This is a genomic window from Synechococcus sp. 1G10 (assembly GCF_002252625.1).
Taxonomy (GTDB): Bacteria; Cyanobacteriota; Cyanobacteriia; order PCC-6307; family Cyanobiaceae; genus Regnicoccus_A.
Genome location: NZ_NQKW01000018.1, coordinates 1 through 54101, shown reverse-complemented (window position 1 = coordinate 54101; position 54101 = coordinate 1). Strand labels below are relative to the sequence as shown.

The following is a 54101-nucleotide window of genomic DNA, read 5'->3' as shown; positions in this document are numbered from 1 at the left end:
CATCGACGCCTTCGCGCGCCAGCTGATCGACACCGGCTGGCTGCACAACCACGCCCGGATGTGGCTGGCCGCCTACGTGGTGCACTGGCGCCGGGTGCGCTGGCAGGCCGGGGCCCGCTGGTTTCTGCGCCACCTGCTCGATGGTGATGCCGCCAGCAACAACCTGAGCTGGCAGTGGGTGGCCAGCAGCTTCAGCGGCAAGCCCTACCTGTTCAACCGCGCCAATCTGGAGCGCTTCGGCGCCGGGGGCCATTGCCCGGGCTGCCCGGCCGCAGCGGCCTGTCCATTCGAGAGCAGCTACGAGGAGTTGCAGGCCCGCCTCTTCTCCACGCAGGAAAGCGGCAGACAGGCAAAAGGCAGAGCGGTCTGAACATGGAACGTCCGGTTCTGTGGATCCACGCCGAGGCGATGGGTCAGGCCAATCCCGCCCTGCTGGCCCATCCGGGCAGGCCGGCGGTGTTCGTCTTTGAGCCGGGGCTGCTGGGCGCTGCCGCCGAGCCGATCAGCCTCAAACGGATCGTCTTCCTCTACGAATGCCTGCTGGAGCTGCCGGTCACGATCCGCCAGGGCCATGGGGCCGAGGAGGTGCTGGCCTTCGCCGAGCGCCACCACGCCGATGGGGTGGTGACCAGCGCCTGGGTGGACCCGCAGCTGGGGGACATCGCCGCCTGCGTGGCCGCCGCCCTGCCCCTGCAGGTGCTGGAGCCTGAACCCTTCGTGAACCTGCCGGAGCCGGTCGACCTGCGCCGCTTCAGCCGCTACTGGCGATCGGCCGGAGCGCGGCGGCTGCCGGATTCCGCCAAACCAGGCGATCCATCTTGATGGGCGTGAGCCAGCCCAGCCACCCCATCGACCCCGACCAGGCCGCGCCGCGCCGGCTGGAGCACGCCGGGCTGCCGGCCACGGTCTGGCAGGCGGGGCTGGGCTGGCTCACGCCCCAGCGGCGGGAGGAGTTGCTGGCGCTGCTCTCCAGCGAGGAGCAGCAGCGGCTGCAGCTCTGGCGGCTGACCGCGGACCAGGACCGTTTTCTGCTGGGACGGGGCCTGCTGCGGCTGCGGCTGGGCCAGACGCTGGGACTGGAGCCCGCCCGGCTGCGCTTCCGCCTTGGGCCCCATGGCAAACCGGCCCTGGAGGGGCTGGGCGGCCAGGACGCGTGGCAGTTCAACCTGGCCCATTCGGGCGACCTGGTGCTCCTGGCTCTCCACCCCGAGCGGCCGGTGGGGGTGGATGTGGAGAAGCGCCGGCCCGGCCTGGAGTGGCGGCCGATCGCCAGGCGCCACCTGCCCAACGGCAGCTTCGAAGACCTCGAGGCGCTGCCAGCAGAGGAGCAACTCAACGGCTTTCTGCAGCAGTGGTGCCGCCTGGAGGCGGGGCTGAAGGCCATGGGCTGTGGCTTCGCGTCAGCCGGATGGTCAGCGACCGCCGAGCTGGAACTCCACGATCTGCGCCTGCCCGCGGGCTACACCGGCAGCCTGGCCCTGCTCTGAGCTCTGCTCTGAGCCCTGCTACAGCTGATCCTCCTGTTCACGGACCGTATCGGGATCGGTGATCAGATCCGGCTCCTGCAGCATCGGCAGCTTCTCCACCTTCACCTGGGAGGGATTCAGGGGCGGCTCGGTCCACTCCCAGGTGCTGCGCGGGGCGCGGCTGAGACAGAGGGCTTCCAGTTCCTTCCTCAGGGCCCGTCGCACGTCGCGGCGGGCAACGGCGGCGAAGAACTCCTCGCGGCTGGCCAGACCGGAGCTGAAGGGGTGGCTGCCGTTGCCGTTGAACAGCCGCGCTGGATCCGGCAGCCAGCGCGGACTGCAGTAGCCCTTGCGGCTTGTGTCGGTTTCGAGCCAGATGTGCAGTCCATAGCCATCGGGCTGGCTGACCACCGCAAGGCCGTCGTGGGGATGCTGCCGCTGCAGGGGGAAGTTCTTCCAGCTGGCGCTCCGATGGGCAGGCACACAGCCGCCGGCGAGCAGTGCTCCCGCCACGACTGTCATCAGACCGGCCGCAGCACGGAGGCCAAAGCGGGGGGAGAGATCGGACCGGGGCACCGCTTCGGGTCGAACGGGCAGATCTTCACCCACAACGCGCCCTGAAACAGACGCAAGACTCACCACAGCCTCCCTCTGTGATCGCACGCTGATGGCACTCACCCCATCCACGATGGTTCCGCTGGGCACGCCGCTGCCGGCCTTCAAGCTGCCCGCTCTCGATGGCACGGTTCACAACAGCACCGATCTGCCCTCACGGCCGTTACTGGTGCTCTTTCTCTGCGCCCACTGCCCGTTCGTGAAACACATCGAGGCGGAACTCACCCGGATCGATCGCGACTACGGCCAGCGCATCAGCATCCTGGCGATCGCCAGCAACAGCCTGCGCACCCATCCCCAGGACGGTCCGAACCAGCTGGCGGAGCAGCGGCAACGACTCGGCTGGCGCTTTCCCTACCTGCTCGATGCCGACCAGAGCGTGGCCCTGGCCTTCCGTGCCGCCTGCACCCCCGACCTCTACCTCTTCGACGCCGCGCACCAGCTCGTCTATCGGGGCCAGCTCGATGGCAGCCGCCCCGGCAACAGCCAGGTGCCCGATGGCGCCGACCTGCGATCGGCCCTCGATTCGCTGCTGGCGGGGAGGCCGCTGAGCACCGGGCAGAAGCCTGCAATCGGTTGCAACATCAAGTGGCATCCGGGACTGGAGCCGGCCTGGGCCTGACCCTGGGAGGGGCTTAAGGTTGCTGCCATGCAGGTGCCCCCCTTCGATCTCACCGAGCAGCTTCATCAACTGGGTGAGGCCCTCGAAGACGCCGTTCTGCAGGTGTTGCGCAGCGGGCAATACATCGGGGGCGCCACGATCGCCAGTTTCGAGCAACAGTTCGCCGAGGCCGTGGGCACCGCCCACGCCATCGGCTGCAACAGCGGCACCGACGCCCTGGTGCTGGCCCTGAGAGGTCTGGGCATCGGTGAAGGCGATGAGGTGATCACCAGTTCCTTCAGCTTCTTCGCCACCGCCGAAGCGATCAGCGCCGTGGGCGCCAAGCCGGTCTTCGTCGACGTGGAGGAGTCCACCTACCTCATCGATCTGGGGCGGATCGAGGCGGCGATCACACCCGCCACCAAGGCGGTGATGCCGGTCCATCTGTTCGGGCGGCCTGTGGACATGGAGCGGCTGGGGGCGATCGCCGCCGCCCACGACCTGCTGGTGATAGAAGACTGCGCCCAGGCCACCGGCACCAGCTGGGCCGGGCGGCCGGTGGGCAGCTGGGGGGATGCGGGCTGCTTCAGCTTCTTCCCCACCAAGAATCTCGGCGGTGCCGGTGACGGCGGTGCGGTCACCTGCCGGGATCAGAAGCTGGCCGCCCGCATCCGCGAGCTGGCGGTGCACGGCATGCCGCGCCGCTACCTGCACACCTCCCTGGGGTACAACAGCCGTCTCGACGCGATGCAGGCGGCGGTGCTCTCCGTGAAGTTGCCCCACCTGCCGGAGTGGGTGGAGCGGCGACGGCAGCTGGCAAGCACCTACAGCACCGAGCTGGCTGGTCTGCAGGGGCTGGTCCTGCCTGAGGCGGGTCCCAGCGGCCACAGCTGGAACCAGTTCGTGGTGCGCATCCCCCGTTGCCCGTCGGCCCAGGCTGGCTGCGGCGGTGTCTGCGTCCCGTCCAGCGACAGCGCCACCTATGGCCTGCCCGAAAGCTGCTGCCGCGACTGGCTGAAGCAGGCCCTGGCCGAGGCCGGCGTGAACACGATCATCTATTACCCGATCCCGATCCACCGCCAGCCGGCCTATGCGGATCTGGGCTACAGGCCCGGCAGCCTGCCGATCACCGAGCGGCTCACGGCCGAGGTGCTCAGCCTGCCGATCTTTCCGGAACTGAGCGCTGCCAAGCAGCAACGGGTGGTGGAGGTGGTGCGCCAGCTGGCGGGGACCAAGGCGGCCCTGGCCATCTGAGCGGGGTCTTTCAGAGATTGATGCGGAGCCGGGAATCCACCAATTGCTGATCAGCTAAATCAACCAGTTTCAGACAAAAGGCCTGGCGGCGTACAATAAACTTATGCCAGCCGGCAAGCCTGAGATTCGCCTCCTGGAAATCGATTGCATAGAGAGCGCCCAGGTCTCCGCGGAGGCTCACTTGATCTGGCCTACCTTCGTAATCGTTGAGCACATCGCCGCATCCATAGAGCACTAACGCATCGCCAATCTGCTCCACCTCCATAGGCCAATGGGAGGAATGGCCGTGCACTAAGTGCACACCAGCCTGCTGTACGAGATGATGGGCGAATGCCCGCATCAGGTCGGGCACCTGCTCAGGCCAATTGCCGCCCCAGTGAATCGATATCACCACTAGGTCGTCGGGTTGTCGGTAGTGCTGGATCAGTCGACACACCGCGTTGGCAGTGGCGAGCTCCAGATTCGGAAGTAAGGCGATACCAGGCCGATAGGACAGGGCCGCCTCCCAAGCACGACACCCGGCGTTGCAGCAGGCCATGCCAAACAGAAGGACCCTCTGACCACCAGGCATCAGCAGCGGGGCTGGTGCAGCGGCAGCCCTGGCGTTTAGCCCGGCTCCAGCAACACTGATACCCTGACTCTCAAGGGCCTGGATGGTGTCAAGCAAGCCAGGCAGGCCAAAATCAAGCACATGATTGTTGGCCAGCGACACGCAGCTGATACCCGCTGCCTCCAGCACATCCAGACCGGCTGGGTGCATGCGGAAGTTGTATGTCTTGGCTACCCAGCAGTCGCGACTGGTCACCGCCGTCTCCAGGTTGAACAAGGTCAGATCTGGCTGGCTGTCCAGCAGCGGCTCCAAAGCCTCGCCCCAGAGGGCGTGAGCTGTGGCGTTGCGGGGAACCCGGTGGCCGCCCGCCTCAGCCCAAGCCACGGTGACACTCGGCTGGCGGGCATCCTGTTTGCCGAAATCGGGATTGTTATGGATCGGTCGAATGGAATCGATACCTCTCCCCAACATCAGATCGCCGCCGACAAGCAGTCGCACAAGCCCGGGGACTCGTGGAGGGAAACCAGCCATCAGCCTAGAGCCGTGAGCAGCTGCTGCCGCATCAGCTCACTTTCATAGCTACACACCACACAAAGATCACCAGGACGAATCTGCTCAGCAAGTACGCCCACGGCATCGGATTCGGTGCCAACCCGAAGCACCTTTGGCCCCCCTGGGCCCAGGCTGCGAACTCCCTCCGCCAACAGTGCTGACACCTCCCCAGCTGGGCGGCCCTTCCGTTTGTCCCAGCTGGCAACAATGACCAGGTCAAAACCCCAGGTGGCCTGACCAACCTGCCTCAGGAAGGCGTCAGGACGGTTGTCCGGTGCCGAGCAAAGCAACACCCGCCGACGTGGCGCTGATTCCGTGGCGGCCTGAACATAGCTGGAGAGCGATGCCATCGCCTCGGGCCCATCAGCCCAGGCGAGCACAAGTTGCCAGGGTTCTCGCTTCAGGATCTCAAACCTGCCCCGGCGGTGGTTGCGCTGCAGCCCGTAAGCGCGAAGACCTTCAACAATGGCATTGGCATCCAGTCCCATTCCATGGGCCAGGGCAGCGGAGAAAGCGGCGGCTACGGCGATGGTGCCGATGACGCCATCGTCGGCGGCAGGAATCTCGCGCAGGGCGATAGAAATCAGTAGCTCTCCAGCTTGGTACAGCTGAATCGTGCCGTCGCGTCCTCTGCTGTAGCAGATAGCAGAGTGTCCTGCCCGGCGATGCGCATGCCAGGCGGCGCAGCAAGGCTCCTCACTCACAAATGCCACTGAGTCTGGATGCCGGGTCCCAGCCATGGCCAGAACCAAAGGATCATCGGCATTCAGCACTAGCAGTGTTTCGGCTACCTGCGCGACCACCGCCTTGATTCTTGCCAGATCTTGGCGGGAGCGGATGCCGTCGTTACCAACATGGTTGTCAAGCACGTTCAGGACGGCAGCCACGTCGCCCGGAGCGATCCCCAGGCCAGCTTTCAGGATTGCGCCCCGGGCAACTTCTGCTACCAGCGCCTCCACCCGTCGGTCTTGCAACAGATGCAATGCAGGTCCACCGCCAGCAAGATCGCCCTGGGCGATGACGACCCCGTCCAGCTCCATACCCGTCGTTGAGGTAAGCCCTACTCGCAAACCTGTTCTTTGGAGCAGGTGGGCGAGCATGCGGGTGGTGGTGGTCTTGCCGATGCTGCCGGTGATCAGCGCCGTGGGGACGCGACCGCCCCGTGGGGCATCACCCATCCAACAACGGACAATCCGATGACAGAGATCGCTGCTGGGGTTCGCCACAAGGTGAGGCCGCAGGCCAGGGGAGAGGTTGGCCTCGAGTAGCCAGGTGCCGCCTTCGCGCCAGCTCACGGAGATGTCGCGGCTGATCATGTCCAGGCCAACCACATCGGCTCCGATCAGTTGAGCAATGTCCTCAGCGAGGCGGCGGTTATCAGGATGCACCTCCTGGCTGCAGTCGATTGCTGTACCGCCCTGCGAAATGTTGGCGGTGCGGGAGAGCTGCACAGCGGTGCCAGCCGGCGGCACCCCGTCCAACGAGAAACCCTGATCCGCCAACAACTGATCAAGCCGTGGATCAAAGGGAATGCGGTTGCGCAGCCGTTCGTAGGCGACACCTCGATCGGGTTCTGCATTCAGTCGCACGATCTGCTCGCGCAGTGGTCGTTGTCCATCACTGACCAGGCTGGCCGGCTGGCGTTGGGCCACCTCCAGCAAGTGGCCCTCCACCACCAGCAGGCGATGGTCAGCTCCCTGCAGACAGTGCTGAACCAGCTGACGTGCTCCACCCTGCCTGTGTTGCGCCTCCCAAGCCTGACGCAGTGCATCCGGGTGATCCAGACCCACCCACACCCCACGACCCTTGCCACCGTCGGCTGGTTTGAGCACCACAGGCCAACCGACTTGTTCCGCGGCAGCCAGGGCCTGCTCCAGGGAGTCAACACCCACCTGGGAGGGCAAGGGAATCCCACGGTGCTGCAGGAGAGCGTGCAGGCCTTCCTTGTGGTTAGCCCACTGGGCAAAGAGCGGGGTGTGATCGGTGAGGGTCTCCCGGCACAGCCGCAGATGGCAGCCCTGACCAAGCTGAAGGAACTGTTGTCCGCCGCAATTCAGCCGATAGAAGGGAACGCCGATGTCATTGGCGGCACGGGCCAACATGGCGTGTGTCTGGTTCCAGTAGCTTGAACGCAGTGCTGTCCAGAGTCGGTTGGTCGTTGCACTCGGTGCTGCCCCCTGCCGAACGGCATCAAGGATGTGAAGTATGAGTGCAACCGCTGCCTCGGCGGAAACTCGATCATCCACCGGTAGCCACAGTTTCAGAGATCTGTCGCTTTGGTGCAGAACCTGTGCAGTGCCCGGTTCTAGCCGGCCATGCTCAGTGAGCGCCGAGAGCAACAGCGGTACAAGCTCTGACAGCGGCACCTGCCGCTTTGCCAGCGAGATCCTGAGGGTCGTAGGGAGGCATGCCAGCCACGCGGCAAGCTGCTGACCATCTAACTGCTCATCGCAATCTAGCTCCTCCAGAATGAGAAGCGCTCCGCTGCAGGAAGCGATCAGGTTGCCGCTACGCAGGAACCGAAGCCCGGAGATTTTCATATCGCATAAACCTGGCAGATACAGGGTGCGCCGTGGATCGCTAGACCTTCATGGCATCCATATACGACAATTCCCAGTCTAGCTCAACTCCCCCATTCGCACTGCGGATTCCGACAAGCTCCTCCAGCGTAGACTCCAAATGTGGCCAGGCATCCTTGCCGAGGCCAAACAGACCGTGGCAGAAGGCCACAAGTTGCTCGCTGGAGTCAAAGCGCCACGGGCATGACCGAGTCTCAATGCGGATAACATCAAGCCAGTCCGGCCATTCCAGTCTTTCAAATTGGCGGTAGATGCCGCGATGGCCAGTAGTTGTATGCCGATCGACAAACACATCAAGGAAACTGGCAATTCCGCCATCGGGGCTAACATCAGCAATGTGGACAAGTCCACCAGGCCTGACATAAACCCCAAAGTTGTTCAGCAATCGATCGAGATCGGCGATGTGGTGAGACGAGGCCAATGAAATAATCCGGTCTGCGCTCTCTAGCCGCAGTGGCCATGCCCCATATGGCTCAACAACCTGGCTTTGACCGCTGAATCCGGGGGAAAACTCAAGCTCCGTGACGCGGATAGACTTGTGACCTTTCTCGCGAGCAAGAAAATCACTCAGGTATCCACCCCCCGATGGAACATCAACAATGTTTTCACCCTCACCAAGCGGAAAGCGGGAAAACAGCTGACTGAATTCCCGATCTCTAGCCCTTGGGAATCGAGCCATGGCAGAATGATACTGACGGCCACGCTCAAGGAATATATCGCCATACTCGAGAGTGCTGGAAGAGTCGGCGAGATGCATCTGCATTGACAGCTTTTATAATTATTATATAGCAAAGGCAAGTCAATGAATGAATGGCCTTTGCTCCTGGAGTGGGACCTGAGTTGGCCCAGTTTTCGCGTCACCGGAGGACCCTAAGCTCAGGGCTGATCTAAAGTCCTCACAGGCTCTCTGGCCATGGCTGTCACCATGGGTTGAGGTCGGTGGGATCGCCTCCTCCCAGTGCCTGAAACCGCTTCTGCCGCCACTGATCTTGACCTAACCAGCTTTCAACGCCGCATCCCGGACGTTCGCATGCACCGCGGGGTGCGTATTCGGCCCTGGTACCTGCTGCTCGCTGCGGTACTAGGTGTGTTTTCTCATCAGGTTATTCAGCGATCAGCAGGTGCTGGAGGCACTTCTGAGGGCTGAGGCCATCGAGAGCCATGTGGCGCTTGTGGCCGTTATAGATCCCCAGATAGCGGGTTAGCCAGCGGTTGCATTCCTCTGATGTCTGGTAGTCGATGACATAAGCCCACTCCGCCAGGAGTGTCTTGATGAAGCGTTCCGCCTTGGCGTTGGTCTGAGACATTTGAGATTGTCTGGCTTTTCTGGACAGGGCCCATCGTTAACCTCTGAGGCGGGGCATTGTCCCTGAATGGGGCTCCCACCGTTGGCGAAGTATTCTGCGAAGGAGTTGAGCAAACGCCGCACCCACAGCCCCGAGGTCAAACCGCTGCTCAGCGATGACCACTTCTCCGTGGACGGCACGCTGCTGCAAGCCTGGGCATCATACGCCTCCTTGAAGCGGATCGATGGTCAGGAGGATCCTCCGCCTCCGCCCACAGGTCCTGGTGAGGGATTCGGTGCACCCAAGGAGGGAAAGAAGCGGGCCAAGGGTGACTTTCGCGTCATCTAGCTCAGCAACGAGACCCACCGCTCAAGCATGGATCCCGACGCCCTGCTGGAGCGGAAATCCAAAGCCCATCCAGCGCAGCTGAGCTACGGCTCCAGCGAGCGCACCTATCGGTGCGACGGCCATTTGCTCATGGAGATCCGCCGCGACCTGATCGTCGATTGCAGCGTCACCAAGGCCACGGGCACCGGTGAGCGGGATGCCCGCCCAGGAGATGGCAGCAGATAGTGCCGGTGCTCACCAGAAGACCATTGGCGCCGACAAGAACTACGACACGAAAGGGTTCGTGGCCGAGATGCGGCGGCTGGGCGTGACGCCCCACGTGGCGCAGAACAACGCCCGCAGCGGTGGGTCAGCGATGCCCGCCGCGGCATCGAGAAGGTATTTGGCTAGATCAAGGCGTTCGGCGGGCTGCGCCAGTTAAAACTGCGCGGCCAGGAAAACGTGAGCGCCGTGTACTCCTTTCGGAGAAGCCTTCGGCTACGGGCTGCACGTGATCGCCTACAACCTGATCCGACTGGACGACTTGCTCAGGCCCACCATGGCAAGGGCATGAGCCGCCAGTTGCCCAAAGGTGTGCTCAAACGGCGGCAGTCGGGCCGCCAAAACAGCCCAAGTGCAGCGAAATCGGGTTGCCTGAGCGCTCGAAATGTCCCCAGCTGACGAAATCACAGAGAAATCAGCTCGGAGATGGGAAAATGCAGCTGCTTAGTCGTTTTCCGCAAGCTCATAGCATTGCAGAGCGACTGTTTCTCGAACTGTATGAAACAACACGTCTTCGATGATGCGTTCGATCAGCGAGCGGCAGTCTACAGTGTCAAGCGGATACGCCAATACAACCAGGCGATGCGGAGCTTTCCAGAAACTAGAGCAACCGAAAGACGCCTAATACTCGATCTACTTAATGCACAGCAGGGCCAGGATGTCTGTGATGTCGCTGCGGGAGGGGGCTACCTGGCAGACGGCATTCTCGACCAGCTTGGCAGTGAATGCAACATTTATTGCATTGAAAACTCCTCGCACTTCTCCGATAGCATTCCCGCGCATTATCACCGCATTTACTGCTCTCTGTCTCGACTGGCGCTCCCAACGAGCTCAATGGATCGCATGGCTTGCCTAGCAGGACTGCATCATCAGGAAGACAAGCAGCAGTTTTTCAGGGAGGCCTTTCGCGCTTTACGGCCCAATGGATTGATTGCCGTTGGTGATGTTCTGCATGGCTCAGCACCGGCGCAGTTTCTCAATGTTGAAGTGAATCGCTGGTCCGATCTCGGCCATGAGGGTATTTTTTTAGAGCCTGGTGAGCTATCACTGTTACTGAGCAATGCCGGCTTTGTTGATATTGTTGAGCAGGAGCACCACTACACGTGGGACTTGCCGAGCCATGCCGATCTTGTGTGGTTTTGCAAGACGTTGTTCCGAATGGAAAAGGCTGAACTAAGCGACGTGGAGGCAGCTTTGCCACGCTACTTCACAATTCAACTTGAACAGGGTATTGCCCGCATGCCCTGGTCACTCATTTATGCTCGAGGTCGAAAACCTCAATAATCAATCACTGCAGTGCGCATTGAGAATCTGACGTTGGATCTGGAAGCCGTAGCTGGACCAGCTCGCCTCCACGATCTCGTGGCTGGCATGCGGCGGCTGATCGGGGAGGGGGCCTCTCCGATCCGCTTTTCGATTATAGATTCGGATGGTGATACGGTGCGTGTTGAGGCGACCCTGGTGCGCTTCTCAGCCGATCATCGCTTTGCCTCCAGGCTTGTCAGCGCTGATCTCGAAAATCCACTTCACAAGCGCTATCAGGCCACACCCTTTGCGGTGGCTCAAATTGTTCCAACAGGTATCCGCTGCGACTTTGGTGGCTATGCCGGCGATGCGACGCCCGCAACCAATCTTCTCGCCCGAGCAGCCGATTTTGTTGTCACACATCCCAATGCCGTCAACGCCTCCGATATCAATGAGCTAGCCCCCAACGTTCTTTATGTGGAGGGGCACTCCATTGATCGATTTCTGCTCGGCCGCCTTGGGTTGCGGCTTTCGCCAGGCAATCGCATCGGCACCTTTGTCGACCCAACAGGCCGGGATCACTGCGACGAAGTAGTGCATGCGGTGAATGCGGCCAGGGCTGTTGCTGGCATCACCTGTGATCACCTGGTGATGCTTGACGCGCCTGTCGGGGCACGCATTGAGTGGGCTGCCAGTGGTTCAGCAAGCGGAATCCTTGAGGCGACGGAGGCCGTCCTTGATGGTGTGGCCCGTTTGCTGGATGCAGGATGCGACGCGGTGGGAGGCGTGTCTGTGATTCATGGCGTCACTCAAGAGATGTGCGAACGCCATATGCGCGGTGAAATTCCCAATCCCTCGGGAGTAGTTGAAGCGATTCTTACTCACTTGATTTCCAAGGTATTCAACGTTCCCTGCGCACACTCCCCATTGCCATACTATCAAGGTATGAAAATTCGTTCTACCAGCAATCCCCGTGCTTCTGCTGAATTTATATCCACTCCGCATTATTTCTCGGTTCTCAAGGGGTTGGCAAGGGCGCCTCGCTTAGTCCCGATTGAAGACCTTGATCGTCCCCCAGTTGAATGCATCACAGTCAACTCAGTAGGTGCCATTGTGGTTCCAGCCACTGCTCTTGGTGGGCTACCAGCGCTGGCAGCGGAGTTTCACGGCATACCCTTGATAGCAGTTCATTCCAACCACACCATTCTTGGGATGACACGGGAAAAACTCGGTCTGAAAAACGCGATCGAGGTTGCCAATTATCTTGAGGCTGCAGGTGTTGTCCTGGCTTTGAAGAATGGCCTTTCACTTGAGAGCTTGCGACGCCCCATTGTGCCAGCCGAATTCATGGATACTGCAGCCACTTAGTTGTGGGCTGCATTGCAGCGTCTGATGAACATCTCCCAAGCTGCTGCAGGCTGCAGAGTGTCAAGTGGTGTCTTGCAGATCACCTCCGCAGCTGATGACAACGGAAGGCCTCTGTGCAGAGCCAGCACTGTATTTGTCAGGTAGATGGCATGACTGGTGGCGTAGTTGAGCAGCATTTCACGCGGATGACTGTAGACATGCACTCTTTCACGAAGGGCACTTGTCAGCAACGGCCATATCTGGTGGCGTAGTTCTGATGGAATTCCGATTGTCCCTCCGGGATGCACCTGGAGGATCATTGCCATTAACCGCTCGAACTCAACAGTTGGCATCTGGTTCCAGTCGCCAATGACAATGGTTACTGATATGGAGTGTGGCTGTTGATCAGGGAATAGATTATCGATCAGAAGGTTGGTTCGCATGGTGGCATTCTGCGGCATGGAGTTCACCTCGATGTAGGAGCCGCCGCAGTCCTCTGGTGCCAGGCCGATATTGGTGCTGATGTAGTCGATCCCGCAGTTTTCAAGGCGCATGCTGCGAGCTATCGCAACACATTGCTGGTGAATCATCGGGTGGATCGCGGTGAGATCGAGTTCCTCTCGCAGTCCGCCTGTGCTCACATTGGCGTTACCACGCAGCTGTATGTGCTGGCCTGCGATAGGTACGCTGCTGACCTGAAGTCCAGCCCTGGCAATGTAGCTGAGCACTTCCGAGTCTTCGAGATTGATATCGGCTGCGATCGCCCCATGCTGGCGGAGCTTGCGTCGCAGAATGTTCGCCTGTTCGATAAGTTCAAGTACGTTATCTCGGCCATTGCCAGTGATTGCTGGTGGGCGGCGCCTGACGGCGAAAACAAGTTTTCCATTGCATACATTCAGCCTATAGTCTTCGCCCTTGATGTGTTTCTGGAGTAGCAAATGATTTCTGGCGTGGCCCCTGGCTGTCCTCAAGGCCGCCAGCAATTCTTCCTCATTAGAGATATTTGCCGTTACTCCACGACCCTGTTCGCCATCCCTTGGCTTGAGGACACAAGGATAGCCAAGTCGATCCAACGCTACCAGCAGCTGCACATCACTCACATCGCTAGGCATGCATATCTCTGTTGGCACCGGCAGGCCAAGCTGGCGCAGCAGGTCGTGGGTTTTGCACTTGTCGCGGGCAATCGCCACCCCAAAGGAGCTGTCGTGGTCGTTGCTGGTGGAGCTGATCCAGCGGCTGTAGCAGCCAGTGCCGAGTTGGTAGAGACGTTGCCCAGGGTCGAGCAGAAACGCCGGAATGCCCCTGCGGCGTGCTTCTGCCAGCTGTGCAGCGGTAAGCGGATGGTCACAACAAATCCGCACCTTGTGCATCAGGTCAGTCAGGGTCTGTTGGAGCGCTGGCAGGTTGACCTTCGCCCCGATCCCTGCCAGGTGGGCCGCCCAGGTGAGCGTGGCCGCCAAGTTCAGTGTGCTGCCCGCCAGCTCATGCTGGTCGCAGCGCAGCACGAGACAGGCCGGTTGCAGCTTCACCGGCATGAATGGCGCACAGATCTCCAGCGGGGCGGGCTGCAGCAACGCCTCCGCCAGGGCCGCGATCGCCCTCAAGGACAGGCTCGCAGGCTGATCGCCAAGCCGATCGGCTAGCTGCCAAGGGTCTGGCAGGTCTGCCAGGCCTGGAAAACCAGCCCGCAGGGTGTTCCAGAGGCGGCCACTGGCGAGGGCCTCGTTGACCATTCGCTGATCCGGTTCCTCCAGGAGCCAGGCCAGCCGCCAGGCCGGGCCGGGAAAGATCGGACTGTCGCCCCAAAGCTCAAACACCTGGGGCGAGCCGAGTTGTGGGGTTGCTAGTGAGGCCTGTGTCGCACGGACCATGGTCTGATGGGAGTGTCTAGACGCGCGGCAAGCCCGCGTATAGAGCCTTAAATTGTGCCTGCTGAGTTTTGTGGCTGATCAGAGGTGCCGGGTAGCCGCGCCGCTCGATCGGCGCCATCTCACCGCTGAGCAGGTCGCGGGTATTCACATTGCGGAGCTCTGGCAGCCATGTGCGGATGTAAACGCCGTCGGGATCAAAGCGGGCTGCCTGGGTGTAGGGGTTGAAGATGCGCAGCGGCTTGGGGTCCATGCCGCTGCTGGCACTCCACTGCCAGCCACCGTTGTTGGCCGCCAGATCCCCATCCACCAGCAGGCGCATGAACTGACGCTCACCCCAGCGCCAATCCACGATCAGATCCTTCACCAGGAAGGAGGCGACGACCATGCGGCAGCGGTTGTGCATCCAGCCGGATTCATTGAGCTGGCGCATGGCGGCATCCACGATGGGCACGCCGGTGAGGCCATCGCACCAGGCCGCGAAACGAGCCTCGTCGTTCTCCCAGGGGAAGCGGCGCCACTGGGGGCGGTAGGGGCCCTCGGCCAGTTCGGGGAAATGGAACAGGGCCTGCTGGTAGAACTCGCGCCAGGCCAGTTCCTGCTCCCAGACCGTGATCGCCTGGAGTTCCTCCTCGCTGCGCGCACGGGGGCGTTGCTCCTGGGCGGCGGCCCAGGCCTGGCGGGGGCTGAGGGTGCCGAACCTGAGTGCGGCGCTCAACCCCGAGGTGCCCGGTTCCGCCGGCAGGTTGCGGCCCGGTTCGTAACGGAGCAGAGGCCCATCCGCAAAGGCGGCCAGCTGGGAGATGGCGGCGGCCTCACCGGGGCGGCAGGGGCAGAGATCCGCCCCCTCGAAAGGCGCACCGGGCAGGCCATCGTCGGCGCTGGGCACAGTCTCGAGCCAGTCGAGCCGGTCCCAGAGCAGGCGGCGCTCGTCGGGCAGGTAGCCGGGATCGAGATCAATCAGGCCGGCCGGAGCGGGAACGGGAGCGCAGGCCTCGGGGCCTGCCTGCTCGATCCGACGCCGCCATGCCCGGAAGTAGGGGCCGTAGACCCGGTAGGGATCGCCGGCGCCGGTGGCGATCGCCTCGGGGGGCACCAGCAGCTGGTCCCAGTCGGAGAGCAGCTTGCGGCCGCTGGCGCGCAGGGCTTGGGCGACGCGGTTGTCGCGGGCACGGCCATCGGGCTCCCCATCCCGGTTCCAGGCCACCACCTCAGCTCCGGTGACCTCAGCCAGCTGCGGCAGGACCACAGCCGGATCTCCGCGTAGCAGCAGCAAGCGGGAACCGGCCTTCCGCCAGCTGAGCTGCAGCTCCCGCAGGCTCTCGCTCAGAAACCAGAGCCCGGCCGGTGAATGATCCCGGGCCTCCAGCACGGCCGGATCGAAGACGAACACACCGGTGACGGCGGCGGTGGCGCGGGCAGCGGCGGCCAGTCCCAGGTTGTCAGCCAGGCGCAGATCGCGGCGGTGCCAGAACAACCAGCGCGGCGGGCTCATCCGAGACCCAGCAGCTGGCGGGCCCGGAACCAGGCGGTGACGCTCTTGCCATCGAGGGCTTCATCACCGCTGGCCAGGGCCGCATCGAGGTCGTCGGGCGCCAGGAGCAGCACGTCCAGATCCTCGTCGTCGTCGCCCGCGGGACGGTCGCTGAGGGGGGTGAGATCCCTGGCCAGGAACAGGTGGATCACCTCATCGGAATAGCCGGGGCAGGGCAGCATCAGACCGAGGGAATCCCAGCGGCTGGCGCTGTAGCCCGCCTCCTCCCCCAGCTCCCGTTGCATCGACTCCAGGGGATCCTCGCCGTCCTCCAGGGTGCCGGCGGGGAACTCCAGGATGCGCCGCTCCACCGCGAACCGGTACTGGCGCAGCAGCACCACGCTGCCGTCAGCCAGCATCGGCACCGCCAGAGAAGCGCCGGGATGGCGAATGATCCCGTAGGTGCCCTCCACCCCCATCGGCAGCATCACCCGGTTGAGCTCAAAGCGAAGCTTGCGGGCGTCGAGAGCCGCCGTGGTTTCCAGGTGGATGGAGGGCTCAGGCGGCGGCAGGGGAGCCATGCATGGGGCTGGGGCAGGCCCACCAGTGTGACCGGCCGCGGCGGCCGCCGCGGTTCGGAACGCGCCGTTCAGACCGTCTCGGGCCAGCCCTCCCGGGCGGGCAGGGGCAGCGGTGGCGGTTCGGCGCCGGGGCGGCTCAGCAGCTCAGCCAGCAGGGCGGCGGCGGTCTGGTGGCCACCGGGCAGCACCAGCTGCGCTTCGATCGCCGCCAGGGGGCCGATCACGAAGGCGCGCTGGCGCAGGCGCGGATGGGGCAGTTCCAGCTGGGGTGTGCTGCAGCGGGCCTCTCCGCACCAGAGGAGATCGAGATCCAGGCTGCGGGGACCCCAGGGCTCGAGACGCTTACGGCCGAAGCGCGCCTCCAGACCCTGCAGACGCCCCAGCAGGGCCAGCGCATCGGGCCAGGGCTCTCGGCCCCCGGCTGCACGCGCCACCAGCAGGACCCCATTGACGAAGGGCGGCTGCCCGGGCGGCCCCCCAACCGGCGCCGTGCGGAACAGGGGCGACCACCCCAGTACCAGCTGGGGGGCAGCCCCCGCCGCCCAGCTGTGCAGCTCGCGGATCAGCAGGGGGCGCACAGCCGTGAGGGTGGCGATGGGGTCTCCGAGGTTGCCCCCCAGGGCGATGGACACACTGGCCTGGGCGGTGATGAGCGGATCACCGATAGGCATTCAGGGCCGCGAGCTCACGGCTCGCCGAGAAAATCGCGCTTGCCCAACACCACACCGCTGTGACGCAGGATCGCGTAGGCGGTGGTGGTGTGGAAATACACGTTGGGCAGAACGAACACGGAGAGGAAAGGCCATCCCGCCATGGTGATCGTCTCGCCGCGGCCGATCGGCACGGTGATCTCCCGGTCTTCACTGCCGTCGATCTGATCAGCACTGAAGCCATCGAGATAGGCGATCGAGCGCTGCAGGCGATCGATCAGATCGGGAAAGCTGGTTTCAATGTCCGCCAGCGGCGGCGCTTCCAGGCCGGCCAGGCGAGCAACGCCGCGGCGGGCCAGGTCGGAGGCGATCTGAACCTGCCGTGCCAGGGGGAACATGTCTGGATAGAGGCGGCTGGTCACCAGCACGGAGGGATCGAACCCCTGGGTCTCGGCATGGGCCAGGCCCTTCCCCAGCACTGCGATCAGGTTGGCAAGCGTCCGGCGCAGGGGCGGCACGGAGGCCGCGTACATGGTCAGTTCCATGGAGAATGCCGCTGCATTTCGGCGGGTCATCACGCTAGGTCCAGGGGTGCGGCAGGCCGCGATGACTAAGGTGAGTGAGCACTCACAAGTCCTTTTGCCCAGGGCTCCCTCAACTCCGGCGGCCGAGCGACGAGCCCATGCGGTGCAGGCCCTGCTGGACCTGGCCTGCACCGTCGCCCCCGACGACATCAGCACCGCCGCCATTTCCCAAGCCGCGAGGCCCTCTGGGCCGAGGCCGTGCACTGGGCCACCGCGGAACTGACCCAGCGGTTCGAGGCTGTGGGCACTGCCCATGACGATCCCCTCGCGGCGGTGGAAGGGCTGCTGCTAGCCCATGTGGGGTTCCTGCAGAACCATCCCGGGCTGCTGCGAATGTTCTTCGCCGAGCTGCAACGGCCCCAGTCCAGCCCGGCGCGGGAGGAAGGCAAGGCGTTCATGAACAGCTTCCGCCAGCGCCTGGCGAGCCCGCTCGTGGCGATCAACCAGGGACTGATGCTTCAGGGGCTAGTGAACAGTCCTGCAAATAACTGATAGAATATGGAGTGTCTCCCGAGGGAGTCTTTCCATGGCTGTCGGTCGTCCGATTCCACCGCTGGTTCTCACGGAGGACGAAGTTCAGCAGCTGCAGAGCATCGCCAGCTCTCGCTCGCTACCTCATTCGATCGTGCAGCGCGCCCAGATCGTGCTGGCCTGCGGTGCTGGCGAAACCAACACGGCCATCGCCAAGCGAATGGGGCTGACCGGGATGACGGTCGGCAAGTGGCGCAAGCGCTACCGGGAGCTGGGACTGGAGGGCTTGCACGATGAGCTGCGCCCCGGCCGGCCTCGCACCTACGAGGACGACACGGTGGCCGAGGTGATCAACCGGGCACTCCAAACCAAGCCAGCTGATGGAAGCACCCAGTGGAGCGCTCGCTCACTCGCCGCTGCCACTGGGATCTCCAAGACCACGGTGCACCGCTGGTTGCAGACCTTCTCGGTGCAGCCGCACCGGCAGAAGCACTTCAAGCTCTCCACCGACCCGTTCTTTGTGGAGAAGGTCCGCGACATCGTCGGCTTGTACCTGAATCCGCCGGACAAGGCGATGGTGCTCTGCGTCGACGAGAAGACGCAGATCCAGGCCCTGGATCGGACTCAGCCGCTGCTGCCCATGGGCCTGGGTTACGTGGAAGGCGTCACCCACGACTACATCCGCCACGGCACCACCACCCTATTCGCCGCCTTGGACGTGGCCACCGGTGAGGTGATCAGCCAGTGCAAGCCCCGCCACCGGCACCAGGAGTTCCTGGGCTTCCTGCGCCAGATCGAGAAGTCCGTCCCCGAGGACCTTGATGTCCACCTGATCGTGGACAACTACTGCACCCACAAGCACGCCAAGGTCAGGTCCTGGCTGGCGCAGCGGCCCCGCTTCCATGTCCACTACACACCCACCTACGCCTCCTGGCTCAATCAGGTGGAGCGCTGGTTTGGGATCATCACCCAGCGGGCCATCCGGCGTGGCAGCTTCTCGAGCGTCAAAGAACTGATTGCCAAGATCGAGCAGTTCGTGGCGGCCTACAACAAAACCAAGGCCCCGTTCAACTGGACGGCCACGGCGGATTCAATCCTGGAGAAGCTCCAGCGACTTTGCTCACAAATCTCCGGGACACCACACTAGTGCAGAACAGCCTGGAGGGTCTGATCGAACGGGCCGGGCTGGCCCACAGCCTGCTGCTGGCGGACCTCAGCCAGGGCCGTTCGGCTCTGGCTTGCCGAGCAGCAGCACCAGGGGCACCACCGCCAGAAACAGCGCCGCCACGGTTCTGAACACATCGCCGAAGGCCAGCAGCGACGCCTGACGGTTGACCTCTGCACTGAGAAGCTGAAGGGCGGCCTTGTTCCACTGGCCCTGGGAGGGGTAGGGGGCGTGCAGCATCACCTGCATGCCCGGCTCGGCCTGCTTGGCGCCGATCCGGCCCGCCTCGGGCGCCACGACCCTGTCGCAGGAGAGCCGCAGGCGGGCGGCGGCGACGGCCACGGTGGCCTGGCGCACCTCGGCCGCTGCGGTGCCGGCGGTGACGAGCGCCTGGTCCGCCAGGACCGAGGCGCGATCGTTGCGGTCGTCGAGACTGAACAGCAGCTGGCCGGGGCGCACGGTCTGGTTGTCCTTCACCGCCACGTGGTCGATGGATCCAGGCAGGCGGCTGGAGATGGGGGTGAGGGTGCCCTGCAGCTGGGCGTCGTCGGTTTCGACCACGCCCCAGTGATTGAGCACCCAGCCGCCTGCGCCGGCGGTGGTGGCGATCAGTGCCAGGGGAATCGCGAGCAACCTGGCGTGGCCAAACCCATGTCGCCGCAGGCTGGCGTGTTCCACGCTGGAGACGCCGTCCTGCTAGCGGCTGTCGGAGGCCGGCGTACCGCTATCGGCAGAGGCCGGCTTGAGCGCAACGATGGGCTGGGAACGCAGGTCGACGGAGGCCACTGCCCTGGCCACTGCCCTGACAAGTGAGCACATGGTTACAAGGCTACCGTCACGGTTCCAGGTGCGTCGGCCTCGCTGCCGTGTTCGCTCTGCCGCCGATCACCCGGGAGCATCAGGGCAGGAAGCCAAGATCATCGAACCGGGGCACCAGCCAGGAAGGGATGCCGTCCTGAGCCCAGACCCAGAAGTCGCCGCGACCCAGGTACACCGAATGACCGGAGCGGTAGGCCTGGGCCAGGGTGGCCAGATCGAGCTGCTCCAGGGCGTCTTCCCGGCTCACTCGCCTGCTGCGGGCTGCTGGGGAGACCCTGGGGGCCATGGCACCTGTGCTGTGGGGAGTCCGCCAGCGTATCGGCGCCTGGAGTGTTGTGCACAGACGGGTCCGATCTCCGGCGGGCTCAGCACTTCCTGGCGCAGAAGGCCAGCCAGTGGGGGCTGCCGCCGGCCCCGGTATGGCCCGGCAGCTCTTGCACCTGGAAGCGATCCGGGGCGAAGCCGGCCTCGAGGGCATAGGACGCGAAGGCGTGATCCGGGGAGGACGCCAGATAGGGCTCCGAGTTCACCCAGACCTCCGTGTCACGGAAGTAACGGGCGGCCGGAGTCGAGGGGCGAAGGAAGCGGGCGCTGTCGAGGTGCACCATCAGGCCCTGTGGCCTGAGCAGGCGATGGGCTTCGGCGAACAGGCGCCGTCTGGCGGCAGCCGGGATTTCGTGCAGCAGGATGTGGCTGACGATCAGATCGAAGCTGCGATCCCCGAAGCCGGTTCGTTCGGCATCCTGCTGGACGAAGTGAACCGCGTGATCGAGCAGCCGCGCCCGCGCACTGGCGTAGCGCAGCAGGGAGGCCCCCAGGTCGATCCCCCACACCTCGGCCTCGGGGAAGGCCGCCGCATAGGGCAGGGTGCTGTGGCCCGCCCCGCAGCCCAGATCGAGGATCCGCCGCGGCCGCAGGCCAGCGTGATCACAGGCCAGCACCTGCTCGATCACGGTCCTGCCGGGGGCATCGTTGAGGGGACCGAACCAGCCCTGGCCGTACAGGAACACGCCATGGTCGTAGAGGGCACCGGTGACGACACCGTCTTCCTCCTGTGCGTTGAGGTAGCCCCCCGGCATGCGGTGGATGTCGGCCTTGAGCTGGTGGGAGGGGATGACCAGATCGGCCGTCAGCTGCAGGCTGCCCGGTCCCCGGCGCTGGCTGTGGGCGACCGCCTCCAGGCGCTGGCGGTCGCCCGCGATCGCTGCCTTGACCGTGGCCCAGAGCTGGTCCTGGATGGCGGCGCGCCGCTGATGGGCCGCCTGGATACGCGGGCAGGTATCGAGCTGTCGGCGCAGCTCGGGCCAGCGCCGCCGCAGCTCCGAAGCCGGCAGCGCCACATCGCCGAGGACCTCGCCGATGCGGCGCTGGAGGAGCTGCTGGAAGGAGGCGCGAAACGTCTTCGAGGTCTCCATCAGAGCCTGCTCATGCTCCGGGGCCCTGGCCCTGGGAATCAGCGGATGGCGGTACTGCCGGACAGCCATCAGCTGAGGCGCTCAGGCCAGACCACGGTGATCGCCAGACTCACCAGGATGCCGAGGCTGACATCCACGAAGCGGAACCAGGCCAGGCCCCAGACAGGTGTGGCGTGGGGCACGAGGCTGACGATGGTGAGGGCGATGCCCCCGAAGCGGTAGGCGCTCTGGTGAAGGCGCAGCAGGCCGCAGACCAGCCCCAGCAGCAGGATGGCGGCCACGTAAGCCGGCAGCCCCGCGGGCAGCCACTGCACCTGAGCGGCACCGAACACCACACCCAGGGCCGTGCCCAGCAGCCGGCGGCGTGAGATCAGCCAGGAATCGACCAGGGTCGACTGGGTGACGATGATCGTGGTGATCGGTGCCCAGTAGGGATCCGACAGGCCGAGGCCGCTGGCCAAGGCCATCGAGACACCAGCCGCAAGAGCTGTACGCAGGGCATGCAGGCTCCAGAGCCGCCAGCCCAGCTCACGGGGATCGCGTTCGCGCAGCTGTGGGGATCTGAATTCAGCCAAGCTGTTGCACCAGCGCCGCCGCCGTCGCCTCGCCGCTCCGCACCGCCCCCTCGAAGAAACCGGGCCAGCGCTCGGCCACCTCGGTGCCGGCCCAGAACACCCGGCCGTGGGGCCGGCGCATGGCCTCACCGCAGCGGGTCCACAGCCCCGGGGGCATCCAGCCGGCATAGGCGCCACCCACGAACGGCACCGACGGCCAGTCCTTCTCCACATAGGCCAGGGGCTCGAGAGCCTGGGGTCCCAGGTAGGCGCCCAGATCAGCCAGCACCGCCTGCCTGCGCCCGGCGGCGTCCAGGGCGGACCAACGCCGGTAGCGGTGCCCCACCACGAAGGCGGCCAGGACGCCGCAGCCGTTCTCGGGATCGGAGCTATCGGCGCAGAGCTCCACGGTGGGCCGATCACCGATGGCGATCCCCGAAAGCCCCTGCTGGCGCCACCAGGGGGTTGGGTACGCCACCAGCACCTTGGCGCAGTCACCCATTGCCATCCCCTGGTTGAGCTGCTGGCGGTCGGCGGGCAGCGCCGGCATGAAGTGCAGATCGGCCACCTGCGCCGGCGGCATGGCCACGATCACGGCGCGGCACGAATAAGTGGCCAGATCAGTGTGAATCTGCACGGGGTGCCCGGCCGGGCCATCGCGCTCGGCCTCAGGGAACGCCTGCTCAATGGCCCGCACCGGCTCGCCAAGCCGCAGCACCCCATCCCCCAGCTCGGCGGCAAGCAGGGCCGGCAGCTGGCCCGCACCGCCGTGGAGCAGGAACTCCTCCGGGTGATCACCCTGGGGGGCGGTGCGCTGGCCCCAGAGCACATGCAGCAGCGACACCTGCTCCGGCTCAGCTGGGCCCAGGAAGCCCACCGCCCGGCAGAAGTAGGCGAAGTACCACGCGGCGAATGGTGTGTGGGTGTGGGCGTCGATCCAGTCCTGGAAGCTGCGGCGATCGAGCTCAGCGGCGGTGGGATGGTGGTGGGGGTGGCCTTCCGGCAGCTGGGCCACCAGTGCCTGGAACTGCTCCAGGGCCGCCATGGCGTCGTCCCAGTCGGCGCTGGGAACGGCGGGGGGCTGGCCCTCGGGGAAGCCCTGGAAAAAGCCGGCGAAGGTGCAGCGGCTCCCGCCGAACACCAGCACCGTCTCGCCGGAATGGGGGGACTCGAAGCGGCGGATGCGGTGGCGATCCAGGAGGTCCAGAAAACGGGTCTGGCTGGGGCCGACCCACTGGCCGCCCAGGTCGATCCAGGGCTGGCGGCCTCCCTCCCGCTGCAGACGCTCACCAGCCATCCGACCTCCCACCGTGGCGGCTGCCTCGATCAGGCGTACGGAGTGCCCCGCCAGCTGCAGGGAGCGGGCCGCCACCAGACCGGAGAGGCCACCGCCCACCACCACGGCATCGACGGGTTCAACAGAGACGACAGTCATGCCCCAAGCATCGCAAGGGGCGTCGATTGGATCGCCAACGCTTCAGCCTCACGGCTGTCCACCTCCGCCTCACACCCCTCTGTCAGCCGGGACAACCTGGTGGCACCACACACCTAGGCGGACCCAAAGGGGTGAGCCGATCATCAGCACGACGGCGGGGAGGGAAGGACTCATCAGGAGAGATATCCTCAGGCGAGGTATCTTCAGGCCCCGAAGAGCAAACCGCGGCGAAATATCTCTCGCCGGAACTACTGCCGGCTCCAAATGATCACGAATTGACAGCCTGCCCATGGCATACTTCATTCAGCATCCGCGGTCACCTGTGACGAACGACAAAAGCTCTGCAATGTCAGCGCTGGCTGGCGTTCTGATTGTTCTTGCCGTGGTGGGCGGCCTGGCGCTGATGGGTTGGCTCACGATCGTGATGCTCGACCTCAAGCACCTGAACACCTCCGGCTTCACCCTGCCCTGAAGCGAATCACAACGCCAAGATCTGCATCCTGAAGCAGTTGGCGATGACTGCGCCACATCCGGCTCAGGCGGTCCACACCCGGAACGATTCCAGTGTCGATGCCCCGAAACTGGTGGTGAGCGCCACATCGGCCGCGTCCCGGCCACGGGCGATCAGGATTCGCCCGATCCGCGGAGTGTTGTTGCGGGGATCGAACACGTACCAGCCATCGCCGAGATAAGCCTCGAACCAGGCTGAGAAGTCCATGGCCGAGTGGGGCGGAGGAACACCAATGTCACTCAGATAACCGGTGCAGTAGCGGGCCGGGATGTTCATACAGCGGCAGAAGGCGATCGCCAGATGGGCAAAGTCTCGGCAGACCCCTTCGCGGCTGTCATAGGTCGTCACGGCCGATTTGGTGGGGCTGGAGCGTCCGTAGTCGAAGCGCACATGGTGGTGCACGAAATCACAGATCGCCTGCACCCGCCCCCAGCCCATCGGAGCCCCCTCGAACAGGGACCAGGCCAGATCGGTGAGCAGATCGCTTTCGCAGTAGCGGCTCGAGAGCAGAAACAGCAGCGCATCTTCCGGCAGAGCATCCACGGGCACCTGCTCCAACGCTGGCAGCACCGGATCGGGCTGACCGGGATCGGCCACCAAGCCCGTGGCCTGCAGGCGCAGCACGCCGGCGGGTGCCACCAGCCGCTGGCATTGGTTGCCATAGGAATCCACATACGAGCGCAGCGGCACCGCTGGCTCCACCTGCAGGGTGTCTGGCTCCAGCAGATCCGACGCCCGGCTCGCATGAACGCCAAGGGTGACGATCACCGGCGTGGGCTGAGGGCAGCGGAGCTCAAGGTCGAACCCAACCTTGATCTGCATCGCCGGGGAGGCTTTGTGCTGTTGATCCATCCATCAGCCTAAGAACGATTCACCGCCCTGCAATGGCGGGAAGCTGTCTGCAAGGGACTCCTCCAGGACAGCAGCGAGGCGCTCGGCCCACTCCTGCTGCCCCGACGCCGTGGCCAGCAGGTCCTGACGAACCTCGAGCTCCACGTGGGGAATCCGGCGATGCTCGCCATGCACCACCACGGTGTGGTCGCTGGCGTCACTCACCGCGTAGGGCTCGTTGTCGCCCACCTGCAGGCCTGGCTCCCGCCTGAGCCCCCGCAGCACCCGCCGGGCCAGACGGTTATCACGGCCGTGCAGCACGCCCACATGCCAGGGGCGCTCCTGGCCCGTATGCACAGGCGTGAAACTGTGCAGCGCCACCAGCACACTGGGCTGCCCCCGGCGCAAGCGGCCATTGAGCTCGGCGGCGATGCGGCGGTGGTAAGGCTCGAAGAGTGCAGTCCGCCGTTCCTCACGCTCGGCGATGGAGAGATCGTCGTTAGCGGGGATCAGGGTGTGCTCGCTGAGGCTCACGATCGAGTCCGGTGCATCAGGCGGACGGTTCACGTCGATCACCAGCCTTGAGTAGTTGTGCAGGATCAAGAAGGCATCCAGCCGAACCGACAGGCGCTCGCCCAGCCCTGCCACTCCCAGATCCCAGGCCACATGGGTGTCAAGCACGGCAGCGCTGAGCTGAAGACCGGCGAGGCGGCGGGGGATGGCTCGGCCGGCGTGGTCGGCGGTGAGAAGCAGCGGGGAACGGGCCGTGGGCCCGACGATCCGGAACACGGGTGGATCGGCGGGGTTCAGCAAAGGGACGGCTAACGGCATGTCGGGCAGGGACGGGGGTGTGATGTCAGCAGGGTTGGAGTTCATCCAAGAACATGGCTGGCTGGGACACCCCCCAGCCAGAAAGGAGAACTGCATACGGGCGGAGGCGCTGCAGGGCCCGGGACAACGTGGGCAAGGAAGGACAGGCCGTCATGACTCATGACAGTTCACCAAAGAGGATCAGCTCGCCAAGAGGGATCAGATCGCCAGAATGAATCAACGGTCACATCAACAACCTACGCAGCTGTCGCACACGAGCGCAATCACACGATTGGCCGAGGTCCAGAGCAGGCGCTCTGATCAGATTTTCCAGATCATCACATCTGCGGTTTTCTGCATCTGACTCCTGGATGGTGAGTCATTGGCATGATGTTCATCACTTTCTTGGACGTCAGAACCTATTCTGGAGATCCCAAGCAGCCTCGTGCCGCGAGCCGCTGCCATCCATTCAAGCAAAATTGACACCTATAAACTGAGGTACGATGACCGTTACTTCCCATACGCGACTGGCCATGAAGCGACTCCGGGCACTTGCCGCCACTCTGTTGAGTTTTGCGGCTGTAGCGGTCGCATCGCCGGCATTGGCCGACACCGTTAATGCCCGCTGCGATGTGTTTCCCGCAGGAGACGACAAGGCCACCTCTTCAGGGCTGTGTAGCTTTTCGCAGCGCCAAGGCTTTGTGACCATCCAACTCAAGGGCGGCCAGACGATCGAGCTCAAGCCCAACGAGAGCACGCCCAACGCCTTTTTCGATGCCAAGGGTGAACCTGCCAAGCGCGAAATACTGGAGGCCAATCGTGGACAGGTTTACCGCCTGGACACCCAGTCGATCTTCGTCTTCTGGGATACGGCCCCCTACGCCAAAGGTGCAACCAACGGCAGCGGGGCATGCATCAGGTGATATTTGACGGAGGGTGCCGGGTCAACCTCAACAAGGCAGGAAAGTACTTCAGCAAAACCTCTGCCTGTGACGCTGCCCAGGTCGGGATTGCCGAGGATGCCATGCAGCGCCTTTCCCGCGAACAGGGGCTCTGAGGCTCTGCGCCGTTGATGGCAGGCTCAGCTGCGGCGACCGGTTTCAAAGCACCAGTAACGCGCTGGGCTCTCTACAACAACTGCCCATAGGGATGCGGAATTGACGGTCATAGAAGGCCAGTTGCGCCAGGCTTACCGCCGCCTTCGGGACGATGCCTTGCTCAAGCAAACAGAACGGTCTGTGCGTTGGCCGCTATCACAAGCCTGATCATCGCCTGTGCTCGCAGTTCCGGCTTGCAGAGCAGCGATCTTCCATTTCTGGCCCTGGTTATTACACCCTCCCTGCTGCTGGCCTTGATGACCAAAAGCATAAGTGAGTGGGGCGCTACTACGAGGATTCACATTATCCTCTCATTGCTTCTTTCGCTGCCATGATCAGCGTGCTATTGCTGCAGTGCATCGCCGTGTTTGTGCTCAGTCTGATCCTCCTGCTGAGGCGAATGGTGGCTACCTGAGGAGGATTCGGTGGCACTGCGAGCAGGAGGTGGGTTTCGAAGCTTGTGTGACAGCTCGGGGGCTATGTGAGCAGGAACACAAGGATTGCGCTGGTGGCTATCTAACTGACCACTGCTTGCACTTGGCAGATGCTAAGCTGGACTAAGCTTGGCAGATAGAAACCGTGACCTATTGCATCGGTTACTGGCTTGAGAAAGGATTGGTATTTGCCTCCGATTCCCGCACAAACGCCGGGGTTGACTACATATCAAGCTACAGCAAGATGTATGTGTTTCAACCGGCACCTGATCGAGTGTTCGTGCTTCTTGCCGCAGGCAACCTTGCTACCACGCAGGCGGCGGTACACGTGATCCAACGGGATCTTGACCGGGCCATCGAGACCGGCAAGAGCGATACCAACAATTCCGGAGCCGGAGATCTTAGGTCGTGCCACTATCTCTTCGAAGCTGCAGCCTATATCGGCGAAGTGAGCATGGCGGTGCAACAGAAACATCGCGCAGCCCTGGAGCAAGCCGGAACCAGCGCCGACGCCTCCTTCATCCTCGGAGGGCAGATCGGTAGTGAGCCCCACGGCTTGTACATGATCTATCCCCAAGGCAATGCTGTGATGGCGACGCGTCAGACGCCATACCTGCAGATCGGCGAAACGAAGTATGGAAAGCCGCCCCTCGATAACGTGGGCAATACCAATCTGTCCCTGGAAGATGCCGCCCGGCTCTGCCTGATCTCGGAAGTGCTGACCCAGCGCTCCAACCTCACTGTGGGTCCGCCCTTCGAGCTGGCCATCGTCCCCCGAAACGAGCACACGCTCTCCCAGCACGTCACTCTGGAGGCGGATGCACCTGAACTCGCCACCGTGATCGACACCTGGTGCAGCGCCCAGCGAGAGGCACTGCATCGGCTGCCCGCCTTCGCCTGGGAGCATGCCGAGGCAGGCCGCTGACAGTCAGCCGCTCACTGCCCAGAGCTTCCCCTGCCCTTCCCGTTGCCAAGCCCCATGCCTCCGTCGCCTGTTTCCGAGTGGATCTCCACCGGCCATCTGCCCACCGCCGAAGTGGTGCAGGCCCTGGTGAGCCAGGCCCACCAACTCTTTTCGCCCGTGGCGGACGGCAGGGTTGCGGACTACATCCCCGCCCTGTCCGCCGCCTGCCCCGATCAGTTCGGGATCTGCGTGGCCGGCTGCGGTGGTCCGTTGTTCGAAGCGGGTGACGCCAGGGAATATTTCAGCATTCAGAGCATCTCGAAGCCATTCCAGTTCGCCCTCATCTGCCAGGCGATCGGTGAGGACGAAGCCCGCGAGAAGCTGGGAGTGAACAGCACTGGTCTGCCCTTCAATTCCGTGCTGGCAGTGGAGCGCAGCGGTGAGGGTCTCTCCAATCCGATGGTCAATGCAGGCGCAATCGCCGCCACCAGCCTTTCGCCGGGAGCGACACCCGAACAGAAGTGGGCCTTCATCCAGGAGGGATTCTCACGCTTCGCCGGCCGGCAGCTGGAGGTAGATCAGCGTGTCTACAGCTCGGAGCTGACCACGAATCGACGCAATGCCGGCATCGCCACTCTGCTGAGCGATCACCAACGCCTCTGGTGGGATCCCGAAGAAGCGACCGATCTCTACACCCGGCAGTGCTCCCTGCGTGTCACGGCTGCTGATCTCGCCGTGATGGCGGCCACACTGGCCAACGGAGGACGCCAACCGGTCACAGGCGAACAGGTGATTGATGCCATCCACTGTCAGCATGTGCTGGCGGTGATGGTCACCGCGGGGCTCTACGAAACCTCCGGGGACTGGCTCTATGCCACCGGACTCCCCGGCAAGAGCGGAGTTGCGGGCGGCATGATCACGGTGGCACCCGGGAAAGGGGGGCTGGCCACCTTTTCACCGCCCCTTGATGAGGCCGGCAACAGCGTGCGCGGACAGCTCACGGCACGATTCCTCTCTGAAGCACTGGGGTTGAACCTCTTTGCTTCGAAACCAGAGATCCATCTGGCTGCATGAGATTCACATCACGAAGAATCTATCTGCTCCACATACTGGAGACCACGGGTCTCATTCATAAACTGCTGCCGGCTGCCAGCATCGGGATTACACCTGAAGACGCTCGAGGAGACCATTGGCAATCCTTCAGCTGTTGAAACGAGAACTTCTGTTGGCGGCCTTGATCAATAGCTCGAACCGTGGATTCATCCAATAATCAATCCAGATGGCCATCCGTGCCATAATCCCCACACTGGGCCAGGTTTGGCAAACTCGCAGCACCAGCCTTGGATATCACTCAATGAATGTCTTACTAGTTTATCCCGAATTTCCCAAAACATTCTGGAGCTACGAGAAAATACTTGAGCTGGTGAACCGGAAGGTGCTCCTGCCGCCGCTTGGCTTGATCACCGTAGCGGCCATCCTGCCCCAGGATTGGAACTTCAAGCTGGCAGATGTAAACATCAGGCCAGTCACCGATCAAGAGTGGATGTGGGCCGACCTGGTGATCATGTCGGCGATGATTGTCCAGAAAGATGACATCATTCGCCAGATCAATCTGGCCAGGCATCACGGCAAGCCCGTGGCCGTTGGTGGGCCCTATCCATCCTCCACCCCCGAGGAGCTTGTTGCCGCCGGGGCTGATTATCTGATCCTCGATGAAGGTGAGATCACCCTGCCCATGTTCGTGGCCGCTTGGGAGAGGGGAGACAAAGGAGGGCGATTCAGCTCCGAAGGCGTCAAGCCGGATGTGACCTCCACGCCCATCCCCCGCTACGACCTGCTGGAGCTCAAGGCTTACGACTCGATGAGCGTGCAGTTCTCGCGTGGCTGCCCGTTCCAGTGCGAATTCTGCGACATCATTGTGCTTTATGGCCGCAAACCTCGGACAAAGACACCGGAACAACTTGTAGGTGAACTTGACAGCCTCTACAGCCTCGGCTGGCGGGGAGGGGTATTCATGGTGGACGACAACTTCATCGGCAACAAGCGCAATGTGAAGTTGATGCTCACGGCGCTGGAGCGATGGCAGCGAGAGCATGGCTATCCCTTCCGCTTCGATACCGAAGCCTCCCTCGATCTGGCTGATGATCAGGAACTGATCGATCAGATGCTGGCCTGCAACTTTGCCGCCGTCTTCATGGGCATCGAAACCCCGGACGCCGACAGCCTGGCGACGACCATGAAGTTCCAGAACATGCGCTCGCCCCTGCTCGACTCGGTCGACAAGGTCACCCGCTCCGGCCTGAGGGTGATCGCAGGATTCATCATCGGCTTCGATGGAGAGAAGGTCGGGGCCGGTCAGCGGATCGTTGCCTTCTCAGAAGCGGCGGGGATTCCCACCACCACCTTCGCCATGCTTCAGGCCCTGCCCCATACCGCCCTCTGGCACCGGCTCGAGAAGGAAGGTCGGCTGATCGACAAGGTCGGCAACATCAATCAGACCACCCTGATGAACTTCGTGCCGACCAGGCCGGTGGAAGACATTGCCCAGGAGTATGTCGAAGCGTTCTGCGAGCTCTACGAACCACGTAAGTATCTCGATCGGGTGCATCGCTATTTCCTTAAACTCGGCCCAGCCAGGGTGAAGAGTGCCTTCAAGCTTCCCGATCCTGTGGTGATCCGGGCGCTGCTGATTGTCTGCTGGCGTCAGGGGATCAAGCGCTCCACCCGTTGGGCCTTCTGGCATCACCTTTTCGACATTCTTCGCTCCAACCCCAAGGTGACGGAGCAGTACCTGGCCGTGTGTGCCCACAACGAGCATTTCATGGAGTATCGGGAGATCGTGCGCCGGCAGATTGAGAATCAACTGGCCGCCTATCGCCAGGGGCAGGCCAATCAGGCTGTCGTTCCAGTGCCGGTTCAGGCCGGGCTAGGAGAGGGAGCAACTCCCATGGGCCGGTGATCGGAGAATCCGCTCAGGGCAGCAGGAAGCCGAAGTGGCGAGACAGGAAGCCCTTGAGCCCGGTCTGGGCCTGAAGGTCGAGTTCCGCGGCCCACTCCGCCTCCGCGATGTCGGCCTCACCCAGACCCAGACCCTCCACGAGGCGCCGGTACGCCAGCTTCTCCATGGGGTTGATGCTCGACTCGTCGCCGGGCCGCCGGCCGACGCGGATCATCATGTAGCCCAGCTTCAGGGCCAGCTGCCGGTCTTCGTCGGAATCGAGGCGGGAGACCAGCTCGTCGAGGGCCTCAGGCTGCAGGCTCTGGCCGGCCAGCTTCTCAGCCGTCTCGGCCTGCAGCGGCACTCCACCATCCGTCACCCCGTAACGCTCCACCAGGTCCTGCAACAGCTCCCGCTCCTCCGCGGAGAACTCGCCATCCGACCAGGCCACACAGCAGAGGATGCGCAGCAGATCGAGGTTGCCGGCGGGCGGGGTATCGGTGCTGGGCGCCATGAAGTGGGTCCGGTAGGCATCACAGGGGCCATTGTGACCGCTTGGTCCGGCAGCCCACCAAACGAGGGCATGAGCCCTGAGCCATTGCCACTCCCAGGAAACCTGACAGGTTCCCCGCGCGTGGCTACAGAGGAAGCAGAAGGGCCAACTCCCATGTCCGCCAAAACCACCAACACGCCTGCCAGCCATCAACCCCGCCATGACGGGATGGAGAGCGGGCATCACAGCGATCCCTACCTGCAGCGTCGCAAGCCGGCCCAGCCCAGCACCTGCCCGGATTGCCAGGCCACGTATCACGATGGCCGCTGGACCTGGGATGCACCGGAGCCCGGTGGCGCCAGCCACCGCTGCCCGGCCTGCGAGCGCATCCGCGATGGCGTTCCCGCAGGAGAGCTCACCCTCTCCGGAACTTTCCTGGCTGCGCATGCCAACGAGGTGATGCGTCTGGTCACCACCACCGGGGAGCACATCCGTCAGGAGCATCCGCTGGAGCGCCTGATCGACAGCAGCGGTGATCCCGCCAGCGGCGACGTGCTGCTGCGCTTCACCGGCATCCATGGCACCCATGGCATAGGTGAGGCCTTGGTGCATGCCTTCGGCGGAACAATGGAGGCTCCGTACCCGGACGCCGGATCGATCATGCGCGCCAGCTGGCGGCGGGACTGAGCGAAACGCGCCGACGCCGGATCGCCGGCGCCATAGTTCCCGCATGTCCTGTCAGGACAGTGAAGGCCGTGCCGAGCCTCAAGTCCCTGACCCGCCGTGAGCGGGTCGCCGAAGTGATGGATCAACCAGGGATCGACCCCGGTGAGCACGCCTTGGCCCTGGCGGGGCTGCGGCGCATCAATGCGCTCAGCCGCTGCTCGGCAAGTCTGTTCGCACCGATCCGCGAGCTCGCGCAAGCCAGATCCAGCACCCCCCTGCGGGTGCTGGATCTGGCTTGCGGCGGCGGTGACACCGCCATCGACCTGGCCCTGCTGGCCCGGCGCAGCGGCATTCTGCTGATCCTCGAAGGCTCCGACATCAGCCCCAGCTCCGTGACAATCGCCCGGGCCAATGCCGAGCGCCGCGGCGCCGATGCACGCTTCTGCAGGGCCGATGCCCTCGCCGATCCACTGCCATCTGGACCAGACGCTGCCTGCCCTGACGGCTACGACGTGGTGCTCACCTCACTCTTCCTCCACCACCTCGACGACCATGACGCCGAGATGCTGCTGGGCCTGATGGCCCGGCGGGCCCGTCAGCCGCTCCTGGATCATGCACACCGATGGACCGCGCTCGGTGCAGGGGGCCTTCCAGCTGGCTGAGGTGGCCGCCATGGCCGAGCGGGCCGGGCTGCGGGACGCCTCGCTGCGGCGCTGCTGGCCGGAGCGTTACCTGCTGAGCTGGTCCCGTGGCTGAGACCCTGCCCGGCGAGATCTGGGATGTGGTGGTGATCGGAGCCGGTCCGGCCGGTGGCCTGGCCAGTCTTGATCTGGCGCGCCGGGGCCTGCGGGTGCTGCTGGTGGAGAAGCGCCGCTTCCCGCGCTGGAAGGTGTGCGGCACCTGCTTCAACGGCCAGGCCCAGGCGGCCCTTGTCTCCGTGGGCCAGGGCCACCTGCTTGAGAGCCTGGGCGGGCGACCGTTGCGACGGCTGAGGCTTGGCCTGGGCGGCAGACAGGCGACCTGTGCCCTGCCCCAGGGATGGGCCGTCTCGCGCAGCCGCTTCGATCAGGCCCTGGTGGAAGCGGCCGTCAGCGCCGGTGTCATGTTCCGCCCCCAGACCACGGCGCAACTGGGTCCAGTCAGCGCCCACGCCCGCAGCGTCAGCCTGTGCCAGGGACGCCATCAGGAGCTGGTGCAGGCGGCCGTGGTGCTGGTGGCGGCAGGACTGGCCCACCGCTGCCTCGAGAACGAGCCCACACCTGCCAGCATCACTGGGAGGAGGGCTCCATCCACATGGCGGTGGGCCGCCAGGGCTAGGTGGGTTTGGTGCGGGTGGAGGACGGCAGCCTCAACCTGGCGGGCGATCGCTTCCTGGTGCTCGGGGATGCCGCCGGCTATGTGGAGCCTTCACCGGAGAAGGCATGGGCTGGGCCCTGGCAGCCGCCGTCGCGGCCACGCCGCTGGTGATGGAGGGGGCCGGGGCGTGGCAGCAGCGATCTGATGTCGTGGACCATCGCCGACCACGGCTTCGAGATGACCCTCTCCGCCAAGGTGCCGGAGACCATCGCCGACCACCTGCGACCGTGGCTGGAGCGCTGGCTCAGCTCCCGGGGCGAAAGCCTCGCCTCGATCGGATCCTGGGCCCTGCACCCCGGCGGGCCGCGCGACCTGGCGGCCGTCGCTGCCGCGGCGGAGCTGGACCCCAGCCAGATCGAGCCCTCGGCGGCCGTGCTTCGCCAGTTCGGCAACATGTCGTCGGCCACGATCCTGTTCATCCTCGAGCGACTGCACCGCGGGGCGGCTCCGCGGCCCTGGGTGGCCCTGGCCTTCGGGCCCGGCCTCACCGTGGAGGCCAGCCTGCTGGGGTGAGCCTCAGGGCCGCCTGAACCGCCGCAGCTCCCAGGCCGTCAGCCGTTGCTGGCTGTCGTAGATCAGGCTCACCTGCCGGAAGTGGTCGGCGTCGAGGCGGCAGCCCACCTGCAACTCGAAGGCCCCCTCCGGCAGCTGCTCTGGCAGGGAACAAACCAGACCATCGTCGAAGCCGGCGGTGAGGCTGTTTCGGCTGAACCGGCTGTTGCGGAAGGGTTCGCACGGCTGCGGCGCCGGATCGACGGCAGGCCAGCGGTTGGGCTCGAGCCGCTCCAGCTCGCCGGGCCAGCCCTCCTGCTCCCCCAGCAGGGCCCGCCAGTCGCTGGCCGCAGGGCGGGGTGGATCCGGCTCGGGCGCCAGGCCGCAGCGGAAGGGCACCACCCCCAGGCTCTGCAACCGCCAGCCAGGAGATTCGCCCGGGGCGGACCCCAGCGGCGCATAGAGCAGCACCAGCATCGAGCGGGAGCGGCCCCAGAACATGTTCACCTCGTGGCCGAAGCGCGGCTGCTGACCGTCGACCGCCAGGCTCGACTGGCCGGCGGCGCCGCGGAATTGCCAGCACTGACCACCGCGGTTGTAGGTGGCGCGGGAAAGGGGCAGCTGGCGGCGGCCGTCCGGCGCGAAGCGCAGGCCGCTGCCGTCCCACAGACCCGTGTCGGAGTCCGAAAAGCTGATGGCGTAGCTGGTGCCCTCGATCACCGCGCTGGCTTCTGAGACATCAAGAACGCCGGTGGCGCTGCGCTCATACCAGCGGCTCGTGCCACACCAGCGGCCCTCGAAGTTGAGCCTGTTGAGCTCCCACTGGCGGTCGTGGCCGGTCATGGCAACAGGAGCGGTGATGCTCGCGTCAGTGTGGTGGCGGCGGCCTAGCTTCTCGCCAGCCAGGCCAGTCTTGATGCGGATCGCGATCGTTGGCTGCGGCTATGTGGGCTCCGCCCTGGCAAGCCACTGGCATCAGCAGGCCCAGCACTGGCTGCGGGTCACCACCACCCGCAGCGAGCGGCTGGTGGAGCTAGCTCCCCTGGCCGATGACGTGCAGCTGCTGGATGCCGCCGACCCCGATCAGCTGCGGCAGGCCCTGGAGACCACCGAGGCGGCCGTGTTCTGCCTGGCGCCCGGGGGCAGCCGCCAGGTGGATGCCGACGGCTACGAGGCCACCTACCTGCGCAGCATGGAGGCCGTGGCAGCCGTGGTGCCCCAGCTGCCCGGGCTCCACCAGCTCGTGTACACCAGCAGCTGCTCGGTCTATGGCGAAGCCACGGGCCTGGTGGATGAAACCATGCCCCCGCAGCCCCTTGAGCCCCACCCCCGGATCCTGCGCGACGCCGAAGAACTGCTGCTCGGCTGCCGTGCTCCCCACCGCCGCGTCGCGATCCTGCGGCTGGGGGCGATCTACGGCCCCGGGCGCGAGCTGGAACCCCGCTTCCGCTCCCTGGCGGGCAGCCGCCGCCAGGGGGATGGGTCGTCCTTGATCAGCTGGATCCACCGCGACGATGTGGTCATGGCCCTGGCCTGGGCGGTGGAGCAGGGCTTCGATGGACTGATCAACCTGGTGGACGATGAACCGATCAGCGTGCGCGAGCTGGTCGACCGCAGTTGCCGCGCCGCCGGCCTCGAGCCGGTGACCTGGGACGGCGACATCACCAGACCTGCCGAGGGGGCCGGTGCCCCCACCGGCCGACGGATCTCGAACCGCCGCCTGCGGGAGCTGGGACTCGAGCTGCAGCACCCCCGGCTACCAATCCTCGCGGCCCTGCTTGATCCCGGGGCTGAGTTGCAGCCACCCTCCTAACCTTGCCGTGCCCCCTTGGTTGTGCTTGCCATGCGTTCCGTGCCGCTCCACCTCGAGCCCGGCAGCGATCTGCGCCGGTCGCTGGAGCAGCTGGCGCAGGAGCAGAACGCCTCAGGCTTCGTGCTCGGCGTGGTGGGCAACCTGGCCCAGGCCGCCTTCCAGTGCCCCGGCAAGATCGCCCCCACCGTGCTGCGCGGGGAGCTCGAAATCATCACCCTGCAGGGCACCCTCTCCCCCGAGGGGGTACACCTGCACCTGAGCCTCTCCGACGGGGAGTGCCGGGTCTGGGGCGGCCACCTCGAGCCAGGCTCCCGGGTGCTCAAGGGCGCCGATCTGCTGGTGGGCCTGCTCGAGTCGACTGCCGCAGCCGCAACTGAAACGGCAGCAGCCGAAGCCAGCGCCAATGAACCCCTTGAACCCCTTGAGCCCCGGGTGACGATCGCCGTGCGCTCCGGTTGCCCCTTCTCCAGGCGCGCCCTGCGCATGCTGCGCACCCTCGGCATTCCCCACCGACTGATCGAGCCCAGCGCCGACGGGCCTGTGCCCCAGATTTTCTTCGATGGGGAGCTGATCGGCGGCTACGACGAGCTGGCCCAGCGCCACGGCCGCGGCGAGCTGGAAGCCCTGCGCCGGGCATGACTGAAGACCAGGCATGACTCAGGACCAGACATGACCCAAGACCAGAGATGAGCCTTCCGCCAGCCGCCGCACTGGAGCTGAACACCCTGGCGGGCTGCGGCCTGGCCATCGCCGGCTACCCGCATTTCCGCTACGACGCCCGCGGCGGTCGCGGCAGTGCCCAGCTGGGGCAACCGTCCGGGGACGGGAGCTGGCCGCTTCGTTTCCAGCCGGAGGGGCTGTGCATTCCGCCGCTCGACTGGCGCAGCACACGGGTTCTGGGTTTGCCCCTGCCGCCTGGCCTGAGCATCAGCATTGAGCCGGAGCAGCTGGAGGGTGTTCTCGATCCCGCCAGCGGCTGCCTGGCACTGAATTTCAGGGCGCGCTTCCACTGTCGTGTGGGCTCGCTCTACAGCGCACCTCCCCTGCTGGTGGCCACGGAGCTGGTCACGGGCGAGATCAGAAGCCAGCGGCATCGCTGTTGCGGCCAGCCCCTCGCCGCCGATGGCACGGCCTTGCTGGTCGGGGTGGCCACGATCGAGCCCACCGGTGAGGCCTGGCTCGATCGTTTCCTGGGGTTGCCCGATGAGGCTCTGGCGCTGTTGCGCTGTCGCTTCACTCCAGAAGCCGGGGCCGGGTTCCCGTGGGAACCACCTGCATACCGATCGGCGCCAGGGCAATGAACGCCAGCTTGACGTGCTGGATCCCGAAGGGGATGCCGATGATCGTCACGAAGCAGGCCAGGGCTGAACTGAGGTGGCCGATCGCCAGCCACCACCCTGCCAGCAGGAACCAGACCACATTGCCCACCAGCCCCAGGGGACCGGTGCCGAAGTCGTTGCGGCCGGTGAGCTCACGGCGGCTGATCGCCTCCTGCCCGAACGGCCAGAACGAGAAGTTGCCGATCACGAAGCAAGCCCGCGCCCAGGGCAGACCAATGATCGTGATGGCAGCCACCAGGCCCGCCAGCCACCAGCCCAGGCCCATCACGAAGCCCCCGAGCACGAACCAAAGGACGTTAAGAACAAAGCGCAGCATCTCTCCAGCCTCGCGCAGATCCGAAAATCAGTGTGCAGGCCCACGGCCCGTCAACCCTGACCACGCGCCCGACCCACCAGAGGCGAGCTGACACCGAGCAAGTCTTATTACCAGCTTCCGGGCCCGTCGGCTAGAATCTGCAAACCTCCTTAACAAAAGGGACCCAACGCATATGTTCACGCTCGAGAAAGCCACCCAGATCTTCCCCAACACGCTTTCAGCGGATGTGGTGCCAGCGATCACGGCCCGCTACAAGCTGCTCAGCGCCGAAGACCAGCTGGCACTGATCTGGTACGCCTACCTCGAGATGGGCAAAACCATCACCATCGCCGCCCCCGGCGCTGCACGTATGCAGTTCGCCGAAGGCGTACTGAGCCAACTCAAAGGCATGAGTTTTGCCCAGCAAAGTCAGGTGATGTGCGACCTGGCCAACAGCACCGACACAGAGATCGGCCGCACCTACTCAGGTTGGTCGGTGAATATCAAACTCGGCTTCTGGTATCAGCTCGGCGAGTGGATGGCCGCCGGCATCGTGGCTCCGATTCCCCAGGGCTACCAGCTCTCCGCTAACGCCGCCTCCGTGCTCAGCTCTCTCAGGAACGTCGAGCAGGGCCAGCAGATCACTTTGCTGCGAAACTTCGTCGTGGACATGGGCTACGACCCCGCCAAGGGCGAGGCCCAGCGCGTCATGGAGCCAGTGGTAGCTCCCACCCCTGAATCGCAGCGGCAGAAGGTAACGATCGCCGGTATCGACAACGCCACGGTGAGCGCCTATATGGATCAGCTCAACGCCAACGATTTCGACAACCTGATTGAGCTGTTCCTGCCGGATGGAGCGCTGCAGCCTCCCTTCCAGAAACCGATTGTGGGCAAGGAAGCCATCCTGCGATTCTTCCGCGAAGACTGTCAGAACCTGAAGCTTCTGCCCGAATCCGGCGTTGCCGAACCCGCCGACGGCGAGTTCACCCAGATCAAGGTCACCGGCAAGGTGCAGACCCCATGGTTCGGAGCCGGAGTAGGCATGAATGTCGCCTGGCGCTTCCTGCTCAATCCCGACGGCAAGATCTACTTCGTGGCCATCGATCTGCTGGCCTCCCCCGCCGAGCTGCTCAAGTTCGCCCCTTGAGCCTTGCTACAGCCCCGGCCCCTGCCACCGGCAAGGGCCTGCTGTTGGCCGGCCTGATCCTGCTGGCCTGGATTCTCAGCCTGGTGGTGTTGCTGCCAGCTGACCCCGGCCATTGGCCCCTGCCTCTGCTGCTGCTCGCCATCGGCGTCCGCTCGGTGCTGCACACCGGCCTTTTCATCGTTGGGCACGACGCCATGCACGGCCTGTTGATCCCAGACCGTCCCCGGCTCAACCACCGGCTGGGGCAGTTGGCTCTCTGGCTCTACGCCGGACTGCCCTACGACGCCTGCCGCGCCAACCACCAGCGCCACCACCAGGCTCCGGGAACAGCCACCGATCCCGACCACCAGCCACTCCATGGCAGTGGTGTGCTGCGCTGGTATCTCCACTTCATGGCCAGCTATCTCTCAGCCGGCCAGATGCTGCGACTGCTGGGGGGTTGGGCCCTGTTGATACTGGTGGCCACAGCCTCCGGCGCCATGGCTCCGCTGTCTGTGATGCTGATCTGCACCCTTCCCCTGCTGATAAGCTCCCTGCAGTTGTTCGTCTTCGGGACCTATCTCCCCCACCGCCAGCCAGAGTGGGAGAGCCATCGCCACCAGGCCCGCAGCCTGGAGCTGCCGGTATGGCTCTCCCTGCTCGCCTGTTTCCACTTCGGCTATCACTGGGAACACCACGAGTTCCCTTCCAGGGCCTGGTTCGAGCTGCCGGGGATGCGCCGGTTCCGCCCGCCCATGCACACCCAATCGTTACAGCTCGCGCCACTGGTGCTGCCGCGATAAAGTCTTGTATCAAGGATGACATCATGGTTGAGCCGGCACTGAACACCTGGACCGACGACGAGCAGGCCATCGCCCAGGAGGCCTTCAGTCACGCCTATGGCCGTGCCGTCGCGACGGTGATCAGTACCTTGCGCCGTGAAGCCGATTCAATCCACACGGCCCCGGCGCTCTGGCGTCTGCACGACTACCTGAGCACCCAGCGCCACGTGATGGAAGGGCGCTTCGATTTTCGGCTTGAAGGCATTCTGTTCACCTTCGCCAGTCTGGTGAAGGAAAACCTGCTGGAGCTTCAGGAACTCGATGGCCTCGACGCCGACAAGATCGCCAAGATCAAGGCGATGTCGCGCTTCTAGGGCCAGGCAAACCATCGGCCAGACTGGCCTCCTACTCCTCGAGGCATCCGCCCCCCATGGCCGTCAGTGGGTCTGCAGCCTCCCCAGCGGGTGCCAGAGCGGCAAGCACCAGCTCTTTCCCTCTGGCGGCCATCACCGGTCACGGCACCCTCAAGCTGGCCCTGCTGCTGGCGGCGGTGGATCCTGGTCTGGGCGGGGTGGTGATCGCCGGCGGCCGCGGCACCGGCAAATCCGTGCTGGCACGAGGCCTGCATGCCCTGCTGCCGCCGATCGATGTGCTGGCGCTCGGTGATGCCTGCCGTCGCCTGAACGTCGACCCCCAGCGGCCCGACGACTGGGACGCCACCATCAACAGCCGCATCACCCAGCTGGGCGGTGATCCCACCGGTGCCGACCCCACGGCGCTGCTGCCTACCACGGTGATTCCGGCCCCGTTCATTCAGGTCCCCCTCGGCGTCACCGAAGACCGGCTGGTGGGCTCCGTGGATGTGGCCGCTTCCCTGGCGGCCGGTGCACCTGTGTTCCAGCCCGGCCTGCTGGCGGAAGCCCACCGGGGCGTGCTCTACGTCGATGAGCTCAACCTGCTCGACGACAACATCACCAACCTGCTGCTGGCGGCGGTGGGCAGCGGCGAGAACCGGATCGAGCGCGAGGGGCTCAGCCTCTCCCATCCTTGCCGCACCCTGCTGATCGCCACCTACAACCCGGAGGAGGGGGCGGTCCGCGACCACCTGCTCGACCGCTTCGCCATCGCCCTCTCGGCCAACCAGCTGCTGGAGATCGAGCAGCGGGTGGAGATCACCAGCTCCGCCCTCGATCACGGCAGCTCCAGCGAAGCCTTCCGCGCCCGCTGGCAGGAGGACACCGACGCCCTGGCCACCCAGCTGCTGCTGGCCCGCCAGTGGCTGCCTGACGTGACGATCGCGCGCGAGCAGATCGCCTACCTGGTCAACGAGGCCCTGCGCGGCGGCGTGGAGGGGCACCGCTCCGAGCTCTACGCCGTGCGGGTGGCACGGGCCCATGCGGCCCTGAGCGGCCGCGATGCGGTGGACGCCGACGACCTGCAGGTGGCCGTGCGGCTGGTGATCGCTCCGCGTGCCCTGCAGATGCCGCCGCCTGATCCCGAGCAGCCGCTGGAACCACCGCCACCACAGCCGCCGCCGCCCCAGGGGGAGCAGCCGCCCGAGCAGGACAGCGAGGACGACACCCCGGACGACGACGACGACAGCGACGAAGATACCGACGAAGACGAAGACGACAGCCCCGAGGACCAGGCACCACCCCAGGTGCCCGAGGAGTTCCTGCTGGATCCAGAGGCGATCGCCATCGATCCCGATCTGCTCCTTTTTGCCGCGGCCAAGTCGCGCAGCGGTGGCAGCGGCAAGCGCTCGGTGGTGCTCTCCGATTCCCGCGGCCGCTACGTGAAGCCGATGCTCCCCCGCGGTCCCGTGCGCCGCATCGCCGTGGATGCCACCCTGCGGGCCGCGGCCCCGTATCAGAAAGCCCGCCGCTCCCGCGAACCCCACCGCGCCGTGATCGTGGAGGAGGGCGACCTGCGGGCCAAGCAGCTGCAGCGCAAGGCCGGCTCTCTGGTGATCTTCCTGGTGGACGCCAGCGGCTCGATGGCCCTCAACCGCATGCAGAGCGCCAAGGGGGCCGTGATCCGCCTGCTCACGGAGGCCTACGAGAACCGCGACGAAGTCGCCCTGATCCCCTTCCGCGGCGAACAGGCCGAGGTGCTGCTGCCTCCCACCCGCTCGATCACAGCCGCCCGCCGGCGGCTGGAGCAGATGCCCTGCGGCGGTGGCTCACCCCTGGCCCACGGTCTGTCCCAGGCGGCCCGAGTGGCCGCCAACGCCCTGGCCACCGGCGATCTCGGCCAGGTGGTGGTGGTGGCGATCACCGACGGCCGCGGCAACGTGCCGCTCAGCCGCTCCCTGGGCCAGCCGCAGCTTGAGGGGGACGAACCCGTCGACCTGAAGGAGGAGGTGATCCAGGTGGCCGGCCGCTACCGGTCCCTGGGGATCAAGCTGCTGGTGATCGACACCGAACGCAAGTTCATCGGCAGCGGCATGGGCAAGGACCTGGCCCATGCCGCCGGCGGCAAGTACGTGCAGCTTCCCAAGGCCAGCGATCAGGCGATCGCCGCCATCGCCCTGGATGCCCTCAACGGGGCTTAGGAGCCACCTTGGTCTGGGCGGGATAGAGCTCATCGAAGAGCTGGCCCAGGCCGATCGCCACGCTGCGCACACCATCCATGAACTCGGCGTCGCTGGTGAGCTTGTTCACGTCACCACCGACGGCATCGATACGGGCCGTGAGCCGCTCGGCATTGCCGACAGTGGTCTTGAGCTGGGCCAGGGTCTTGGGGTTGTCGAGCGCGGCCGTGACGTTGCGCACGTGGCGGCTGGCCGCCATCGCTTCGGCAGAGGCGGTGTTGAGATTGGCCAGGATCGGATCGGCCTTCCCCACCGATCGCTTCAGCTCAGCCACCAGCACCTGCGCCCGCTGAAGGAACAGAGTGGCTTCCTTGGAGGTGGCATCGAAGCTGCGGGTGGTGCGGGCCATCTCCGACACGATCTGCTTCTCATCCACCTGGGCCAGCAGGCTCTGCATCAGCTCGGTCACGCTGTTGAGACTGGCGGACGTGACGCCCTTGAGCTCGCTGCCGGCGCAGACCATCACCGTGTTGTCGCAATCCTTGGCCCGGGGGAGGGGCGCACTCTCCGGCAGAGGGTTGCCGGTGCTGATCAGAGCCACCTGGGCATCACCGCCCAGCAGGGTGCCGGTCTGCACCTGGGCCCGGGTGGGGCGCGCCAGCTGCAGGGTGGGATCGCTGATCTCCAGTTCCGCCAGCACCGCCGAGGAGGTGGGCCTGATCTTGCGCACGCTGCCCACCTGCACGCCGCGGAAGATCACCGCCGAGCGGTCCGCCAGGCCGGCTGCATCCTCGAAGCTCACCTTCAGGATCCAGTTGTTCTGGCTGAGGGAGATCCCCCGGAGCCACATCCAGAAACCGGCTCCCCCCACCACGGCCGCCAGCAGCGAAAATCCAACAATGGCCTCTCGCACACTGCGACGCATGGGGCTCTAGATCTCCGCCGGTTGCATCGGTCCGCTCAGGCTACCGGTTCTGAACTGGACCACATAAGGGTTGTCGGTGTGGCCGAAGTCCTGCACGGAACCCAGCCACTGGAGGTGGCCTTGGTAGAGCATCGCCACCCGCTCCGCCGAGCGCACGATCGTGCTCATCACGTGGCTGACCACCACTGAGCAGCCCGCCGCCATCTGGGTGGTGGTGACGATCAGATCCTCAATGCGGGTGCAGGCCACCGGGTCGAGCCCCGCCGTGGGTTCATCGAACAGCAGGATCGGATGCTGCCCCGCCGGTTGGCTGGGGTCTTCGATCAGGGCTCGGGCGAAGCTCACCCGCTTCTGCATGCCGCCACTGAGTTCGCCGGGCAGGCGTTCCTCGATGCCCGAGAGCCCCACCGCCTCGAGGGCCCGGCTGATCCGCTCGCGGATCTCGGCCTCCGGCAGCCTGCTGTGGCGGTAGAGCAGGAAGCCCACGTTCTCGCGCACGGTGAGGGAACCCAGCAGGGCCGGGTTCTGAAAGACCAGTCGCACATCCGGCGGATGGCGCTGGTCCAGCCGCAGGTAGTGCTGGGGGACGCCGTACAACCGGAGTTCCCCAGAAGTGGGCAGCAGCAGCCCGGCCAGGATGCGCAGCACCGTCGATTTGCCTGTGCCGGAGGGTCCCACCACCGCCAGCCGCTCACCCCGCCGCAGGCTGAGGCTGAAGTCGTCGAGCACCGTGTTGCTGCCCCAGCGCATGCCCACACCATCGAGCTCGAGCACGGGCCCGTCAGGTACGCCTGGTGCGGCCTGGGTCATCCCGGCATTTCATCCGTACAGTTCTTGGTGCTCCGTGCTGTGGCGTAACGCCCCAACGGCTTGACCTCCCAGCGCCCCCCCCAGCCCAGCCGCCTCCCGCGCCGGCAGGTCCGCCGTCCGGCCTGGATGGGCCGTGGCGACCCGCGCCAACAGGACCTGGTGAGCCGCTCGAAGCGGGCGGTGCGCTGGCTGCAACCAGGGCTGGTGGTGAAGCGCTGGGTGCTCACATCGGGCCTCGGGCTGGTGCTGGCGCTGCTGGGTGCCGCCATCCTGGCCGATCTCAAGCCCATCTACTGGATGCTGGAGTCGCTCACCTGGCTGATCACCAACGTGGCGCGGGTGCTGCCGCGGGGCTTCACCGGTCCGCTGGTGCTGATCGCCGGTGCGGCCCTGGTGATCTGGGGCCAGAGCCGCAGCTTCGGCTCGATCCAGCAGGCCCTGGCGCCCGAGAAGGACACGATGCTGGTGGATGCCCTGCTGGCCCAGCGGCGCCTGAATCGCGGCCCGAACATCGTGGCGATCGGCGGTGGCACTGGCCTCTCCACCCTGCTGAGCGGCCTCAAGCGCTACAGCAGCAACATCACCGCCATCGTCACCGTCGCCGACGACGGCGGCAGCAGCGGGGTGCTCCGCCGCGAGCTCGGGGTCCAGCCGCCAGGCGACATCCGCAACTGCCTGGCGGCCCTGGCCCGGGAGGAACCGCTGCTCACCCGCCTGTTCCAGTACCGCTTCAAGGCAGGCAACGGCCTGGAGGGCCACAGCTTCGGCAATCTGTTCATCTCGGCGCTCACCGCCATCACCGGCAGCCTGGAGTCGGCGATCACGGCCAGCAGCCGGGTACTGGCCGTGCAGGGCCAGGTGGTGCCGGCCACCAATGCCGACGTGCGCCTCTGGGCGGAACTGGAGAACGGCGAGCGCATCGAGGGCGAATCGAAGATCGGCCACTCCACAAGTCCGATCGTGCGCCTCGGCTGCATCCCCGAGCGGCCGCCGGCCCTACCCAGGGCGATCGAGGCCATCGCCAATGCCGAGCTGATCATCCTTGGCCCCGGCAGCCTCTACACCTCCCTGCTGCCCAACCTGCTGGTGCCGGAGCTGGTGGAGGCGATCAGCCGCTGCAGGGCCCCGAAGCTCTACATCTGCAACCTGATGACCCAGCCCGGTGAAACCGATCGCCTGGATGTGGCCGGACATCTGCGGGCGATCGAGGCCCAGCTGGCCAGCCTCGGGGTGAGCCAGCGCCTGTTCCCGGCGGTGCTCGCCCAGGAGCCGCTCAAGGACATCGCCCTGCTGGAGCACTATCGAGCCCGGGGCGCCGAGCCGGTGCTCTGCGATCCACGCCAGCTGCGCAGTGCCGGCTACGACGTGATGCTCGCCGCCCTGCAGGGTTCACGCCCGAGTGACACCCTCCGTCACGACTCCCGCAGCCTCGCCCATGCCGTGATGCGCTTCTATCGCAAATCCAAGGGCCAGAAAGCAGGGAACGATCTCGACTGGCTCAGCAGCCTGGCTCAATAAGCAAGGCTCAGAAATGCCGCGCTCAGTAGGCGTCCTGCATCTCGTAGAAGTCGGGCTGGACGTAGTCCTTGCGCAGGGGGTAACCCTTCCAGTCTTCGGGCATCAGCAGGCGCTTGGGATGGGGGTGGCCTGAGTAGGTGATGCCGAACATGTCGAAGGTTTCCCGCTCCTGCCAGTCGGCGCCACGGAACAGGCCGTAAAGGGTAGGGATGGAGAGATCGCCGCCGCGCTCAAGGAACACCTTCAGGCGCACCTCTTCTGGGGGCTTGGTAGGTGATGGCCCCTGCGCCACGGCCTCAGCCAGCTTCACCAGGTGATAAAAGCTGACCAGACGGCCGCCTGGGCCTTCGTCGTAGCCACCCTGGCACTGCAGATAATCGAAGCCCCAGGCCTTGAGGGCGGCGGCCACCACGGGGAGAAAGATCGGCTCCACCCCGATGATCTCCACGCCGAGGTGGTCGGCGGGCAGGGGCTGGTGGTCGAAGCCCTGATCAGTCAGCCACTGGCTGACGGCGCCGATCGGGGCGGGGCTGAGCTCGGTGGCGGTGGTGGGATCAGGCATCGCTGGAGGAGCTGGTGGCGGCGAGGACTTCGGGTTCGGGGGTGGCCAGGGGCAGCCCGGCCCCGGCGGCGAAGGCGGCCTGCTGGCTCTCTGCCTTCAGATAAGCACCGTTCACGGCCGGCTCCACCGCTTTCATGGCGTGCTCGATCGTGAGGTAGCGGTGGGTGGGTTGCAGGTTGCCCCGCTCGGCGAGGGCCTCATTGCCCACCTTCTTGCGCAGCTTGATCACCGCATCGAAGATGGCTTCCGGCCGGGGCGGACAGCCGGGGATGTAGAGGTCGACGGGGATCAGCTTGTCGACGCCACGCACGGCCGTGGTGGAGTCGGCAGAGAACATCCCGCCGGTGATCGTGCAGGCCCCCATGGCGATCACGTATTTGGGCTCGGGCATCTGCTCATAGAGCCGCACCAGAGCCGGCGCCATCTTCATCGTCACGGTTCCGGCCGTGATCAGCAGATCCGCCTGGCGCGGGCTGGAGCGGGGCACAAGGCCGAAACGGTCAAAGTCGAAGCGAGAACCGATCAGAGCTGCGAACTCGATGAAGCAGCAGGCCGTGCCGTAGAGCAGGGGCCAGAGGCTGCTGAGCCGGGCCCAGTTATGCAGGTCGTCGAGGCTGGTGAGGATCACGTTCTCGGAGAGATCCGAGGTGACCGTGGGGGCACCCACCGGGTTGCAGGTGGCGGCACGCAGATCGCGAAGGGCCTCGATCGAGGGGGCTTCGCTGATTCCGGGGCTGGACGGGGTGATGGTCATCGTTCGACTGGTCGGGATTCCGGATGGCTGGGGATCAGCTCCACTCGAGGGCACCCTTGCGCCATGCGTAGGCGAGGGCCACCACGAGGATCGAGATGAAAATGAGGGCTTCGATGAAGGCCAGCAGACCCAGGCGGTGGAACGCCACGGCCCAGGGATAGAGGAAGACGGTCTCAACGTCGAAGATGACGAAGACCAGAGCAAACATGTAATAACGAATGTTGAACTGGATCCAGGCGCCGCCGATCGGCTCCATGCCCGATTCATAGGTGAGACGGCGTTCCCCATCACGGGATTTGGGAGCCACCAACTTGTTGGTGACCAGAGCCAGCACAGGAACTGCCGCCGCAATCAGCAGAAAGCCCAGAAAGGCGTCGTAGCCGGGAAGCACGAACATGAAGGGGCCCAAGCTGGGGCGCAGTCTGGCATCCGTCGGCAGAGATCGCCTGGATAGAGTCCGAGTCAACGGCAGAGGGGCCAGCGCCATGGATAACGGGCACGACGGCGAGGAGGAACGAGCTCCGGAGCAGACAAGCGATCCAGACACCCACCGCTTCGAGTGCCGCAGCTGCGGTTTCGTCTATGACCCCGAAGAGGGCATCGCCAAGCTGGCGATCGTCCCCGGCACACCTTTTGCATCGCTCGATCCGATCGGCTTCCGCTGCCCGGTCTGCCGCAGCCGTGTGGGGGCCTTCCGCGACATCGGCCCGCGCAACAAGCCCAGCGGCTTCGAGGAGAACCTCAACTTCGGCCTCGGCGTGAACAAGCTCACCCCCGGCCAGAAGAACGTGCTGATCTTCGGGGGCTTCGCACTTGCGTTCGCCTTCTTCCTCTCTCTGTACTCCCTGCGCTGAGTCCCGTGAAACGCCTGTTCTCTTCCCTGCTCGGCCTGGTGCTGGCCGCGGGCCTGGCCTTCGGCCTCGGCGGCTGCGTCACCACTGGCCTGCCCGTGGCCGCCAGCAGCCCCTGGCAGCCCGTCGCCCTCGACACCCGCTCCAATCCCCTCGACGTGGCCTTCACCGACGATCGCCACGGCTTCCTGGTGGGCAGCAACCGCCTGATCCTCGAAACCGACGATGGCGGCGCCAGCTGGGAGACCCGAGCCCTCGCCCTGCCGGAAGACGAGAACTTCCGCCTGCTCAGCATCGACTTCACCGGCCAGGAGGGCTGGATCGCCGGCCAGCCTGGCCTGCTGCTGCACAGCACCGATGGGGGCCAGAACTGGGAGCGCCTGCTCCTGGACACCAAACTGCCGGGCGATCCCTACCTGATCACGGCCCTGGCCCGCGGCAAGGCCGAGCTGGCCACCACCGTCGGCGCCATCTACCGCACCAGTGATGGCGGCGGCAGCTGGCAGGCCGAGGTGAGCGATGCCGCCGGCGCCGTACGCGACCTGCGCCGCTCCCCCGATGGCCGCTACGTGAGCGTCTCCAGCCTGGGCAACTTCTTCGCCACCTGGGAGCCTGGCCAGGCCACCTGGCTGCCCCACCAGCGCATCAGCAGCCAACGGCTGCAGAGCATGGGCTTCCAGCCCGACGGCAAGCTCTGGATGGTGACTCGCGGCGCCCAGCTGCGCTTCAACCCCGATGGGGCCGATGTGGAGGCCTGGAGCAAGCCGGTGATCCCGATCACCAACGGCTACGGCTACCTCGATATGGCCTGGGATCCCAAGGGCGCCATCTGGGCGGGCGGCGGCAGCGGCACGCTGCTGGTGAGCGAGGACGGTGGCTCCAGCTGGAAGCGGGATCCCCTGGGCGGCTCCCAGCCCACCAACTTCACCCGGATCGTCTTCAGCGGCGAGGGCAAGGGCTTCCTGCTGGGGGAGCGGGGCAACCTGCTCCGCTGGGTGGGCTGACTGCATCCCTCTGTAACCAACAGGGGGCGCCTCTCGCCTCAAAGCCACCCCAAGGCCTAGGATCAATCAGCTGATTTGCCCGCTGCTATGGCTGCCGGCTCCACCGGAGAACGTCCGTTCTTCGAGATTATTACGAGCATCCGTTACTGGGTGATCCACGCCGTCACCTTGCCGGCGATCTTTTTGGCGGGCTTTCTGTTCGTCTCCACCGGTCTGGCTTACGACGCCTTCGGTACGCCTCGCCCCGATGCCTACTTCCAGGCTCAGGAAGCCAAGGCACCGGTGGTGAGTCAGCGCTACGAAGGCAAGAGCCAGCTCGACCTGCGCTTGCAATAAGCCATGACCCAGTCACCAAGCACCACGCCCCGCAACTACCCGATCTTCACGGTTCGGTGGTTGTCTCTGCATGCGCTGGGCATTCCCACGGTCTTTTTCCTGGGTGCCCTGGCTGCCATGCAGTTCGTCCGCCGCTGAACATCGCCATGCAGCGCAATCCCAATCCGAACAATCTTCCGGTTGAACTCAATCGCACGAGCCTCTATCTAGGGCTCTTGATCGTGTTCGTCACCGGAGTGCTTTTCTCCAGCTACTTCTTCAACTGAACGGGAGACACAGCCATGAGCGGCAAGAAATCCGGTTTGCCAGATGGTCGACTTCCCGACCGTCTTCCTGATGGCAGGCCAGCAGTGGCCTGGAAGAGCCGCTGGACCGAAGGTGTGTTGCCGCTGTGGCTCGTCGCCACCGCCGGTGGCATCGCGGTGATCTTTGTGGTGGGTTTGTTCTTCTACGGCTCCTACGTGGGTCTGGGTTCGGCCTGATCTTCAGAGCCGTTTCACCCAAGTCCAGGGTCCCAACGGGACCCTTTTTTATGGCGAGCCGTCCCGCTCAGACGCCGTAGTAGTCCCGATACCAGCGGGCGAAATGGCCAATGCCCTCCTCGAGGGGGGTATGGGGAGCGAAGCCAATCCAGGCCTCAAGCGCTGAGGTGTCAGCGGCGGTGGCAGCCACATCCCCCGGTTGCATGGGCTCGAACTGGGGGATGGCCTTCACACCCAGGGCGTCTTCGAGCAGCTCGATGAAGCGCAGCAGTGGTGTGGGCTGGCTGTTGCCGATGTTGAAGATCCGGTGTGGCGCCGCCGCCGTTGCCGGGTTGGGATCGAGCTGGTCGAAATCTGGATCCGGAGTGGCCGGCTTGTCGAGGCAGCGGATCACCCCTTCGACGATGTCGTCGATGTAGGTGAAGTCACGCTGCATGCGGCCATGGTTGAACACCCGGATCGGCTCGCCCGCCAGGATCGCCTTGGCGAACAGCATCGGCGCCATATCCGGACGGCCCCAGGGGCCATAGACAGTGAAAAAGCGCAGGCCCGTGGCCGGCAACCCATAGAGATGGCTGTAGGTGTGAGCCATCAGCTCATTGGCCTTCTTTGTGGCCGCATACAGGCTCACCGGATGGTTCACAGGATGCTGCTCGGAGAAGGGCATGCGCCGGTTCCCGCCATACACGGAGCTGCTTGAGGCATACACAAGATGCTCCACACCATGGTGACGGCAGCCCTCGAGGATGTTCCCAAAACCCACCAGATTGCTCTGGATGTAGGCCGCCGGGTTCTCGATCGAATAGCGCACCCCGGCCTGGGCGGCGAGGTGAACCACGGCGCGGGGGCGTTCGGAGGCGAAGAGTCGAACGAGGGCGGCGCCGTTCTCCAGATCCAGTTGGTGAAAGCTGAAGGATGCCCGGTTTGCAGCGGCCACCGCATCGATCCGCTCGAGCCGGGCCCGCTTGAGGGCAGGGTCGTAGTACGGGTTCAGATTATCAAGACCGATCACATGATTGCCCCGCTCCAGAAGCCTCAGACAAACGTCTGAACCGATGAAGCCTGCGGCACCGGTGACCAGGAGAGAACGGCGTGTCACGCCAGGGTCTGGATTCGCCAACAAGGAGCCGGGAACGCCGCAAGGACACATCATCATCTTCCCATGGGCGCCTCTGGCGGACAGACTGCCCGCTCTGCTCTACTGAAACCGTCAAGCGCAAGTCCCTAAATCGGTTTTGTGCTGTATTTTCCTGACGTCAGGTCACGATCAGCTTCTCTTACCCCCCCCCCCCATGAGCGCAGGTATACGCACGTCCGGGAAATTTTTCGTAATGGGGGAAGAAAAGATCTACTTGAGAGGGGTGAGTTACGGCCCCTTCAAGGAAGCTTCTCATGGCCGTCAATTTCCTGAGAAAGAGCAGGTTGTTCGCGATTTCGCGCTGATGCGGGAATTGGGTGTGAACTGCCTTCGCACCTACACCTCCCCCCCAGCCTGGCTGCTGGAATTGGCCGAGGAATGGAATCTCTGGGTGATGGCTGGGATACCTTGGGCGGAGCACGTCACCTTCCTGGATTCGAAAACCGTTCAGAACGAGATCCGCATTGCGGTCACGGCCGTCGTGGAGGAATGCAAGGGATATAACTCACTGTTCTGCTATATGGTTGGCAATGAGATTCCGCCGGACATCATCCGCTGGCATGGTGCGAATAAGGTGCAGAAGTTTCTACGGGGTCTCACCGAACTGATCCGGGCCAGGGATCCTGGCGCTCTGGTGAGCTATGCCAGCTTCCCATCGACTGAATACCTCGAGCTCGACTTCGTCGACTTCTATTGCTTCAACGTGTATCTGCATCGCCAGGAGGTCTTCCAGAAGTACCTGGGTCGGCTGCAGAACCTGGCCGGCACCAAGCCTCTGGTGCTGAGCGAATTCGGTGCGGACTCGATCCGGGAGGGCGAGGAGGGACAGGCCAAGATTCTCAACCAAAAACTGAAAACGAGCTTCGAGATGGGTGCGGCCGGAACGGTCGTGTTCGCCTGGACCGACGAATGGTTCACCGGTGGCCATGCGATCACCGACTGGGCCTTCGGAGTGGTGAGCGCCGAGCGCAAACCGAAGCCAGCGTTCGACGTCGTGAAGCACTACTACCAGGAGCCGCTACCGCCGCTGCCAGCCGAATGCCCAAAGGTGTCGGTGGTGGTGTGCGCCTACAACGCCGACCGCACGATCGATACCTGCCTGGCAGCGCTGGAAACCGTGCGTTACCCGAACTACGAGGTCATCGTGGTGAACGACGGCTCCAACGACGGCACCCTGGAGATCTGCCGGAAGTACCCCTACATCCGCCTGATCTGCCAGGAGAACAAAGGTCTGAGCGTGGCACGCAACGTGGGCCTGGCGGCGGCCAAAGGCGAGATTGTGGCCTACACAGATGCCGACTGCTATGTGGACCCCGACTGGATCACCTATCTGGTGCATGGGTTCCGGATCACGGGCGAAGTGGCTGTGGGGGGGCCGAATCTGCCCCCTCCTGAAAACTCCCTGGTGCCTTCCGCCGTGGCCGTGTCCCCCGGAGGCCCCACCCATGTGCTGATCGACGACCAGGAAGCCGAACACATCGCCGGCTGCAACATGGCCTTCAAGGCGGATGTGCTGAGGGACCTGGGGGGATTCGATGCCCAGTACCGGGCCGCCGGAGACGATGTGGACATCTGCTGGCGCCTGCAGGACGCCGGCCATTCGATCGGGTTCAGCCCGGCGGCCCAGGTGTGGCACTTCCGTCGCAACACGGTGAAGGACTACTTCAACCAGCAACGGGGCTATGGCAAGGCTGAGGCGATGGTGTTCTACAAGCACCCGCAGCGATTCAACCTGCTCGGCCAGGCACGCTGGCTGGGGCGCATCTACGGCGACCTAAGCACGTCTCTGGTGCCGGGGAAACCATTCATCTACTCGGGCGTGTTCGGCATGGCGCCGTTCCAGAGCCTCTACCAGCAACCTGCCAGCCTGTGGGCCTACTTACCGCAGACCCTTGAATGGAACGTCTTCGGTCTGACGATGCTGTTGCTGGCCCCCCTTGCAAATGATGGGCTGCTGCTGGGAGCCATAGCGCTGTTGATCACGGTCGGAAGCAGCGTCCTATTGGCATGGCGTGCCCCGGTGGATTCCCGCTTCACGGGGCTGCGCAGCCGGCTGCTGATCAGCTACCTGATCCTGGTCGGCCCGCTGGTGCGGAGCATCGAGCGGTACAAGTGGAGAAGTAAGCTACTGGGCGCAAAGGGGGCACCCGAAAGACCTCTGGAGAAACCACTGAAGAGTAAATTCCCTCTTCAGAGAACGTACCGGCTTAATTTCTGGTCAGATCAAGGGATCGAGAGGAACATTATACTTCAGGATGTCATTCATCAGCTGCAGGAAAGAAAGTACTTTGTGAACATACAGAATGGATGGGAGCGCTGGGATATACGCGTACAGCAGGGCCTCTGGGCTTGGTGCTATTTGTACTCAGCAACCGAGATTCATGGTGGCTACGAACGGCTGCATCGGCTCAAGCTTAAGCTGAAGCTATCAGGGCTTGCCAAGACAATCCTGACCATGTGGGCTACCCTGTTCTTGATTGTTCTGATTTGCAAGAGCCTCATGGCGGTGCTCGTGATGCTCATACCTGGAGCAGCCTTCCTATGGACTTGCCGAACACAGATGAAACGCATGGCAAGATCAGTGGCAAGCGTGGTGACGACTGCAACTGAGAAGTTTGCTCTCGTACCCACTCCGAGCAGGTGACTTGGACAATCCTATATTCCCAGACAATATCTGCAGAACCAGTAGGCTTACCTATTATCAGCTCAATGTGTTTCGGAGCAGACTTATCAAAAAATGTTCTTCCAGAACAGCAAAGTGAGAAGGCTTAAACAGCAATGCAGATAAAAGCCAACACAAGTTCAACCTACATGCCACAACTTGATGGCATACGCGCCATAGCCGTCATGGGCGTGATTGCTCATCACACAAGCCAAGCTCTGCCGGGCTCGCCGAGCTTTGGCTACTTGGCGACAGCAGGAGTACACATTTTCTTTGTGCTAAGCGGATTTCTCATCACATCAATCCTATTGAAGTTAAAGAAGAAGGTGGCCCATGGAAGCGAAGACCTACTAAGAGGATTAAGAGTATTTTTTATCCGCCGTGCTCTTCGGATTTATCCGCTTTACTTCACAGTATTACTTGCTGCGATTTTGATTAACCTTGGCGAAGCACGTGAATTGGCGCCATGGCTAGCCACCTACACACTGAACATCAAGATGGGAGCACAGGATTGGTATGAGGCATATTATGCTCACTTTTGGACATTAGCCGTTGAACATCAATTTTATCTGGCCTGGCCAATATTAATCATGGCCTTGCCATCGCGAACCACGTGGATGGCGCCAGTTTTGGCAATTGTAATTTCCTTGGCCACAAAAGGTTTTTACGTTTACTCGGGATACACTTCCATGACAGGGCTAGCCACATATATATCGACACAATCTAATCTTGACCTTCTTGCCCTTGGCTCAGCGCTCTCATTTGTTTATCCTATGGTAAAGGCAAGAGTTTCCAAAGCTGGTCCGAAGGCCATAGGATTATTGGCGTACCTTCCCTTGGCATACGTTATAGCGGCATTCATAATCCGGCAAACTGGGATTGGCCCCAAATGGGCTGATATCGTTTTTGGCAATCTTTTTTCAGGACTAGGCTATGTCGGGATTGTGGCAGTAGCAGGTCTTTCTTTGCCCAGTATGATGGGATGGCTCCTTGGGATTGCCCCTTTACAGTATTTAGGGCAGATAAGCTATGGAGCCTATGTCTTTCATCCATTTATCATAGATAATATGCTGCCGTATCTCAAGTCAGGCATCATCAGCTCAAGCCAGCTTGTGCTCATAACATGCATAGGCACGCTGCTAATAGCAGGAGCTTCATATTATTTTCTAGAATTGCCGTGTATGTCGCTCAAGTCAAGACTAAAGGCGTGATGACTAGGCACGGTCAGATCAAGGGATGCCGTGGTTTGTGGCGTTTTCTCCTCAGGGGCCTTGGGAAGATAAACGGCGAGTGGCATCTGATTGCCGCCACCCACAATCTGCTCCAGTTGTTTAGGTACCGCCGGTCACAGCAGCAGCTGGCAGTAGCAACGGCATGAAGGGGCCAGGAGCCTTGGTCATTGCGCCCAGGTCTGAGGGAACCCCAGGGCTGACTGAAAGTCAATTCATCCCGTCTGCGCGGATTTGACACCAACCCAGCCGAGCATTTGGTTGATGTCATGCGCCACGGCCATCAGGC

Annotated in this window: 60 protein-coding genes and 1 pseudogene (1 of these 61 running past the window's edge); 35 read left to right on the top strand and 26 right to left on the bottom strand. The window is 64.2% G+C overall.

What is annotated here, in order from left to right:
- The 3 genes in view from CJZ82_RS13495 to CJZ82_RS13485 are tightly spaced (at most 2 nt apart) and all read left to right on the top strand, a layout consistent with a single transcriptional unit that may run on beyond the window.
- On the top strand, positions 1-370 hold the final stretch of the coding sequence (locus CJZ82_RS13495; RefSeq protein ID WP_094556285.1) for an FAD-binding domain-containing protein. Its footprint begins 506 nt before the window's first position; 370 of the gene's 876 nt are visible here — the last part of the coding sequence; its start codon lies off the left edge, out of view; it ends in the stop codon at positions 368-370.
- 2 nt (positions 371-372) lie between these two features.
- Complete coding sequence (locus CJZ82_RS13490) at positions 373-822, top strand: hypothetical protein (protein ID WP_094556284.1); 450 nt, start codon at positions 373-375, stop codon at positions 820-822.
- On the top strand, positions 822-1487 hold the full coding sequence (locus CJZ82_RS13485) for a 4'-phosphopantetheinyl transferase superfamily protein (RefSeq protein ID WP_094556283.1): 666 nt from the start codon (positions 822-824) through the stop codon (positions 1485-1487). Before CJZ82_RS13490 ends, CJZ82_RS13485 begins: the two co-directional genes overlap by 1 nt.
- Positions 1488-1505: 18 nt before the next feature.
- On the opposite strand, the gene CJZ82_RS13480 is transcribed toward CJZ82_RS13485, so the two are convergent.
- Positions 1506-1988, bottom strand: a complete 483-nt coding sequence (locus CJZ82_RS13480; protein WP_094556297.1) for a hypothetical protein — start codon at positions 1986-1988, stop codon at positions 1506-1508.
- A 145-nt stretch (positions 1989-2133) separates the two neighbouring features.
- Here CJZ82_RS13480 and CJZ82_RS13475 point away from each other — a divergent pair, with 145 nt between their 5' ends.
- Positions 2134-2703, top strand: coding sequence for a thioredoxin family protein (locus tag CJZ82_RS13475; RefSeq protein ID WP_094556282.1), 570 nt, complete (start codon positions 2134-2136; stop codon positions 2701-2703).
- Positions 2704-2730: 27 nt separating this feature from the next.
- Positions 2731-3936: a DegT/DnrJ/EryC1/StrS aminotransferase family protein gene (locus tag CJZ82_RS13470; protein WP_094556281.1), complete on the top strand. Its 1206-nt coding sequence runs from the start codon at positions 2731-2733 to the stop codon at positions 3934-3936.
- 10 nt (positions 3937-3946) lie between these two features.
- On the opposite strand, the gene CJZ82_RS13465 is transcribed toward CJZ82_RS13470, so the two are convergent.
- The 4 genes from CJZ82_RS13465 to CJZ82_RS13445 all read right to left on the bottom strand — a co-directional run bounded on the left by CJZ82_RS13465 (position 3947) and on the right by CJZ82_RS13445 (position 8924).
- Entirely contained in the window at positions 3947-5017 is a 1071-nt protein-coding gene (locus CJZ82_RS13465; protein WP_094556280.1) for a CapA family protein, read from the bottom strand.
- A complete protein-coding gene (locus CJZ82_RS13460; protein WP_158218577.1) occupies positions 5017-7140 on the bottom strand; it encodes a Mur ligase family protein in 2124 nt (707 codons plus the stop codon). Before CJZ82_RS13460 ends, CJZ82_RS13465 begins: the two co-directional genes overlap by 1 nt.
- A gap of 478 nt (positions 7141-7618) precedes the next feature.
- Positions 7619-8374, bottom strand: coding sequence for a bifunctional 2-polyprenyl-6-hydroxyphenol methylase/3-demethylubiquinol 3-O-methyltransferase UbiG (locus tag CJZ82_RS17965; RefSeq protein WP_143593671.1), 756 nt, complete (start codon positions 8372-8374; stop codon positions 7619-7621).
- Positions 8375-8720: 346 nt separating this feature from the next.
- Positions 8721-8924, bottom strand: a complete 204-nt coding sequence (locus tag CJZ82_RS13445; protein WP_233130250.1) for an integrase core domain-containing protein — start codon at positions 8922-8924, stop codon at positions 8721-8723.
- Between the two features lie 126 nt (positions 8925-9050).
- Here CJZ82_RS13445 and CJZ82_RS13440 point away from each other — a divergent pair.
- From CJZ82_RS13440 to CJZ82_RS13430, 3 genes and pseudogenes are all read left to right on the top strand, one after another.
- Positions 9051-9804 (top strand): annotated as a pseudogene (locus CJZ82_RS13440) (IS5/IS1182 family transposase); the annotation flags it as partial.
- A gap of 206 nt (positions 9805-10010) precedes the next feature.
- Complete coding sequence (locus CJZ82_RS13435) at positions 10011-10796, top strand: methyltransferase domain-containing protein (RefSeq protein ID WP_158218576.1); 786 nt, start codon at positions 10011-10013, stop codon at positions 10794-10796.
- A gap of 87 nt (positions 10797-10883) precedes the next feature.
- The gene (locus CJZ82_RS13430) at positions 10884-12125 is read left to right on the top strand and encodes a DUF3326 domain-containing protein (protein ID WP_143593670.1); all 1242 of its coding nucleotides are present in this window, start codon (positions 10884-10886) and stop codon (positions 12123-12125) included.
- Here CJZ82_RS13430 and CJZ82_RS13425 read toward each other — a convergent pair.
- The 5 genes from CJZ82_RS13425 to CJZ82_RS13405 form a co-directional block, all read right to left on the bottom strand.
- Positions 12122-13975: an ATP-grasp domain-containing protein gene (locus tag CJZ82_RS13425; protein WP_094556274.1), complete on the bottom strand. Its 1854-nt coding sequence runs from the start codon at positions 13973-13975 to the stop codon at positions 12122-12124. The two genes, CJZ82_RS13430 and CJZ82_RS13425, sit on opposite strands and share 4 nt — an antisense overlap.
- A gap of 16 nt (positions 13976-13991) precedes the next feature.
- Positions 13992-15467, bottom strand: a complete 1476-nt coding sequence (locus CJZ82_RS13420; RefSeq protein WP_094556273.1) for an FAD-binding domain-containing protein — start codon at positions 15465-15467, stop codon at positions 13992-13994.
- Entirely contained in the window at positions 15464-16027 is a 564-nt protein-coding gene (locus CJZ82_RS13415) for an NUDIX domain-containing protein (protein ID WP_094556272.1), read from the bottom strand. The genes CJZ82_RS13420 and CJZ82_RS13415 overlap by 4 nt, the downstream gene beginning before the upstream one ends.
- 68 nt (positions 16028-16095) lie before the next feature.
- Positions 16096-16698, bottom strand: coding sequence for a 2-amino-4-hydroxy-6-hydroxymethyldihydropteridine diphosphokinase (gene folK / locus CJZ82_RS13410; protein WP_094556271.1), 603 nt, complete (start codon positions 16696-16698; stop codon positions 16096-16098).
- Positions 16699-16712: 14 nt separating this feature from the next.
- Complete coding sequence (locus CJZ82_RS13405) at positions 16713-17222, bottom strand: DUF1993 family protein (RefSeq protein ID WP_094556270.1); 510 nt, start codon at positions 17220-17222, stop codon at positions 16713-16715.
- A 237-nt stretch (positions 17223-17459) separates the two neighbouring features.
- Between CJZ82_RS13405 and CJZ82_RS13400 the strand changes: the two genes are divergently transcribed.
- A complete protein-coding gene (locus CJZ82_RS13400) occupies positions 17460-17753 on the top strand; it encodes a hypothetical protein (RefSeq protein ID WP_094556269.1) in 294 nt (97 codons plus the stop codon).
- A 34-nt stretch (positions 17754-17787) separates the two neighbouring features.
- Positions 17788-18879, top strand: a complete 1092-nt coding sequence (locus tag CJZ82_RS13395; RefSeq protein WP_094556268.1) for an IS630 family transposase — start codon at positions 17788-17790, stop codon at positions 18877-18879.
- Between the two features lie 66 nt (positions 18880-18945).
- On the opposite strand, the gene CJZ82_RS13390 is transcribed toward CJZ82_RS13395, so the two are convergent.
- From CJZ82_RS13390 to CJZ82_RS13375, 5 genes are all read right to left on the bottom strand, one after another.
- Positions 18946-19575, bottom strand: a complete 630-nt coding sequence (locus tag CJZ82_RS13390; RefSeq protein WP_094556267.1) for a biotin/lipoyl-binding protein — start codon at positions 19573-19575, stop codon at positions 18946-18948.
- 220 nt (positions 19576-19795) lie between these two features.
- Positions 19796-20002 (bottom strand): hypothetical protein, encoded by a 207-nt coding sequence (locus tag CJZ82_RS17960; RefSeq protein WP_143593669.1) that lies wholly within the window; start codon positions 20000-20002, stop codon positions 19796-19798.
- Positions 20003-20081: 79 nt separating this feature from the next.
- Positions 20082-21200, bottom strand: a complete 1119-nt coding sequence (locus tag CJZ82_RS13385; protein ID WP_094556266.1) for a class I SAM-dependent methyltransferase — start codon at positions 21198-21200, stop codon at positions 20082-20084.
- Positions 21200-21706, bottom strand: coding sequence for an aromatic acid exporter family protein (locus CJZ82_RS13380; RefSeq protein WP_094556265.1), 507 nt, complete (start codon positions 21704-21706; stop codon positions 21200-21202). The genes CJZ82_RS13385 and CJZ82_RS13380 overlap by 1 nt, the downstream gene beginning before the upstream one ends.
- Complete coding sequence (locus tag CJZ82_RS13375) at positions 21699-23120, bottom strand: flavin monoamine oxidase family protein (protein ID WP_094556264.1); 1422 nt, start codon at positions 23118-23120, stop codon at positions 21699-21701. The genes CJZ82_RS13380 and CJZ82_RS13375 overlap by 8 nt, the downstream gene beginning before the upstream one ends.
- 322 nt (positions 23121-23442) lie before the next feature.
- Between CJZ82_RS13375 and CJZ82_RS19070 the strand changes: the two genes are divergently transcribed.
- The gene (locus CJZ82_RS19070) at positions 23443-23592 is read left to right on the top strand and encodes a hypothetical protein (RefSeq protein WP_233130249.1); all 150 of its coding nucleotides are present in this window, start codon (positions 23443-23445) and stop codon (positions 23590-23592) included.
- Between the two features lie 63 nt (positions 23593-23655).
- Here CJZ82_RS19070 and CJZ82_RS13370 read toward each other — a convergent pair whose 3' ends face one another.
- Positions 23656-24483, bottom strand: coding sequence for a transglutaminase family protein (locus CJZ82_RS13370; RefSeq protein WP_198949776.1), 828 nt, complete (start codon positions 24481-24483; stop codon positions 23656-23658).
- Positions 24484-24486: 3 nt separating this feature from the next.
- Positions 24487-25293, bottom strand: coding sequence for an N-formylglutamate amidohydrolase (locus CJZ82_RS13365; protein WP_094556295.1), 807 nt, complete (start codon positions 25291-25293; stop codon positions 24487-24489).
- A gap of 482 nt (positions 25294-25775) precedes the next feature.
- On the opposite strand from CJZ82_RS13365, the gene CJZ82_RS13360 reads away from it, so the two are divergent.
- The 4 genes from CJZ82_RS13360 to CJZ82_RS13345 all read left to right on the top strand — a co-directional run bounded on the left by CJZ82_RS13360 (position 25776) and on the right by CJZ82_RS13345 (position 30666).
- Positions 25776-26195: a hypothetical protein gene (locus CJZ82_RS13360; RefSeq protein ID WP_198949775.1), complete on the top strand. Its 420-nt coding sequence runs from the start codon at positions 25776-25778 to the stop codon at positions 26193-26195.
- A 753-nt stretch (positions 26196-26948) separates the two neighbouring features.
- A complete protein-coding gene (locus CJZ82_RS13355; RefSeq protein ID WP_094556262.1) occupies positions 26949-27728 on the top strand; it encodes a 20S proteasome subunit A/B in 780 nt (259 codons plus the stop codon).
- A gap of 54 nt (positions 27729-27782) precedes the next feature.
- Complete coding sequence (glsA, locus tag CJZ82_RS13350; protein ID WP_094556261.1) at positions 27783-28781, top strand: glutaminase A; 999 nt, start codon at positions 27783-27785, stop codon at positions 28779-28781.
- Positions 28782-29061: 280 nt separating this feature from the next.
- The gene (locus CJZ82_RS13345) at positions 29062-30666 is read left to right on the top strand and encodes a B12-binding domain-containing radical SAM protein (RefSeq protein WP_094556260.1); all 1605 of its coding nucleotides are present in this window, start codon (positions 29062-29064) and stop codon (positions 30664-30666) included.
- A gap of 13 nt (positions 30667-30679) precedes the next feature.
- Here CJZ82_RS13345 and CJZ82_RS13340 read toward each other — a convergent pair whose 3' ends face one another.
- Complete coding sequence (locus tag CJZ82_RS13340; RefSeq protein ID WP_094556259.1) at positions 30680-31159, bottom strand: TerB family tellurite resistance protein; 480 nt, start codon at positions 31157-31159, stop codon at positions 30680-30682.
- A 153-nt stretch (positions 31160-31312) separates the two neighbouring features.
- Here CJZ82_RS13340 and CJZ82_RS13335 point away from each other — a divergent pair, with 153 nt between their 5' ends.
- The 4 genes from CJZ82_RS13335 to CJZ82_RS13320 all read left to right on the top strand — a co-directional run bounded on the left by CJZ82_RS13335 (position 31313) and on the right by CJZ82_RS13320 (position 33673).
- Positions 31313-31825: a BCAM0308 family protein gene (locus CJZ82_RS13335; protein ID WP_094556258.1), complete on the top strand. Its 513-nt coding sequence runs from the start codon at positions 31313-31315 to the stop codon at positions 31823-31825.
- A 68-nt stretch (positions 31826-31893) separates the two neighbouring features.
- On the top strand, positions 31894-32466 hold the full coding sequence (locus CJZ82_RS13330; protein WP_369820069.1) for a methyltransferase domain-containing protein: 573 nt from the start codon (positions 31894-31896) through the stop codon (positions 32464-32466).
- 86 nt (positions 32467-32552) lie between these two features.
- The gene (locus CJZ82_RS19495; RefSeq protein ID WP_369820068.1) at positions 32553-33305 is read left to right on the top strand and encodes an NAD(P)/FAD-dependent oxidoreductase; all 753 of its coding nucleotides are present in this window, start codon (positions 32553-32555) and stop codon (positions 33303-33305) included.
- A complete protein-coding gene (locus tag CJZ82_RS13320) occupies positions 33305-33673 on the top strand; it encodes a hypothetical protein (RefSeq protein WP_233130248.1) in 369 nt (122 codons plus the stop codon). The genes CJZ82_RS19495 and CJZ82_RS13320 overlap by 1 nt, the downstream gene beginning before the upstream one ends.
- Positions 33674-33676: 3 nt before the next feature.
- Here the strand turns inward: CJZ82_RS13320 and CJZ82_RS13315 are convergent, their stop codons facing one another.
- Entirely contained in the window at positions 33677-34495 is an 819-nt protein-coding gene (locus CJZ82_RS13315) for a hypothetical protein (RefSeq protein WP_094556257.1), read from the bottom strand.
- A 73-nt stretch (positions 34496-34568) separates the two neighbouring features.
- Here CJZ82_RS13315 and CJZ82_RS13310 point away from each other — a divergent pair, with 73 nt between their 5' ends.
- From CJZ82_RS13310 to CJZ82_RS13300, 3 genes are read left to right on the top strand one after another with little or no spacing between them, the layout of a single operon-like run.
- Positions 34569-35465, top strand: coding sequence for an NAD-dependent epimerase/dehydratase family protein (locus tag CJZ82_RS13310; protein ID WP_094556256.1), 897 nt, complete (start codon positions 34569-34571; stop codon positions 35463-35465).
- A gap of 30 nt (positions 35466-35495) precedes the next feature.
- Entirely contained in the window at positions 35496-36104 is a 609-nt protein-coding gene (locus CJZ82_RS13305) for a PCC domain-containing protein (protein ID WP_094556294.1), read from the top strand.
- 47 nt (positions 36105-36151) lie between these two features.
- Complete coding sequence (locus tag CJZ82_RS13300; RefSeq protein WP_094556255.1) at positions 36152-36766, top strand: hypothetical protein; 615 nt, start codon at positions 36152-36154, stop codon at positions 36764-36766.
- On the opposite strand, the gene CJZ82_RS13295 is transcribed toward CJZ82_RS13300, so the two are convergent.
- Positions 36699-37121 carry a YccF domain-containing protein gene (locus CJZ82_RS13295; RefSeq protein ID WP_094556254.1) on the bottom strand — a complete coding sequence of 141 codons (423 nt, stop codon included), beginning with the start codon at positions 37119-37121 and terminating at the stop codon, positions 36699-36701. The two genes, CJZ82_RS13300 and CJZ82_RS13295, sit on opposite strands and share 68 nt — an antisense overlap.
- Positions 37122-37293: 172 nt before the next feature.
- Here CJZ82_RS13295 and CJZ82_RS13290 point away from each other — a divergent pair, with 172 nt between their 5' ends.
- Genes CJZ82_RS13290 through bchD form a run of 4 tightly spaced genes read left to right on the top strand, consistent with a single transcriptional unit; the run spans position 37294 to position 41562 of the window.
- Positions 37294-38247, top strand: a complete 954-nt coding sequence (locus CJZ82_RS13290; RefSeq protein ID WP_094556253.1) for an orange carotenoid-binding protein — start codon at positions 37294-37296, stop codon at positions 38245-38247.
- A complete protein-coding gene (locus CJZ82_RS13285) occupies positions 38244-39029 on the top strand; it encodes a fatty acid desaturase (protein ID WP_094556252.1) in 786 nt (261 codons plus the stop codon). The genes CJZ82_RS13290 and CJZ82_RS13285 overlap by 4 nt, the downstream gene beginning before the upstream one ends.
- 23 nt (positions 39030-39052) lie before the next feature.
- The gene (locus CJZ82_RS13280) at positions 39053-39382 is read left to right on the top strand and encodes a hypothetical protein (protein ID WP_094556251.1); all 330 of its coding nucleotides are present in this window, start codon (positions 39053-39055) and stop codon (positions 39380-39382) included.
- A 56-nt stretch (positions 39383-39438) separates the two neighbouring features.
- Positions 39439-41562, top strand: coding sequence for a magnesium chelatase ATPase subunit D (gene bchD / locus CJZ82_RS13275; RefSeq protein WP_094556250.1), 2124 nt, complete (start codon positions 39439-39441; stop codon positions 41560-41562).
- Here bchD and CJZ82_RS13270 read toward each other — a convergent pair.
- Positions 41549-42466 carry an MlaD family protein gene (locus CJZ82_RS13270; protein WP_094556249.1) on the bottom strand — a complete coding sequence of 306 codons (918 nt, stop codon included), beginning with the start codon at positions 42464-42466 and terminating at the stop codon, positions 41549-41551. The two genes, bchD and CJZ82_RS13270, sit on opposite strands and share 14 nt — an antisense overlap.
- A gap of 6 nt (positions 42467-42472) precedes the next feature.
- Positions 42473-43276: an ABC transporter ATP-binding protein gene (locus CJZ82_RS13265; RefSeq protein ID WP_094556248.1), complete on the bottom strand. Its 804-nt coding sequence runs from the start codon at positions 43274-43276 to the stop codon at positions 42473-42475.
- 126 nt (positions 43277-43402) lie between these two features.
- On the opposite strand from CJZ82_RS13265, the gene yvcK reads away from it, so the two are divergent.
- On the top strand, positions 43403-44794 hold the full coding sequence (gene yvcK, locus CJZ82_RS13260; RefSeq protein WP_094556293.1) for a gluconeogenesis factor YvcK family protein: 1392 nt from the start codon (positions 43403-43405) through the stop codon (positions 44792-44794).
- Between the two features lie 22 nt (positions 44795-44816).
- On the opposite strand, the gene CJZ82_RS13255 is transcribed toward yvcK, so the two are convergent.
- The 3 genes from CJZ82_RS13255 to CJZ82_RS13245 form a co-directional block, all read right to left on the bottom strand.
- The gene (locus tag CJZ82_RS13255) at positions 44817-45356 is read right to left on the bottom strand and encodes an NAD(P)H-quinone oxidoreductase subunit J (protein WP_094556247.1); all 540 of its coding nucleotides are present in this window, start codon (positions 45354-45356) and stop codon (positions 44817-44819) included.
- Entirely contained in the window at positions 45349-46083 is a 735-nt protein-coding gene (nuoB, locus tag CJZ82_RS13250) for an NADH-quinone oxidoreductase subunit NuoB (RefSeq protein ID WP_094556292.1), read from the bottom strand. Before nuoB ends, CJZ82_RS13255 begins: the two co-directional genes overlap by 8 nt.
- A 61-nt stretch (positions 46084-46144) precedes the next feature.
- Positions 46145-46507, bottom strand: a complete 363-nt coding sequence (locus tag CJZ82_RS13245; protein ID WP_094556246.1) for an NAD(P)H-quinone oxidoreductase subunit 3 — start codon at positions 46505-46507, stop codon at positions 46145-46147.
- A gap of 88 nt (positions 46508-46595) precedes the next feature.
- On the opposite strand from CJZ82_RS13245, the gene CJZ82_RS13240 reads away from it, so the two are divergent.
- The 6 genes from CJZ82_RS13240 to CJZ82_RS13215 all read left to right on the top strand — a co-directional run bounded on the left by CJZ82_RS13240 (position 46596) and on the right by CJZ82_RS13215 (position 48783).
- The gene (locus CJZ82_RS13240) at positions 46596-46964 is read left to right on the top strand and encodes a rubredoxin (protein ID WP_233130247.1); all 369 of its coding nucleotides are present in this window, start codon (positions 46596-46598) and stop codon (positions 46962-46964) included.
- A gap of 5 nt (positions 46965-46969) precedes the next feature.
- Positions 46970-47965, top strand: a complete 996-nt coding sequence (locus CJZ82_RS13235; RefSeq protein ID WP_094556244.1) for a photosynthesis system II assembly factor Ycf48 — start codon at positions 46970-46972, stop codon at positions 47963-47965.
- 87 nt (positions 47966-48052) lie between these two features.
- Positions 48053-48301 (top strand): cytochrome b559 subunit alpha, encoded by a 249-nt coding sequence (psbE, locus tag CJZ82_RS13230; RefSeq protein WP_094556243.1) that lies wholly within the window; start codon positions 48053-48055, stop codon positions 48299-48301.
- Positions 48302-48304: 3 nt separating this feature from the next.
- Entirely contained in the window at positions 48305-48439 is a 135-nt protein-coding gene (gene psbF, locus CJZ82_RS13225) for a cytochrome b559 subunit beta (protein WP_006173009.1), read from the top strand.
- 8 nt (positions 48440-48447) lie between these two features.
- On the top strand, positions 48448-48567 hold the full coding sequence (locus CJZ82_RS13220) for a photosystem II reaction center protein L (protein WP_094556242.1): 120 nt from the start codon (positions 48448-48450) through the stop codon (positions 48565-48567).
- 15 nt (positions 48568-48582) lie between these two features.
- Entirely contained in the window at positions 48583-48783 is a 201-nt protein-coding gene (locus CJZ82_RS13215) for a photosystem II reaction center protein J (protein ID WP_094556241.1), read from the top strand.
- Between the two features lie 67 nt (positions 48784-48850).
- Here CJZ82_RS13215 and CJZ82_RS13210 read toward each other — a convergent pair whose 3' ends face one another.
- Entirely contained in the window at positions 48851-49882 is a 1032-nt protein-coding gene (locus CJZ82_RS13210) for an NAD-dependent epimerase (RefSeq protein ID WP_198949774.1), read from the bottom strand.
- 193 nt (positions 49883-50075) lie between these two features.
- Here CJZ82_RS13210 and CJZ82_RS13205 point away from each other — a divergent pair, with 193 nt between their 5' ends.
- The gene (locus CJZ82_RS13205; RefSeq protein WP_094556240.1) at positions 50076-52565 is read left to right on the top strand and encodes a glycosyltransferase; all 2490 of its coding nucleotides are present in this window, start codon (positions 50076-50078) and stop codon (positions 52563-52565) included.
- Positions 52566-52732: 167 nt separating this feature from the next.
- Complete coding sequence (locus tag CJZ82_RS13200) at positions 52733-53794, top strand: acyltransferase (protein ID WP_158218575.1); 1062 nt, start codon at positions 52733-52735, stop codon at positions 53792-53794.
- The last annotated feature ends 307 nt before the right edge of the window (positions 53795-54101 follow it).

What these genes read in the sequence shown, in the direction of transcription:
- CJZ82_RS13490 (WP_094556284.1), top strand. Translation starts at nt 373, where the DNA reads ATGGAACGTCCGGTTCTGTGGATCCACGCCGAGGCGATGGGTCAGGCC.
- CJZ82_RS13485 (WP_094556283.1), top strand. Translation starts at nt 822, where the DNA reads ATGGGCGTGAGCCAGCCCAGCCACCCCATCGACCCCGACCAGGCCGCG.
- CJZ82_RS13480 (WP_094556297.1), bottom strand. Translation starts at nt 1,988, where the DNA reads ATGACAGTCGTGGCGGGAGCACTGCTCGCCGGCGGCTGTGTGCCTGCC.
- CJZ82_RS13475 (WP_094556282.1), top strand. Translation starts at nt 2,134, where the DNA reads ATGGCACTCACCCCATCCACGATGGTTCCGCTGGGCACGCCGCTGCCG.
- CJZ82_RS13470 (WP_094556281.1), top strand. Translation starts at nt 2,731, where the DNA reads ATGCAGGTGCCCCCCTTCGATCTCACCGAGCAGCTTCATCAACTGGGT.
- CJZ82_RS13465 (WP_094556280.1), bottom strand. Translation starts at nt 5,017, where the DNA reads ATGGCTGGTTTCCCTCCACGAGTCCCCGGGCTTGTGCGACTGCTTGTC.
- CJZ82_RS13460 (WP_158218577.1), bottom strand. Translation starts at nt 7,140, where the DNA reads ATGTTGGCCCGTGCCGCCAATGACATCGGCGTTCCCTTCTATCGGCTG.
- CJZ82_RS17965 (WP_143593671.1), bottom strand. Translation starts at nt 8,374, where the DNA reads ATGCATCTCGCCGACTCTTCCAGCACTCTCGAGTATGGCGATATATTC.
- CJZ82_RS13445 (WP_233130250.1), bottom strand. Translation starts at nt 8,924, where the DNA reads ATGTCTCAGACCAACGCCAAGGCGGAACGCTTCATCAAGACACTCCTG.
- CJZ82_RS13435 (WP_158218576.1), top strand. Translation starts at nt 10,011, where the DNA reads ATGAAACAACACGTCTTCGATGATGCGTTCGATCAGCGAGCGGCAGTC.
- CJZ82_RS13430 (WP_143593670.1), top strand. Translation starts at nt 10,884, where the DNA reads ATGCGGCGGCTGATCGGGGAGGGGGCCTCTCCGATCCGCTTTTCGATT.
- CJZ82_RS13425 (WP_094556274.1), bottom strand. Translation starts at nt 13,975, where the DNA reads ATGGTCCGTGCGACACAGGCCTCACTAGCAACCCCACAACTCGGCTCG.
- CJZ82_RS13420 (WP_094556273.1), bottom strand. Translation starts at nt 15,467, where the DNA reads ATGAGCCCGCCGCGCTGGTTGTTCTGGCACCGCCGCGATCTGCGCCTG.
- CJZ82_RS13415 (WP_094556272.1), bottom strand. Translation starts at nt 16,027, where the DNA reads ATGGCTCCCCTGCCGCCGCCTGAGCCCTCCATCCACCTGGAAACCACG.
- folK (WP_094556271.1), bottom strand. Translation starts at nt 16,698, where the DNA reads ATGCCTATCGGTGATCCGCTCATCACCGCCCAGGCCAGTGTGTCCATC.
- CJZ82_RS13405 (WP_094556270.1), bottom strand. Translation starts at nt 17,222, where the DNA reads ATGGAACTGACCATGTACGCGGCCTCCGTGCCGCCCCTGCGCCGGACG.
- CJZ82_RS13395 (WP_094556268.1), top strand. Translation starts at nt 17,788, where the DNA reads ATGGCTGTCGGTCGTCCGATTCCACCGCTGGTTCTCACGGAGGACGAA.
- CJZ82_RS17960 (WP_143593669.1), bottom strand. Translation starts at nt 20,002, where the DNA reads ATGGCCCCCAGGGTCTCCCCAGCAGCCCGCAGCAGGCGAGTGAGCCGG.
- CJZ82_RS13385 (WP_094556266.1), bottom strand. Translation starts at nt 21,200, where the DNA reads ATGGCTGTCCGGCAGTACCGCCATCCGCTGATTCCCAGGGCCAGGGCC.
- CJZ82_RS13375 (WP_094556264.1), bottom strand. Translation starts at nt 23,120, where the DNA reads ATGACTGTCGTCTCTGTTGAACCCGTCGATGCCGTGGTGGTGGGCGGT.
- CJZ82_RS13370 (WP_198949776.1), bottom strand. Translation starts at nt 24,483, where the DNA reads ATGGATCAACAGCACAAAGCCTCCCCGGCGATGCAGATCAAGGTTGGG.
- CJZ82_RS13365 (WP_094556295.1), bottom strand. Translation starts at nt 25,293, where the DNA reads ATGCCGTTAGCCGTCCCTTTGCTGAACCCCGCCGATCCACCCGTGTTC.
- CJZ82_RS13360 (WP_198949775.1), top strand. Translation starts at nt 25,776, where the DNA reads ATGACCGTTACTTCCCATACGCGACTGGCCATGAAGCGACTCCGGGCA.
- glsA (WP_094556261.1), top strand. Translation starts at nt 27,783, where the DNA reads ATGCCTCCGTCGCCTGTTTCCGAGTGGATCTCCACCGGCCATCTGCCC.
- CJZ82_RS13345 (WP_094556260.1), top strand. Translation starts at nt 29,062, where the DNA reads ATGAATGTCTTACTAGTTTATCCCGAATTTCCCAAAACATTCTGGAGC.
- CJZ82_RS13340 (WP_094556259.1), bottom strand. Translation starts at nt 31,159, where the DNA reads ATGGCGCCCAGCACCGATACCCCGCCCGCCGGCAACCTCGATCTGCTG.
- CJZ82_RS13335 (WP_094556258.1), top strand. Translation starts at nt 31,313, where the DNA reads ATGTCCGCCAAAACCACCAACACGCCTGCCAGCCATCAACCCCGCCAT.
- CJZ82_RS13320 (WP_233130248.1), top strand. Translation starts at nt 33,305, where the DNA reads ATGTCGTGGACCATCGCCGACCACGGCTTCGAGATGACCCTCTCCGCC.
- CJZ82_RS13315 (WP_094556257.1), bottom strand. Translation starts at nt 34,495, where the DNA reads ATGACCGGCCACGACCGCCAGTGGGAGCTCAACAGGCTCAACTTCGAG.
- CJZ82_RS13310 (WP_094556256.1), top strand. Translation starts at nt 34,569, where the DNA reads ATGCGGATCGCGATCGTTGGCTGCGGCTATGTGGGCTCCGCCCTGGCA.
- CJZ82_RS13305 (WP_094556294.1), top strand. Translation starts at nt 35,496, where the DNA reads ATGCGTTCCGTGCCGCTCCACCTCGAGCCCGGCAGCGATCTGCGCCGG.
- CJZ82_RS13300 (WP_094556255.1), top strand. Translation starts at nt 36,152, where the DNA reads ATGAGCCTTCCGCCAGCCGCCGCACTGGAGCTGAACACCCTGGCGGGC.
- CJZ82_RS13295 (WP_094556254.1), bottom strand. Translation starts at nt 37,121, where the DNA reads ATGCTGCGCTTTGTTCTTAACGTCCTTTGGTTCGTGCTCGGGGGCTTC.
- CJZ82_RS13290 (WP_094556253.1), top strand. Translation starts at nt 37,294, where the DNA reads ATGTTCACGCTCGAGAAAGCCACCCAGATCTTCCCCAACACGCTTTCA.
- CJZ82_RS13280 (WP_094556251.1), top strand. Translation starts at nt 39,053, where the DNA reads ATGGTTGAGCCGGCACTGAACACCTGGACCGACGACGAGCAGGCCATC.
- bchD (WP_094556250.1), top strand. Translation starts at nt 39,439, where the DNA reads ATGGCCGTCAGTGGGTCTGCAGCCTCCCCAGCGGGTGCCAGAGCGGCA.
- CJZ82_RS13270 (WP_094556249.1), bottom strand. Translation starts at nt 42,466, where the DNA reads ATGCGTCGCAGTGTGCGAGAGGCCATTGTTGGATTTTCGCTGCTGGCG.
- CJZ82_RS13265 (WP_094556248.1), bottom strand. Translation starts at nt 43,276, where the DNA reads ATGACCCAGGCCGCACCAGGCGTACCTGACGGGCCCGTGCTCGAGCTC.
- yvcK (WP_094556293.1), top strand. Translation starts at nt 43,403, where the DNA reads ATGGGCCGTGGCGACCCGCGCCAACAGGACCTGGTGAGCCGCTCGAAG.
- CJZ82_RS13255 (WP_094556247.1), bottom strand. Translation starts at nt 45,356, where the DNA reads ATGCCTGATCCCACCACCGCCACCGAGCTCAGCCCCGCCCCGATCGGC.
- CJZ82_RS13245 (WP_094556246.1), bottom strand. Translation starts at nt 46,507, where the DNA reads ATGTTCGTGCTTCCCGGCTACGACGCCTTTCTGGGCTTTCTGCTGATT.
- CJZ82_RS13240 (WP_233130247.1), top strand. Translation starts at nt 46,596, where the DNA reads ATGGATAACGGGCACGACGGCGAGGAGGAACGAGCTCCGGAGCAGACA.
- psbE (WP_094556243.1), top strand. Translation starts at nt 48,053, where the DNA reads ATGGCTGCCGGCTCCACCGGAGAACGTCCGTTCTTCGAGATTATTACG.
- psbF (WP_006173009.1), top strand. Translation starts at nt 48,305, where the DNA reads ATGACCCAGTCACCAAGCACCACGCCCCGCAACTACCCGATCTTCACG.
- CJZ82_RS13220 (WP_094556242.1), top strand. Translation starts at nt 48,448, where the DNA reads ATGCAGCGCAATCCCAATCCGAACAATCTTCCGGTTGAACTCAATCGC.
- CJZ82_RS13215 (WP_094556241.1), top strand. Translation starts at nt 48,583, where the DNA reads ATGAGCGGCAAGAAATCCGGTTTGCCAGATGGTCGACTTCCCGACCGT.
- CJZ82_RS13205 (WP_094556240.1), top strand. Translation starts at nt 50,076, where the DNA reads ATGAGCGCAGGTATACGCACGTCCGGGAAATTTTTCGTAATGGGGGAA.
- CJZ82_RS13200 (WP_158218575.1), top strand. Translation starts at nt 52,733, where the DNA reads ATGCCACAACTTGATGGCATACGCGCCATAGCCGTCATGGGCGTGATT.